Here is a 55275-nt window from a genome sequence, read left to right on the forward strand (position 1 = left end):
CGATCGCCCAGGCCGGTGGAGCGAATCGCCATGCCGATCACCATGCCGGCGAAAATCAGCCACCAGGCGGAAGAGGAAAACCCGGAAAAGATCTGCGCCGGTGTGGCCACCTCCAGAAGCAGCGCTGCCAGGAAGAAGATCAGCGCGCTCAGGTATTCCGGCAATACCCCGGTGGCCCAGAGCACCAGGGTCACCAGCACAATGCCCAGCGTTCGGGTCTGTTCGGTGTCCAGGGCGGCCGGGGGATGGACCTGGACCAGAATCGCCAGGAACACGGCGACGATCACCAGGCCTTGGCTGAGATGACGCTTATCAAGCACGTCGTGACTCCTGTCGTGAAAGTGGCCCCATCATGGGTGTAAGCTCATTATGTGAAAAGACGACAGACTGACAATGGATATCGCAAACACGACACAGCATGAACCCCAGGGCAAGGGCTTCGTCGAAGACCCCCATAGGCCGGTGCTCTGCCACGCGGCGGTCTACGGCAGCGATCGCACCGTGCGTGTTCACCGCCATCCGCGGGCCCAACTGGCGTGGGCGGAATCCGGCGTCCTGCGGATCCACACCGACAGCGGCGCCTGGGTGGTGCCGCCGACCCACGCCGTCTGGATTGCGCCGCAATTGAATCATCAGGTCACCACCCACACACCGGCGTCGGTCCGCTACCTCTACGTGGATGCCAGCGCCTGCAGGGATTTGCCGGAGCATTGCCAGGTCATGGAAATGACCGCGCTGCTGCGGGCGCTGATCCGGCGCATCATGGGGATGGATCTGTCACAACCGGTGGCCGGCGCCGAGGGGCGTCTGCTGCAAGTGGCACTGGACGAAATTGGTCGGCTGACGCCCTCGCCGCTGTACCTGCCGGCCGGTCAGGATCGACGATTACAGGCCCTGATGCAGGTGCTGACGGAAAATCCGGCGGAAACCGGTCGACTGGATGAACTGGCCCGACCCTGTGGTGCCAGTCCCCGCACCATGGAGCGGCTGTTTCGCGCCGAGACCGGCATGAGCTTCCAGCAGTGGCGCACCCGTCTGCGATTGCTGGAGGCGATCAACCGACTGGGCGAAGGGGAAAGCAGCGCCGCCGTGGCCTATTCGTTGGGTTATCGCAGCAGCAGCGCTTTCGTGGCGACGTTCCGACGCCATTTTGGCAAGCCGCCGCAGAGTTTTATCCGGGAAAGTGACACACACGAGAGGTAGTGGGAACATGCTGGATCCGACAACGCTGTTGGTGGCCCTGGTGTTCAGTTCGATCGGACTGGGCTATTTCATCTATGGGCGGCGTCAGCAGGACAAGCGGTATTTCTATACGGGGCTGGGGCTGATGCTCTACCCATACGTGGTCAGTGCGGTGTGGCCGATGGTGGGAGTAGGCGTGGTCTTACTGATCTTGCCCCGTTTTCTGCCGTGATGCTTCGGTAGCGAGTGGCAGGATAAAGAGGAGGGCCGTCAGGCCCTTCCCGGGTCCGGTGCGCAGAACGGCTTAGTAGCCGCTGACGTCGCCATAGTCGCCGGTGCTCTGCGGAACGCAGACGGTTGGCTTGTTGTAGCCGCTGACATCGCCAAAATCACCGGTGCTTTGCGGAATGCAGGACACGATCGGTTCGGCGGGGCCATCGGAAGCGCGGTCGGCCAGGCTGGCGTTCGCGGACAGGGCAGTGGCGGTCAGTGCAACGGCGAGCAGTGTTTTGAGAGCTGAAGTACGCATCGTGATAACTCCTTCATCAACGTGATAATGAAAAGGCTGGTCAGGGGAGAAGGGTCTCCTCGCCAGATGCAATCATTATCAATCTTCCCGCCGACATAGAATAATTCTATAGAGATATTTCCAACATCACGTTTGGTGATGTACGTATTTTTTCATACAAATCAGCGCTGTATTGGATGATATCTTGAATATATCAATGCCTTTTATGTATTGATTGTCGAGTAGTAATTAATTTTTAGAATGACCTGTTTTCCCTGTCAAGAGCGTCGACAACACCGCGACAGACCTGTCGCAGACCGTGCAGAAGCCCTCACGAGACCATTGCTTGTGCTTGGCTGCTCGCTGCTGCCCTCACCCGGGAAGTGACAGGGGGCAAGGCAGACCACGTCATGGTCCGGGGCGGGCGGGTGTTCAGCAAGACGCGGAACCGATCAGCCGTTGCCGGCCAGTAGCGCGGGTTTGCGGTGGCCGGTTTTGGATGGGCCCATGCACGTGGCCCAGCGTTCCTTGGTGACCCGCTCCACCAGTTCCCGCATCCACACCACGCCGGGATCCCGGTCGTGCCGGGTGTGCCAGATCAGGTACAGGCTGGTGGGATCCACCTCCACCGGCAGGTCGGTCATCCAGATGCCGTCGTGGAAGCCGGCGTCGTTGGTGGCGATTTCCGGGATGGCGGCAATCATGTTCGACGTGCGCAACAGCTTGGGGACCGCCGGGAAGTGGTTGACGGTCACCGCGACCCGACGCTTGAGCCCCTTGCGCATCAGCGCCATATCCACGAATCCGGCGGCTTCACCGGACATGGACACCAACAGGTGGCGCGCCGCCATGAAGTCCTCCACCGAGATGGGGTGGCCGGCCAGAGGGTGATCTTCGCGCATCGCCAGGGTGTAGCCGCTGTCGAACAGCCAGATACTGCGCAGGCTGTGGTCGTGTTCGGTGAGCAGGCCGATGGCCAGATCCACGTGGGCCTCGCGCAGGTGCCCGAATGCGGTTTCTGCGGTGTAGGGCACGGCATGCAGGTCGATGCCCGGCGCCCGCTTTTCCAGTTCACAGACCAACGGCTGCCAGATCAGCTCGAGAATGGCGTCGGTGATGGCGATGCGGAACTCGCGCTTGGACTCGGCGGGCTCGAAATGGGTGGCCTCGACCGCATTGGACAGCTCGTACATTGGCCCGCGCACCTGGTTCCACAGGCTTAACGCGTAGGAGGTGGGCTCGATATTGCGGCCCTTCTTGATGAACAGCGGGTCGTTCCAGACCTGACGCATCCGCGACAGGGTGTTGGACACCGCCGGCTGGGTCATGGACAGGCGTTCGGCTGCCCGCGTGATCGAGCCTTCGGTCATGATCGCATCGAAGACATAGAGCAGGGTCAGTTCCTGGTTTTTCATGGCATGACTCCGGGCAGGTGGGCACGTCCCGTCCTGTCGAACGGCCGGTCGGGACCATCGGATGACGCGAGGCTGACCAATATGCCAAGCACCGGCTTCCATCATCAGCCGTGATATCCACTATACCGACGGCCAATTAGTCCGTCAGGGGCAGATCGGCCAACATGGCACCTTCAAGTCAGTCCACAGAACGGAGACAACCCCATGAGCGATGTGATCCGTGAGGTATCCGACAACGAGTTTACCGAGGCGGTGATCCAGGCCAAACGGCCCGTCCTGGTTGATTTCTGGGCGCCCTGGTGTGGTCCGTGCCACACGCTGTCGCCGCTTCTGGAGGAATTGGCGGATGAATTTGCCGACACACTGGATGTGGTCAAGGTGAATGTGGACCAGAACCCGGAGATTACCGCTGCCATGGGCATTCGTGGCGTGCCGGCGTTGATCGTGTTCAATGGCGGCAAGGCGACTGCCCAGCAGAACGGCGTCACCGGACTGGGCCAGCTCAGGGCCTTTTTAGCCGAGGCGATCTGAACCGAGCCGCTGGCCGCCAAGCAAGGCGGCAGCGGTTGTCGAACCCCCTTGGAGCAGCTTCGGTTGCTCCTTTTTTTGCCATCACAGGCCCCGCACATCATCGTCCGTGATCAATCCCCCGCGGTTCGATGCCCAGGTCCGCGAAGCCGGCAGCCCCCTGCCCCACCACATTGTCCCTTTCCATGAGGATCAGCTGGTCCCGGGTCAGCGGCGGGGATTCGAGTATGGACAGCAGCGCGGCACCCACAAACCACAGGCCGAAAGGCACCGGCAACAGCGGACGCCGCCGCTTCTGACTCCGCATCACCGCTTCCAGAAGACCACGATAACTGAGCGTGTCCGCACCGCCCAGCTCATACACCCGGCCGCGGGTGGCGGGATCAGCCAGAGCGTTCCGGGCGGCCCGGGCCACATCGTCTACATGAACCGGTTGCAGTTGCGTGTCGCCATGACCGAACAGGGGGATCACCGGCAGGCGTGTGAGGCCGGCGAGCGTCGCCAGAAGCCCCTGGCCGTCACCGAACAGGGCGCCCGGACGCAGGATGGTCGCATCCGGGCAAGCGTCGCGCACCGATTCCTCACCCCTGCCCCGGGCGCTCACGTAGCGTGAGCGGGACGCGGGATCGGGATTGAGTCCCGACAGGTGGATCAGCCGCGGGATGCCTCGGTCCCGGCAGCGGCGGGCCAGCAGGGCGGCGCCGGCCACATGCACCGATTCGAAGGTCAGTGTCGGTGGCTTCTCCACATAGAGGCTGACGGCATTGACCACGGCATCGGCGCCGTTCAGCGCGGCGTCAACGGTGGCCGGTTCCAGCAGGTTGGCGGTCTGGTATTCCACCCGGGGGGACGACACCGGCAACGTGCCCGGGTGCCGGGCCACGATGCGTACGCGGTAGCCGGCCAGCAGCGCTTCCCGCACGATGCGGGCGCCCAGAAAGCCGGTACCGCCGAAGACAACCATCCGTGATTCGCTCATGGCGACAGGTTAGTACCTGGTGGCGCGAAGAATCCAGCCCGACGCCGGTCGGATCAAAGTCGGCTACTATCAGCAGGTCATCAGTCGTGAGGACAGCATGTATGGATCAGGTGATGATCATTACCGGAGCGAGCCGTGGCATCGGTGCGGCTACGGCGCAACTGGCGGCACGTCAGGGTTACGCGGTGGCGGTGAACTACCGGCATGACCAGTCCGCGGCCGAGGCCGTGGTTCGGGCGATCGAAGCGGACGGAGGTCGTGCGCTGGCCGTGGCGGCGGACATCTCCGTGGAAGCGGAGGTACTGCAACTGTTCGAGACCGTGGACCGGGCGTTTGGCCGGCTCACAGTCCTGGTCAACAACGCCGGCATTCTGGAGAGACAAATGCCGGTGGAACAAATGGACAGCGACCGCCTGGCCCGCGTTTTCGCGGTCAACGTGCAGGGTGCTTTCCTCTGCGCCCGGGAGGCTGTGCGGCGTATGTCAACTGCCCACAAAGGCCCTGGCGGCGCCATTGTTAATGTCTCCTCCATGGCAGCGCGACTGGGAGCGCCCAATGAGTACGTGGATTATGCCGCGGCCAAAGCGGCCGTGGATGCCCTCACCACCGGCCTGTCAAAGGAAGTGGCGGCCCAGGGGATTCGCGTCAACGCCGTCCGCCCCGGGGTGATACGCACCGACATCCATGCCAGTGGCGGCGAGCCGGACCGTGTCGAGCGGGTCAAGGCGGCGGTGCCAATGCAGCGGGGTGGCGAACCTGAGGAAGTGGCCGAAGCGATTCTCTGGCTGGCGTCGGACAAGGCGTCCTACGTCACCGGCAGCTTTATCGATGTCGCCGGCGGGCGCTAGTGTCCCGTTCAGTAGATCAGCGAATTAACCAAACGGGACACTAGCCCGTGTGACTGAGGACATCCGCACCGGTGTCGTGAACGTCGCTGACGATGCAGTTGCGGCCCTGCCGCTTGGCCTCGTACAGCCAGTGGTCGGCCCGTTTGATGGCCGCCTCGACGGATTCGCCGGGCCGCACGCTCACCAGGCCGAAACTCATGGTGACGTTGATCCGGTCGTCCCCGACCCTGGAGTGATGCCGGGCGAGCCGGTCCCGGAAGCGTTCCAGTGCCGCCTGCGCCGTTTCCCGGGTGGTGTCCGGGAAGGCGATCATGAATTCCTCGCCGCCCCAGCGGCACAGGCAGTCGGAACGGCGGAATCCGCCCAGCAGCGCAATGGCAATGTCTTCCAGCACCTGATCCCCGGCTTCGTGCCCGTAGCGATCGTTCACCGGCTTGAAGTGGTCGATATCGCCCATGGCGATGCAGAAATTGCGGGTCATACGGTCACTGGCGGCCAACGTCTGGTGCAGGAAATCGTTGCCGAAACGGCGATTGTAGAGACCGGTCAGCTCGTCCCGGTTGGCGATCTCGGTCAGGCGCCGTTCCTGGGATTCGTTGATGTGCCGGACGATCACCACCGCCAAAATCAATGGCAGTGCCGAGGCCATGACGTTGAAAAACAGCATCAACGGCTGGTATTCCGCATAATCGAAGGCGTAGGGCACACCGGCATAGCGCAGTTGCAGGTAGGCGAACAGGGCAACCAGGGTATAGCCGATCACCGCGGCCTGCTTGGGCAGCATGCGGGGGTTGATGGTGGCCACGCAGGCCACCGGCCACAGGTAATAGTGGAAGCCGGCGGCGGTGCCCAGGGTGGCGGTGGCCAGAAAGGCATGGCCGGCGATTTCCAGGCACATGAGGTAGATGGCGGTGGCGTGCATGCCATTGCGGTTGCTCCACAGCGCAACGGCCCAGACCAGCACGCTGAAGACGTTGAACTTTGCCAGGGTGTCGGCGCCGATCGCGGCGAACAGGGCAATGAAGCCGGTGTGGACCAGAGTCCCGGCGATGGCCGCGATGTTCAGGACCACGTACTTGCGGTAATTTTCGATGCGGACCCGGGCCGGCTTTCGACGCAGGCGGTAGGCTTCAATGGCGGTCATCGACAACGCTGGCTCTTGCTGTATGGGGCCTTGCACAAGGCGCTCTTGTTTAACGGGAGTATAGCGCGATTGGGGGCAACCTTGCCGCTTCATTACCACCCGGGTAGACGGCTATCCGACACGGGGATTGTGGCGCTAGACTGGGGCATGGAGGAATAGTTCCCGGGGCCAGGCCGAGGCCCCAACCGACAGCGCGGTTCTCGCAGGGAGGTGACCATGTTGAAGGTGACACTGGATCGTGACGACGGCATAGCCACATTGGAGCCGGACCGGGCACTCACCCGGGAGGATTTCCAGCGTGCCGCCCAAGTGATCGATCCCTACATCGAAGAGCACGGCGACCTTAATGGACTCCTGATCCAGGTGGCGTCGTTTCCCGGCTGGGCGTCGTTTGCGTCCCTGCTGCATCACCTGCGCTTTGTCCGGGACCACCATCGCCATATCCGGCGTGTGGCGCTGGTGACGGATTCCGGGGTCGTCAATGCGGCCGAGACCCTTGGCAGCCATCTGGTGGCCGCGCAGGTGAAGACGTTCCCCGCAGCCGCCGTGGGCGAGGCCCGGCAATGGCTGCAGAACACGGACGAGGCGGTCTGAAGGGAGACCGGGGAGAGCGCAATGGAACAGCTGGCGAAAGATCTCTGGGTGGTGGATGGCGAAACCGTGTCGTTCCACGGGTTTCCCTACACCACGCGCATGACGGTGGTCCGGCTGTCGGACGGCACGCTCTGGGTGCACAGCCCCGTCACCCTGACGCCGGCCATGCGCTTCCGGGTCGACAGCCTGGGGCCGGTTGCGCACCTGATCGCCCCCAACCATCTGCATCACCTGTTTCTGGCGGACTGGATCGAGGCCTATCCTGAGGCGACCGTGTACGGCACCCGCCAGGTGATGGAGAAGCGACCGGACCTTCACTTCGACGAGATGCTTGACGGCCAGCATCGGGAGTCCTGGCGACAGCAAATCGATGAAGTCCTCTTCACCGGCTCGCGTCTGATGGAGGAGGCGGTGTTCTTTCATCGGCCGTCCGAGACGCTGATCGTCGCGGACCTGATCGAGAATTTCCCGGCCGGGCATTTCAACTGGTGGCAAAAACCCATTGCCCGGCTGGCCGGGATCATTGCGCCGCACGGCAAGACGCCGCTGGATTGGAGGCTGAGCTTCCACAAATCGCAGGCCCAGGCTGGCCTGGCGAAGATCAAGGCGTGGACGCCGCGGCGGATCATTATGGCCCACGGTGAAGTGGTCCGGGAAAAGGACAACCAGTTCCTCAACGATTCTTTTGACTGGCTCCAGTGACTGTACCCGCGGTCGGTTGTAAGCCGTTTTCGGTCACCCGGCCACTGATCAGGGTTGCGGGTATGGGCTCGAAATAGACGTTGCGGACGCGGATGTGGTGGTTGTCGATGCGATCCACCTCGGCCGGGTCCATTTCCTCCAGTGTGACCGAGGCCCGGGTCAGCGGGCTGTCGCGGAAGCCGTCCGCCAGTACCCAGAAGGGTTTGCCCCGGTCCCGCGCCGCCAGCGCCTGCAGGTAGGTGCCCGTCTTGTTGAGAAAGTGATTGTCCGCCAGCCAGCAGTCGCAGCCGGTGAGGTTAAGGTCGACGTGGGGCATGAACAGGCCCATCTCGGCGTCGGTGATGAGCGTCACCGGCACTGCCAGACCGGCCAGTTCATTGGCCACCTGAATCCCCTCGTTGCCGGGGCCGCTGAGCGTGCAGACCACGCTGAACGGGCGTTGCCGGTCCACCAACGCCTGGAAGAGCTGCATGACCGTGCTGCTGCGGCTGTGGGTCATGATCACGGCACCGGGTGGGATCAGATTGACGGCGCGGCGGGCCGTATCGCGGCCGGCGTGGGTCAGGTCGCGGTAGATCACCTGGGCCGCGTCGCGGGCCTGGCGCCGCAGATCGTCGCCGGTCAGCGTCAGGTCGATGGCCGCGAGCCAGCGGCGGATGGCATTGCCCAGCGGCACCATGCTGGGACGGGCCTCGGCGAGGGTGTCGGCCAGCTCGTTCAGCAGATCGACGGTGGGGTTGTCTTCATGGGCGAGGAAGTCGTCCAGCCCGTGCAGTGCCTCAAGCGTCAGTTGAGAGGCACCCGATGACTGATCCTGTTCCAGTTGGACAATGAAGGCCGGGCGTTTCATGGTGGCTTCGTCCTGTCGCTTTTCGCAGACCATTATAACCACCTTGAGTGCCGATGGATGAAACACGGGGAATCATGACGGACCACAAGGCACCGATCACCGTCTACTACGACGGCGCCTGCCCACGCTGCCGGGCGGACCGGCGGCGCTATGAACGGTGGGCCGGGCCGGCCGCCGAGTCGGTGGTCTGGTACGACATTACCGGGCGGGAGGCGGAGCTGGCGTCCCTGGGCATCGATCCCGAGACGGCCCTGCGGGAACTGCACGTTCGGGATGCGGAGGGCCGGATCCACCGGGAGCTTGAGGCCTACCGCCTGCTGATGGCCCGGGTGCCGCGCCTCAAACCCTTGGCCTGGCTGATCGGTCTGCCGCTGGTGAAGCCACTGTTGTCCTGGCTGTATCGGCGCTGGGTGCTGCGTCGGTTGCATCGACAGGGTCGGCTCTGACCGTTGCCTCTACCCATGGGCATTGTTGATAATGCGCCCATTGCAAGCAGAGAGAGTGAATCATGGCGAAATCCCTGCAGGAACAGCTTCTCCAGGCCGGCCTGGCGGACGAGAAAAAAGCCCGCCAGGTGCGGCAGGAAAAACGCAAGGCCCGCAAACAGAAACAGCCGGCGGATGCCGAGGCGGCCGCTCGTAAAGCGGAGGCCGAAAAAGCCCGCGCTGAAAAGGTCGAGCGGGACCGCGAGATCAATCGCCAGCGCCAGGAACAGCAGGCGCAACAGGCCCGTCAGGCGCAGATCCGGCAGATGGTCGATCAGCACGGCGTCGCCCGGGACAAGGGCGAGACGCCCTACCAGTTCGTGGTGGGCACGAAAATCCACAAGATCTACGTCAGCGCCGAGCAGGCGGACAAGCTGGCCCGCGGCCGGTTGGCCATTGCAGTGCTGGGCGAGGGCTTCCACCTGATCCCGGCGGATACCGCCAGCAAGATCCTGGAACGGGACGCCGAGATGCCCGTGATCCTGCACGATCCCAAGTCCGATCAGCCGGACGAGGACGATCCCTACAAGGACTACCAGATTCCCGACGATCTGATGTGGTAACCCGCACTCCTTGATCCTCCTCCGATGCGCGGCCCGAGATCTTCAGGCCGCGCACCGGCCTCACCTTTGCCCCTGGCCTGCCGTCGCCGATTCCCGAAGACCCCGTTGCCGCTCGTTGAATGGCGGATATCGCCCACAGCCATAGGGGGATGCCCTTACGATATGTAGCTGGCTAAGCAATTGCGGTCCGTTGTAGAATGGGCCGATATTAGCTTGCTAATGAATTAGTCGGACAGCGGCCCGCTCCACCGGCGACTCAAGGAGTTCTCCCCATGAAGCATACCGAATCCGGCGGCAACGCTGCCGCCAGCCCGCTGACATCATCAATCCACGACGGCCTCAAGCCGTCGCTGGGTGGCGCACTGGGTCGGCTACACCGCCTGTGGCGCCGGGCCATCACCAACGCCGTCGCGCCCATGGAGCTGACGGAGAGCCGCTGGTCGGTGATGGTGCACCTGTTCAAGCTGGGCGAAGGCATCAGCCAGCAATGCCTGGCCCGCGCCCTGGAAATCGAGATGCCGTCGCTGACCCGCACCCTCAACCAGCTGGAGGATCAGGCGCTGATCGAACGCCGCCCCGATCCCCATGATCGTCGGGCCCACACCCTCTGGTTCACCGGCCTCGGTCGCGAGCGGGTGACGCAGATGGAGGCCCAGATCAAAACGGTGCGGGCCCACATCTGCGACGGCCTGACGCCGGAGCAGCTGGATCAGTTTGCCGAGGTGATCACCGTCATGGAAAACAATGTCCGCGGACACCTTGCGGATGCCAAACAGAAGGAGTCGTCCCCGTCATGACGCCGGATCAGAAGTTTGCCCGGTGGGTCCATGTGTCCCTGGTGGCGTTTGTTGTCCTGTTTATCTATTTCCTGGTGGCGGATCTGTGGTTGCCGCTGACGCCCCAGTCGCGGGTCATGCACACCGTGGTGCAGGTGGCGCCCCGGGTCAGTGGCCAGGTGGCTGAAGTCCATGTGCACAACAACCAGCACGTGAAGGCCGGCGAGGTGATGTTCACCCTCGACCAGCGGCCGTACCAGCTGGCGCTGGACCAGGCGCAGCTGGCGCTGGAAAACGCCAGCGTGCAGAACGACCAGTACGACGCCTCGATCGCTTCGGCGGAAGCCAACCTGGCCGCAGCCCGGGCCCAGGCGACGGAACTGTCCCGCGAGGCCACCCGCATGCAGCACCTGATCAAGCAGGGTGGTGTGTCCCGCCAGCAGGCGGACCAGACGTTGTCCCAGCATGATGCGGCCCGGGCCAAGGTCAAGGCCGCGGAGGCACAGGTGCAACAGATGGAGGTCCAACGAGGACTGAGTGGCGAGTCCAACCTGCGCCTGCGTCAGGCCCGCAACGCCCTGTCCCAGGCCAAGCTGAACCTGAGCTACAGCGAAATCCGCGCGGAGGAGGACGGGGTGATTTCCAACCTCCAGGTGGAGCCGGGCACCTACGCCAAGGCGGGCACATCTCTGGCCGCGCTGGTCGGTGACGGGGCGGACGTGATCGCCGATTTCCGCGAGAAGTCCCTTTCCCACGTCAAGCCGGGCGATCGTGCTGCGGTGGTGTTCGATGCCCTGCCCGGCGAGGTGTTCGACGCCCGCGTGGATGCGGTGGATGCGGGCACCCGCCAGGGCCAGCTTGCCGCCGATGGGACCCTGGCCGAGCCCCAGTCCACCGACCGCTGGGTGCGCGATGCCCAGCGCCAGCGCCTGCACCTGAGCCTGACCGAAAACCCCGGGCTGCTGCAGACGCTGCCTTCCGGCGCCCGGGCCACGGTGCAGCTGTTTCCGGTGGGCGGCCCGGCGGCCTGGCTGGGGTCTCTCCAGATCCACGCCGTCAGCCTGATGCACTACATCTACTGAGGTTCGCCCATGCCCCGTATCAAGCCCCTGCTGATGGTGCAGAAGCGGGAGATGAACGCCAATGACCTGCGCCAGTGCCTGCGCATTGCCTTTGGCGGCATCCTGGGCTTCCTGTACTGCAAGCTGACCCACAGCAGCTACGGCGCCTTCTACGTGGTGTATCCGATGCTGCTGCTGGGGATGGTGCCGGTGATCAATGCCCACATCCTGCGCCAGTTTGCCGCCAGCGCCGGTCTGGTGACCGTAGTGGTGCTGGTGCTGCACGGCCTGTTCGGTGACAAGCCGGTGCCGATGACGCTGCTGGTGGCCGGCCTCTTTGCCTTGCTGTTCCGGGAGATGGCGCGCGGGCCGAACCTGCTGTTCGGCGCCCAGTCCATCGTGGCCCTGTCCATGCAGTTCAACTTCGCCAGCTACCCCGGTTCGGATGTGGTGAACCTGGTGCTGTCCAACGGGGCGGCCACACTATTGACCGTCTTTATTGCCTGCCTGATGCACACGGTCTTTCCGGATGCAGAGCCTCGCCAGCCCCGGCAAATGCCGAAAAAGCCCGCGAGCAACCAGCGCCACGAAGTCATCCTGGCCACCACCGTCGCGACCCTGTCGTTCGTCGCCTTCCAGGTGATGGATCTGCGTGGCTCCCTGTCGGCCCAGGTGGCGACCATCCTGATCCTGTTCCCGCTGAATTGGAAAGGCGCTGGGCCGGCCGCCTGGAACCGTGCCATCGGCACGCTGGTGGGCTGTAACGTCGGGTTGTTGTTGCAACTTCTGCTGTTCAACCACTTCAACATTCTCCCGCTGACCGCCTTCGGCCTCTGGCTGAGCCTGTTCATCTTTGCCCGGCTGCACACGCTGGAAGGCGGGGTGTCGGCGTCCGGTTTCAGTGGGCTGACCACCATGGCGATCCTGTTCGGCCAGTACCTGTCGCCGCAGCAGGATCTGATCTACAGCGACCTCTACCGCTTCAGTTCGCTGGCGGTGGGTGTCTCGGCCGCCCTGTCCGCCGTCTATCTGATGCACCATCTGCTGGACCGGTTCGAGAGCACCCGGTTGCAGCCGCTCGGGTAACAACCGCGCTTGACCTGACGGTCTGGCAGGGCATGATGAGCCATCGTCTGAAGAGAGTGAGGTTCACGCGTGGCGCGACAATCAGGCTGGAAACGCGCGGCCCGGTGGCTGCTGTACACGGTGTGCGGGCTGATGCTGTTCATGCTGGTGGTGATTGGCGTGCTGCGTTTCGTCAATCCACCCACCACCGCGTTCATGATCGCCGACCACATCGCCCATCCCGAGCGTCGCCAGGTGCAGAACTGGGTGCCGATCCAGAAGATGTCGCCGTGGATGCCGCTGGCGGTGATGGCCAGCGAGGACCAGCGTTTCCTGCAGCACTGGGGGCTGGACCTGAACGCCATCGCCACCGCCGTGGAAGACTATCAGCAGGGTGACAGCCTGCGCGGGGCCAGCACCATCTCCCAGCAGACCGCCAAGAACCTGTTCCTGTGGAACGGTCGCCAGTTGATCCGCAAGGGGCTCGAAGCGGGCCTGACGCTGGCCATGGAAGCGCTCTGGAACAAGCAGCGCATTATGGAGGTGTACCTCAACGTGGCTGAATTCGGCGACGGCGTGTACGGTGTGGAAGCGGCCAGCCTGCGTTTCTATGGCATTCATGCCAGTCAGCTCAGTGCCAGCCAGGCGGCGCGGTTGGCGGCGGTGCTGCCCAATCCCAAGGCGCTGAGCGCCGCGCGCCCATCGGCCTATGTCTGGCAGCGTGTGGATTGGATCATGCGCCAGATGCGCCAGTTGGGCGGACCGGCCCTGGTCAAGCCGCTGGTGGCGGCCGACTGAATCGGAGCCAACGCAACACAGGAGAGCGGATGCTCGAGATTTCCCGCAATGTCACACTGCCGGAGTCCGAAATCGAACTGAGCGCGATCCGGGCGCAAGGCGCCGGCGGTCAGAACGTGAACAAGACGTCGTCAGCGATCCATCTTCGCTTCGACGTGCGGGCCTCGTCGTTACCCGAGTTCTACAAGGAGCAGCTCCTGGCGCTGGCGGATCAACGCATCAGCAAGGACGGCGTGATCATCATCAAGGCCCAGCAATACCGTACCCAGGAATTGAACCGGGAGGATGCGCTGGCCCGTCTGCAGGCGTTGATCCGCAGCGTCGCCCGTCCGCGCAAGGCACGCCGGGCGACCCGCCCCACCCGCAGTTCCCAGCGCAAGCGCATGGATCGCAAAACCCAGCGTGGGCGTACCAAACAACTCAGAGGTCAGGTAAAAATCTGATTAACCGGTTTGTCACGACTATCCTATATCCATACTCGGAAGGAGGAATCAGGATGATGCAGGGTAAACAAGCGTTTGGCGGGATCTTGCGGGGTATGGCCATGGCCGCACTGGCCGCGGTCACCGCCGGTGTCTTGTCGGGGTGTGCGCCCATGATGGAACGTTTCCAGGCGTCGAAAATGCGCCAGATCGAAGGCTCGGTCACCTACCGGGAGCGTATGATGGTGCCGCCTGAGGCTCAGGTCACGGTGGCGCTGGAAGACGTGTCGCTGGCCGATGCGCCTGCCGAGTCAGTGGCTGACACACAGTTCAAGGCCAAGGGCGCGCCGCCCTGGGACTTCACCCTGTCCTACGATCCGGGACAGGTGATTGAAGGTCGTCGTTATAATCTGCGCGCCAAAGTCACGCTGGATGACCGGCTGCTGTTCATGAGCACCCAGGCTTACCCCGTTGAACTGCTGGGCGACACCGGCCCAGTCGATATTATGGTGAGCCGCGCCAGCGGGAGTGTTGCCGATATGGCCCGGGCCAACAGCGAGCCCAACAGCCTGGTGGGCACCTTCTGGGAGCTGACCCGGATCCGTGGCGATGCCCTCAACAAGGAAAGCGACCAGCGCAAGCTGAACATGGTGTTGTCCGAGGAAGGTCAGCGGATTTCCGGCTTCTCCGGCTGCAACCAGTTCACCGGCACCTACACCCTCAATGGCGACCAGCTCCAGGTCGGTCCGCTGGCCTCCACCATGATGGCCTGTTTCAAGGGCATGGAGCAGGAAGACGCGTTCCAGAAGGCCCTGCAGGCCGCGACCCATTACCAGATCCAGGGGCCAATCCTGCAACTGCTGGATAGCGACAACGAGGTCGTTCTGCAGTTCGTATCCGGTGACCAGCTCTGATTGACCGGCGATGAGCGAGCGCATTCTCAACATCACCAACGGGGACTGTGCCGTCGCGGCCCTGACCCGGGCCGGGCAGCCGGGGGACTGGCTGCCCTGGCGGGACATCCTGCACGACGGTCCGGTCCCGGCCGGACTGGATCTCACCGGACTGTCGGTGTTGCGGGCCCGTTTCATCAGCGAGCGGGGCTGGGCGCCGCTGGAGCCCGTGCAGGCGGATTTCGAAGCCCGGGATGCCCTGTTGGCACAAAGCGGCGAGTACGACCGCATTCGCCTCTGGTTCGAACACGATCTCTACGATCAGTTGCAGCTGCTGCAAATCCTGGACTGGCTGGCGGACCATCCGCCGTCCACGCCGGTTACCCTGCTGTCGCTGGATGATTATCTGGGCACGGCCTCGCCCGAGCTGGTCGAGCGTTACGTGGCGGCCGAACAGCCGGTCAGTGACTCCCAGAGGCAACTGGCGCAAACCGCGTGGGCGGCGTTTCGCGCGGACACGCCGGAGCCATGGGCCGGATTGCTCGAGCAGGATACGCAGGCCCTGCCGTTCCTCGACGGGGCTGTCCGCCGGCTGCTGGAAGAATACCCGCAACCCCACACCGGCTTATCGCGCACGGCCTACCATGCCCTGAGCCTGATTGGTCAGGGTGAAGAATCGTTCAGCGCTCTGTTCAGCGAAGTCCAGAACACCGAAGAACGCCGTTTCATGGGAGATCTGGGGTTCCGCTGGCTGCTGCACAGCCTGTGTGCCGGCGTCGAACCGCTGCTGGAAACGGACAGCGCCCTGCCCGCCTGGCAGATCGATCCAACGCAGCGCTTCAACTTGACCGCCAAAGGTCGCGCCGTGTTGGCGGGCCAGGTCTCGGCGGGGGACCTGATGGTGCGCGATCGTTGGATCGGTGGCGTCCACCTGCGGCCGGATCGCTTCTGGGAATGGGACGCCGCTTTAGGGCGCTTGCAGGCAAGCTCGCTGCAACCGGTCTCGGTATGATGGGCGTCCCAAAATCTTCGGAATGAAGGACGACCCTGTGATGAACGAACGCCCCAATATTGTCCTGATCGGTATGCCCGGTTCGGGCAAGAGCACGGTCGGTGTCCTGCTGGCCAAGCGTACCGCCATGGACTTTATCGACACCGACCTGCTGATCCAGTCGGCCGAGGGCCAGACCCTGCAGGAGATCGTCGACGGCGCCGGCTACCAGGCCCTGCGGCACATCGAAGAGCGGGTGTTGTGTGAACTGAATGCTCACGGCGCGGTGATCTCCACCGGGGGCAGTGCGGTCTACAGCGACGCCGCCATGTCGCACCTGAAGACAAATGGCCGCGTGGTGTTCCTCGATGTATCGTTGGCCACAGTCCAGCATCGTATCGGGGATTACAGCCTGCGCGGCATCTCCAAACGGCCCGACCAGACCATCGACGAGCTGTTCGCCGAGCGCAACGCCCTGTATCGGCGTTATGCCGACCTCATCGTCGACTGCGATGCCCTGAACCAGGAGCAGGCCTGCCAGGCGGTGCTGGACCAGCTTAGGTAATCCGCACCGAATGGTGCTCGCTGACAGGACTCTGGCCATGACCGAACGGATGCGTCGTTCTTCCCTGTTGCTGGCTGTCGTTCTCATGATGGGACTGGCCGGCTGTCAGACACAGCAGACCGGGGAGGCTGAACGGATCGGCCATATGGTGCAGGCGGTGGATGCGGCCATCGATCACCCGGCGGATCCCGAGTCCCTGGACACCATCGTCCGCTACGGCACCGACAGCCGCTACTACATCATGATCCGCGGCTGGCTGTCGCAGGAGCTGGACGGCGTCGAAAGCCAGTACGAGGCCAGCCGGAATCCCACCCTGCGCCAACGGCTCCAGGTCCGGGCGGATTTCCTGCGTCAGGCCATCCGCCGCATCGACCTGGAGTAGAGGCTTGACGGCCTAGTCCGGAATACGCACTTCATTGTCCTCAAACACGATCCGGTCTGCTTCGTCCGGACTATCCGCGATCGGCGGCACGTTGGCCTCGGTGATCGCCGGCGCGCCAGCGCCGCGAGGTGTGGTCCGGACCACCTGGCTGGGTGGCAGGGCCGCGCCATCGGTCAGGTGCGCGTACATTCGGTCCAGTCCTTCCAGGTAGTAACGGTGCAGCGGGATGTAGCGCTCGTCAAAGCCGGCGAAGGCATTGAACGCGTCCAGGTGATGGCCGTTGAGCACTTCGTAGTAATGCAGTTGGCTTTTCTTGCCCTCAACGGTCCGGTTCAACCCGAAATACGGCCGAGACGTGTGGTTGATGGGCAGGATGGCGTCGGAGCGGCCGGTCACGATCACCGTCGGGATGCCGTGCAGGTCGCCGCTCGCCCGAATGGCGTCGATGCCGTCGGCAATCCGCTGCGCCTGGCTGGCCTGTTCGTCCAACAGGACAGCCCCGGTGACCGCATCGCTGCCCTGGGCCAGGCTGCGCAGGCACAGCAGGGCGTCCAGGCCATAGTCCTGCAGGCCGCTGGAGGGCGAGGTGCTCAGCTTGAGGTTGGTCGGTCCGCCGCTGGCGGCGTCGTAGACCTGATTGATACCGGCCGACGGCGGAATGCCGTTGCTGGTGGCAAACAGCGTGGCCTCGGCGGCCTCTGTCAATGGCTCGACAGCACCGGTGCTGGCGTTGGTCGCGGCATAGCTCAGCCCACACAGGCGGTCGGTTACGCCGAAACGGCCGTAGGCGTTGGCGTAGGTCATGCTGATGCTCTGGGCCACCGCGGCACCAAAGTGACTGGGGGCCACGAGGTTCTGTTCCGGCTGGATGCCGAAGGTCTCATTCAGGATCCGCTGGGCGTCCGTCGCCCGGGCGTCGGTGTCCGCACCCGTCACCAGCCCCTTGGCGGCCAGCGCGCTGCAGATGTTGTCATCCACCGTGAAGTCATTGAGGATCCCGTTGAACGGCGCGGTGTCCTTCACCCCCGGTGCCAGGTTGGCGCAGCCCTGGTAGACCGCCAGGGCGGTGGTGTAATCCAGCAGACTGCGGCTGTGGTCGGTGATGGGTGCGGCGCTGCCCTGGCGGATGCTGAAGCTCGTCTCCACCGTCGGGTTCACGTTGGGTTCGGACACGGCGACGCCGTCGATCAGGCCTCGGCTATCCTCTTCCGCCGCCCGCACCGAGGCGCCACCCCCGTTGGACACCGACGAGGCAATCACCAGCGTGTTGCCCGGTTTCAGTGTCACCCGGATCTTGCCGTTGGGCAGTGCCTCCCCGTAGGTCTCATTCAGCACGTAGAACCCGAATTCGATCGACTTGAGCACATACTGGCCCCAGTCCGCCTCGGGGTTGGTCTGCGAATGGGTGTGCTTGACGGCAAAGCGATCCGGCCAATTGGTGTTGAAGGTTTCGATGTCGGACGCGGACAGATCCGGCCGGAACTGGAGCGACGCCGTCGCATCGGTGGTCGTCTGGCCCTGCAGGGTCTGGCCGGCCCCAGTCATCAGGTTAAAGGCGCCGGTGCCCGTACCCTTGTCGGTATAGATCACCGCGCAGCCTTTTTTCAGGCCCCATTCACCGGCGGTGCCGATGGCGCCATAAATCCCGCGGGAACCGGAAGACGGGGCCGTGATCATGCAGGCGTTGTCGGGATCGAAGCTGTCCGGCACCTGCAGCATCACGGTGGCCGGCACGTCGCTGTCGTCGAGGGTCATCAGGGCCAGGTATTCGTCTCCCGGGATCATGCCCTCGCTGCTGCCGGCTCCCACCTGCGGGCCGAACAGCGTGCCGTAGCCCCCGCCATCGCTGGTATCCACCAGCGCCCGGTAGTTGTTGTAGATCGCGAGCGTGCGCAATTCGGTCGCCGTGGGATTCAGTGGATCGGCCGGCGCCGGCGCGGTGCTGCTGGCCAGACCGCTGGCGCCGAGACCACCGGTCAGCACGTCGTTACTCCGGCCGTCATAGCGTTGGTGAACGATGGCGCTGGTCAGGAAGTCCGGTTTCTGGTTGATGCCGGTGATCGGCCGATCATCGGTCTTGCAGGCGGCGAGGCTGACAGCAGCCACAGCCACCACAACAGGAAGGCGAATCGTCATTGAGTGCTCCTTGCGCTTTTGTTTTTGTATCGGAGAGGCACGAAGTGCCCGACCGGAAAGCCATTGCGCATCCTGTGCCAGCTCGCAAAGTGCGTGTCTAAACAATGGGTTGTAAAAATGACAGTCGATCAGGCGGACAGGTGTGTCCGTTAACGTGGACAGTGTCAGGGCATGGGAACCCTAAAGGTCTGAATTAATAGGCGGAACGAGAGGCGACCACCTGTCTGCCAGAGCGGACAGTGTCCGGCAGGCCATACAGGACCTGCCGGACATTCCTTCAGGCAGGGGATCGACTGGAAAGTGCGAAGAGGATACTGACCGTCGCCGACGCTACCAGCGCGCCGAGGAACGGCGCCAGGGTCGGCACGCCACCGGGGAAGCTGGCGGCGTGCAGGCCTTCAATCACGCTGCCCGTGGCGATCCAGTCCGGCAGCACGGCACCGATCAGGCCGGCCGTGGCACCGGCGACGGCAGCCGCGGTGGTCATCCGTGACCAGAGGCCCAGCAGCACCGGAATCACCGTGGTGGCGCACAGCAGGTCGGCAATCAGGAACAGCCGCAGCACCGAGTAGCCCTGCAGGGCGATGAGAATCACCGGCACCATCAACAGCACCGTCAGCCAGCGGGCACCGGTCAGGGACAGGCCGCGCTTTTCGGTGACCGCCAGCGACGCCAGGCCATTCTGCAACGTGTCGACCGACGACGCGACCAGCGTGAGAGCCAGGACCAGCGCGACAGTCGCCAGCCAGGCCGGCGCGCTGTGCAGCAGGGCGAAGAACGGAATCGGCGGTGAGCCGAGGTCGGCACCACTCAGCGCGGCGGCAATGCCAAGCCCGCCGACCAGGGCCACCACCAGCACGGTGGTTACACCGCCCAGAATCGCGCCGCGACCCAGGGCGGCGCCGTCTTTCGCAGCCCAGAGCCGTTGCCAATAGCCCTGATGGAACAGGTTGGCGGCGGTCACCGCGATCACCAGGGTCAGGGCCACGGCCAGGGCGTCCACCACGGGCACCTGGGGCAGACTGGCCGCAGCCGAAGGGTCCGGCAACGCCGGGATCGCCACCGCCCCGACCAGCAGGATCAGCGCGATCAGCAACAGCCCCTGCCAGCGATCGGTCACCAGACTCGCCCGCAAGCCGCCCCAGGCGGTGTAGACCAGCGTGGTGATCGCCACGCCGAGAATGGCGAGGTTGCCGTTGAGGTCCGTGAGCAGGCCGGTGATGGCGCCCACCGCCGTGAGCTCTGCGGTCAGGAAACACAGCATGTAGAGCACGGAAATCAGGGCCACCCAGCGGCGCACGCCCGTGCCGAAGCAGGCCTGGGCGAATTCGCCGATGCTGCGGCCTTCGGGCAGGTGGCGCCGGATGGCCGGGCCGCAGGCCGCGAACACCAGGAACGGCAGCGCCGCGCCGACGGCGTAGCCGGCCAGGGCGATGGGCCCTACCAAGGCGCCCACTTCGGGCGGTGCAAACAGGATCCAGCCGCCCATGCCGGACGCCAGGAAGGACAGCCCCAGGGCCTGGGCGCCCTGGGAATTGCGGGCGGTGACGTAGTCGTCCAGGCCACCGTCCGCGAAACGGGCGCGCAGGCCCAACCAGGTAAAGACAAGCAATGCGGCGGCAACGGCCGCTACGGTCATGATCACGTCGCACTTCCTCCGCCGGTATGAACCGGATCAGGTTCCAGGGTTTGGACGGCTTCCCGTCGTATTCTCAGCCCGCCGGCGTGCGGTGGACTCCCCTGGCGACAAAATGTGTGGAATGGGTCTTCGGCGACCATACTGACATAGTTCAAAGTCGCAATCGATTGGCGAAACATCGGCTTCACTTCGACCCACGTAGCATTAGCAACATACCGATGGATTCTGATTTACAGGGAGACTGCTCATGCACCTCATTCGAAACAGCCTTGTATCCCTTGGCTTGCTGGCACTGATGACACCGATGGCGCGCGCTGCCGATACCGTCCGCGTCACCCCACTGGGCGGGCAGGATGGGGAGTTCTGCGTCCTCGACCGGGCCCTGGTGTTCGAAGACCCCAACGGCACCCGCATTCTGTATGACGCCGGCCGCACGGTCGCCGGGCCCGATGACCCGCGCCTGGGCAAGATCGACGTGGTACTGGTCAGCCACGTTCACGGCGACCATCTGGGCGACCGGCACATTCCGGAACCCAACGCCGGCAGCTGTGCCTCACCGGCGGCCTCCGAAGACGACGCCCCGCTGTCCAACAGCGTCAAGATTGCGGTCAAGAAGAACGCCCGGATCGTGACAGGTAGTGAAATGGCCAGCTTCTTTGCTGGCCGCCTGGAGGCCGCCGGGGGCGACCCGAAGGCTTCGGTGCTGGTCCGCTTCGGCGCCCATGTGGAGGAAGGCGGCGTCGGTATCACCACGGTGCCGGCGGTGCACAGCAACGGCCTGTCGCCGGCCTTTATCGACGGACAGATGGGCAAGATCCTGTCGGCGGCGGGGCTGACAGCCTATGTCGGCCCGCCCACCGGTTACGTACTGACGTTCACGAACGGCCTGGTGGTCTACCTGTCCGGCGATACCGGCATCACCGCGGATCAGGAAGCCGTGGTGCACGACTACTACGGGGCAAAACTGGCGGTCATGAACATCGGTGATACCTACACCACCGGTCCTGCGGAAGCGGCACACGTGATCAACAAGATGGTCCGGCCCGCCAGTGTGATTCCATCCCACGCCAATGAGCCGGCGACGGAAAAGGGCAAGGTCCGACCAGGGACGCGGACCGACGCATTTATCCAGGCGTCCGACGTGCCCGTGCATGTGCCGCTGAGCGGCCGCACCATGACGTTTGACGCCGGCGGCGAATGTGTCGAGGGCTGTGGTTGATCGCCGCAGGGGTGTCTCGCTTCCGGTCGCCGTCCCCTTTAAGCTGGGCCGGTGACAGGCAGGAGTGAAAACGGATGCCCGAATCCCTGGACTTACCGGATGTGTCCCTGGCGCTCATGGTGGCGCTCAACACGCTCGTTACGGCTATCGCGGTGCTGGTACATTTCCGGGGGCTGTCTTTGCTCAACCGCTACATACCGCGGCTGGGCATTCCCCATCATTTCCGCATCGTGGTCGGAGTGGGCGGTGCCATGCTGGCGCACATGGTGGAAGTCTGGCTGTTTGGCGTTGTGTATTACTGGATGAACGCGTCGCCGTATTGGGGGCACCTGGCAGGCAATTTCTCCGGCACGCTACTGGACTGCGTCTACTTCTCGCTCACCACCTACACCACCGTGGGCTTTGGTGACATCGAGCCGTTTGGACCGATTCGTTTCCTGTGCGGGATCGAGGCACTGACCGGGCTGGTGCTGATCACCTGGAGCGCCTCGTTCCTGTTCCTGGAAATGCAGCGCTCCTGGAAGCCTGGCCGCTGATCCGGCTCAGGCGTCCTCCACCGACACCTGCGCCGCAGCGCCTTCCAGTTCCCGGATGAGTTCCCGCAGGCGCCGGCTCATGTCGGCGCTTTCCACCAGCTGATCGACCATCGCCTGGGTGGTTTCGCGGATGCTCTGGACGTTCTGCTGCACCTCGTCGGTGGCCGAGGTCTGCTGGGCGGACACGTCGGCGATGTCCTGGTTGGTGTCGTCGATGCGCAACACCATGGCGCTGATTTCCTGCAGCGCAGCGGCACCGGCGTCGGCTTCCTCCACACAGCGGCTGGCATCCACCGAGCTGGTGTTCATCTGCTGGACCGCCTCGCCCATAGTGCCCAGCAGCCGGTCGATGGTGCCCTGGATCTGTTCGGTGGAATCCTGCACCCGCTGGGCCAGCTTCCGCACCTCGTCGGCGACCACCGCAAAGCCCCGGCCCTGATCGCCCGCCCGGGCGGCCTCGATCGCCGCATTCAACGCCAACAGGTTGGTCTGCTCGGCGATCCCCTGGATCTCGGTCACGGCGCTGCCGATTTCCCGGCTGTTCTCGGCCAGCGCTTCCACGCTGCCTGCTGATTTCTGGATGACGTCGGCCAGTTGCTGGATGGAGCGGGAGGACTGGGCCACCCGTTCGCTGCCCTCGACCGCGGCACGGCGCGCCTCATGGGACAGCTCCTTGGCCGCATCCGCCTGCCCGGCGATGCCGCGGAAGCTTTCCAGCATGGCCTGTATGGCCTGGGCAGAGCGGTCGGTGCCGGTCTGTTGGCGTTTGAGTTCGTCCCGGCTACGCTCGGCGGCTTCCGTCAGAGCGGCGACTTCACTTTCGAGTCGCTGGATGGCGGCCTTCATACTGCTCACCACGCGACCGGTACGGGCCTGCATGGCGTTGAACGCCTCGCCCATGGCGCCGATCTCGTCGGTGGAATCCACCGGGGCCCGCAGGCTCAGATTACCGCTGGCCTGGACCTCCACCATGGTGTCCTTGAGTCGGTGCACATGGCGCTCAATAAAGCTGATCAACAACTGGGAGCAGGCCATTTCGAAGATCATCAGCACCACCACGACGCCGGCGAAGGCGGCTGCGTGTTCGCTGACGATGACGCTGAGGGGCTGCCCGGTCGCATCGGCCATGCGCGACATGGCAAACAGCACCAGCAACAGCATCACCGCCAATACGACGATGTTGAGCAACCAGAATTTGTATTTGAGACGGGCGTTCTTAAGCAGGCTCATCATAGGCGTCCGGGGTTCTCCAGTGACAGCACCGACACAGGTCCGTCCTGTCGGTCTTATGGTGTTATCGACAGGTGAGCCTGAATCTTCAGTGGGAAAGACGCAGAAGGTCAATAAAACAACGATCAAAGACCCTAGCAGAATCGGGTGGGATCGCCTTGTTCTGAATCAAGGAAAAGGGAAAAGCCGGCAACCGGGAGGTGGTTGCCGGCGTCGGGATCAGGCTTGTTGGGCGTTGGCCAATTGTTCCGGCTGACCGACCGCTTGGCCAGCCAGGGAGAAGACCAGGGCGTCGTCGTCCACCTTGCCATAGCGCAGGTTGATCAGGTCCAGCAGGTAGTTCTGGTAGAGCTTCCAGGGTTTGCGGTCGCCCTGTTTGGGCAGGTGCTCCAGGGCCCGCAGGACGTAACCGGAGTCCAGATCCAGGAAGGGCTCTTCCTCGACGTCGCCACTGACCACCGGCGTCACCTTGTCATAACCCTGCTGGTCCATGTACTGCAGCAGCCGGCAGACGTACTCGCTGGTCAGGTCCGCCTTGAGGGTCCAGGAGGCGTTGGTGTACCCCACCACCATGGCCAGGTTGGGCACGTTGCTGAGCATCATGCCTTTGTAACCCATGGTCTCGTTGGGCTGGATCAGCTGGCCGTCCACATGCAGCTCGGCGCCCCCGAGGGTCACCAGGTTGAGGCCGGTGGCGGAAATCACGATGTCCGCGTCCAGTTCCTGGCCGGACTTCAGGCGAATGCCGTTTTCGGTGAAGGTGTCGATGTGGTCGGTAACGATGTCCGCGGCGCCCTTGCGCAGGGCCCGGAACAGGTCGCCGTTGGGCACCAGGCACAGGCGCTGGTCCCAGGGGTTGTAGCTGGGGTTGAAGTGGGTGTCGATGTCGAAGTCTTTACCCAGCTGGGATTTCAGGTGCTGGCGCAACACGCGACGCATCAGCTTCGGGTAGCGCCGGCAGGCCTGGTAGAACAGCGTCTGCATGGACACGTTCTTCCAGCGGGTGATCTGGTAGGCCGCCTTGGCCGGGAGGATACGGTTCAGCCAGCGGGCGATCAGGTCCACATCCGGTAGCGACAGGATGTAGGTGGGTGAGCGCTGCAGCATGGTGACCTGCCTGGCCTTTTCCGCCATCGACGGCACCAGGGTCACGGCTGTGGCGCCACTGCCGATCACCACTACCCGCTTGCCGGTGTAATCCAGGTCTTCCGGCCAGTGCTGGGGATGGATCACCTGACCCTTGAACTGCTTGATGCCCGGGAAGTCCGGCATGTAGCCCTGGTCGTAGCGGTAATAGCCGGAGCAGTTGAGCAGGAAGTTGCAGGTCAGTTTGACCGGGCGTCCGGTCTTCTGGTCTTTCGCCGTCACCGTCCAGGTGGCGTCCTCGCTGGACCAGTCGTAGTGGGTCACCCAGTGGTTGTAACGGATCTGTTGATCGATGCCGTTTTCCGTGGCGGTGTTCTTGAGGTAGTCCAGGATTGACGGTCCGTCGGCGATGGCTTTGCCCTGGCGCCAGGGCCGGAAGCTGAAGCCGAGGGTGTACATGTCCGAGTCGGAGCGGATGCCCGGGTAGCGGAACAGGTCCCAGGTGCCGCCCATATTGTCGCGACCTTCCAGAATGGCGTAGCGCTTGTCGGGGCAGTGTGTCTGCAGGTGATAGGCGGCGCCGATGCCGGAAATGCCGGCGCCGACAATCAGGACGTCGAAGTGCGTGTTGGCCATCGTGTTGGACCTCGTTACGGCGGATTCTTGTTGAATAAAGCATGTGCTTTAGTTATTTCAACCCGAGTCACCGGGGTCGTGCAAGTTTTAAACAGCGGCGGCCAAGCATTTGGCCCCAGTTCACCGATGGCGCGGGTGCTTGATATTGCCGCCATCTACCCCCAAGACGGGGATATATCGACCGACGAGGTGCGGCCATGACCGACATCCTGAATATCCCCTGTCCCCACTGCCTCAAGACCAACCGGGTGCCGGAGGCGCGGCGGAAAGACGGCCCTAAGTGCGGCGCCTGTGGCAAGCCCGTGCTCGATGGCACCGTGGCCGAATTGAGCGACGCCAGTCTGGCCAACGTCACGGCGCGTTCCAGCCTGCCGGTGCTGGTGGATTTCTGGGCCAGCTGGTGTGGACCCTGTAAGGTGATGGCCCCGGCGTTTGCCGAGGCGGCCCGGAACTGGAAGGGTCAGGCCCTGTTTGCCAAGCTGAACACCGAGCAGGCGCCGCAGGCCTCGGCCCGCTTCGGGATCCGCAGCATCCCGACCATGATCCTGTTCCGGAGTGGTAAAGAGGTGGCGCGCCAGAGCGGCGCCCTATCGGCGGCCCAGATCCATTCCTGGCTGACCCATCAGCTGCGCTAGACCATGGCCAAACGTGGCCCGAAAGGAGAAGGATGACCGAGTCATGAATGTTCGGGGTGACCTGAACGACCTGGAAGACCTGATTGACCGCATCGACAGCGTCGCCCAGAAGCGGGAGCGTGTGGCGGTGGACGATATCCTGGAGGCGGTGGGTTACCGCTCCTTCGGACCGGTGGTACTGGTGGCAGGGCTGATCACCCTGGCGCCCCTGATCGGGGATATTCCCGGCGTGCCCACCCTGCTGGCGCTGTTGGTGGTCCTCACCGCCGGGCAACTGCTGTTCCGTCGGCAGCACATCTGGTTGCCGGGATGGATCGTCAAGCGTCGTCTGCCGACCGACAAGTTGCGCAAGGGCCTGGCCTGGTCCCGCAAGCCAGCGCGTGGGATTGATCGTTGGACCCGGCCGCGGCTGACGCTGTTCGTCGAAGGTCCGGGTCTGTTTATCCTCTCCCTCGCCTGCGTGGCGGTGGCCCTGGCCATGCCGGCGATGGAAGTCGTGCCCTTCAGCGCCAATGGCGGTGGCGCGGCCCTGGTGGCGTTCGGCCTGGCGATGATCGCCCGGGACGGCGCCGTGGCCCTGTTTGCCCTGCTGGTCACCGTGGGCACCCTGGGCTTCGTCGGCTCCAGTTTCTTTTAGGTGTTAACGGCTGCTCACCTGCTCCGGTACCGGCGTCCGCGCCGGTTGTGCCATCGTATTCCGGCGGTAGCTACGGAACCAGCGCAGGGCCGGCTTCTCCACGCCATGATGGATCGCAAGCGCCAGGGCCAGTGCGGTGGTGATGGCCAGCGCCACGCCGACCGGACCGGGCAACCCGGCGTCGTAAGCCAGGTCCATGATGCCGTAGCCAATGTTCTGGTGAACCAGGTACAGCGCGTAGGACAGGCTGCCCAGCGTCAGCAGGACCCGGTTGGCCAGGACGTTGAGGTAGCCGGTGATCGCCAGGATAAAGACCCCGTAGCAGCCCAGAACAAAGCCGTTGAACGGGGCCTTATAGGCGAACAGGCAGTGGGCCATCGCCAGCACCAGCAGTACCCGTTCGCTGACCGGCGGCTTGCCGTGATGGTGCCAGCGGTAGAGCAACATGCCACTGATGAACAGCGGCGCGTATTTGACGAACAGCAGGTCCTTGACGAGGAAATCCAGGCCGTCCGGGATCTGCTTCCAGAACAGCACGCCGGCATAGCTGACGGCCACCCAGATCCAGAACACACTCCGCAGACGCGCCTTTCCCAGTCCGAAAAACAGCACCGCCATCCACACGTAGAACGTGGCCTCCACCACCAGGCTCCAATAGGCGCCGTCCACCGGGTGCATGCCCAGGTACTCGTGCAGCAGGGTGAAATTCCACAGGGTTTCGATGGGTGTGACGCCGCGGTCGATCGGGCCGAGAAAGTAAACGGAAAGGCTGGTCAGGAGAATCCCCACCCAGAGCGCGGGCAACAGACGGAACGCCCGGGCCAGCCCGAACCAGCCGGCGGTGGGGGTGCGCTCCAGGGTCATGAAGATGACGAAACCACTCAGGATATAGAACAGGTGGACGCAGTAGCGCCCGTACCAGAGTGGGCTCCACGGCTCGAAATCGTGGCCGTAGAGCTCGTCGTAGTAGGGGATGTAGTGAAACAGCATGACCCCGCACGCGGCGAGGCCACGCAGGGCATCCAGTGCCTGAAGACGCTGGGAGGACTCCGCCATAACGCATTCCCTGTGGCAAAAACGCCATTGTATGCCGGCGCGCCCGTCCGGCGGAGTGTTATTGACTACGATTCGATGGCCGCCGCCTTACCATTCGGCAAGGCGACTGTGACTCAGCCGGATTCGCCGGCCAGCGAGCCTCTCGCCCGGCCAACCCGCCGCTGGCGCAGGCCAATCAGCAACAGCGGCACCACGATCATTGCCGACCCCGCTGCAAACCACAGGTCCGGGGTCTCGCCGAAGCCGATCCAGCCGAACAGCACCGCCCAGATCAGACCGGTGTATTCGGCGCTGGTGACCTGGCTGGCTTCCACTTGGCGATAGGCCAGCAGGATGGTCATGTTGTAGCCCAGGATGAACAGGGCCGAACCGACCGCGCTGAACAGCAGGTCCGGATCCCAGTCGGCGCCCTCGTAGAGCATCAGCGTGCCGCTGGCCGGCAGTACCAGCAGGTAGTTCAGGAACAGCTTGTGGACCATCGACTGGCCGCTGGGCAGCTTGGGCACCAGCAGCGCATTGACGGCCAGCGTGGCGGCGACCGCCAGGGCACTCAGCGCCATCCAGTTGACCGCCACCGGCCGCAGGATCACCACGATGCCGAGGAAGCCGCTGACCACCGCGAACAGGCTTCGTCCGTCCAGACGGCCCCGGAAGAACAGGACGGAAAACAACATCACCAGTACCGGCGCGGCGTAGAAAATGGCGTTGGCCGTCGCCAGCGGCAGTGCGCCCAGCGCCAGCACCATGCAGACGATGCCCACCAGGTGGATGTGCGCCCGCACGGTATGGATGCCCAGTCCCTCGAAGAAATGGCCGCGATCGATCTGGCGCCACAGCGGCAGCAGCAACAGCAGCGTGATCACACAACGCAGGAATACGAACTGGAACACCGGCGTGCCCGGATCCAGCAGCTTGATAAACACATCGGAAACCAGCGCCATCGCGTTGCCCAGGATGAGCAACAGGATCGCGCTGTTGACGGTCCGTCCGGACATGGCTGCCTCCTGCGTCGAGTGAATGGAAGCCACAGTGTACGGTCGCCAAACACCGCTGTTTAATGATATTTAGAGATCAGGTATGAGTAATTTCGATAATGGAGTAAGCGCGCCATGATGAAACTGCCCCCCTTGCGAGCCCTGCCCATGTTCGAGGCGGTGGCGCGGCTGAACAGCTTCTCGAAAGCCGCGGACGAGCTGGCGGTGAGCCAGAGCGCCGTCAGCCACCAGATCAAGGCGCTGGAGACCTACCTGGGGGAACCGCTGTTCCAGCGCAGCGGCCGTTATCTGACGCTGACCGACGAAGGTCGCACGTTCCAGGAAAGCGTGACCTCGGCCCTGCTGCAGATCGAACGGGCCAGCGAGACGCTGCTGGGCGCGCCAACGTCGCGTCTGCGGCTTGCCGTATTCAGTTCCTTCTGCGTGCGCTGGCTGATTCCCCGCTTGCCCAGCCTGCAGCGGGCCCACTCCCAGATCGACCTGGCGCTGGAGATGACCAGCACGTCGCCGCAACTTTCAGACCGGGTGGCGGACTGCTTCATCACCATCAACACCAGTGCCCGCGCCTTCAGCTACGACCTGTTGTATCGGGAGCGCCTGTTCCCGATCTGCAGTCGCCCCTACTGGCGCCAGATTCGCGAGACGCTGGGCTTGCCGGAGGATCCCGCCGACAGCCGGCCGCTGACACCGGCGGACATCGCCCGCTTTCCGCTGCTCTCCACCTACAGCATCTACGACCGGGAAGCCGGCGACTGGGACACCTGGTTCCAGGTCGCCGGGGAAAGCCGGCCGGCGCGGACCCGGATCCAGCATTTCAGCCACATGCTGATGGCGCTGGAAGGCGCCCGGTTCCACCAGGGCATCGCCCTGACCAACGACTACATGCTGAGCGAGGAGGCGGACACGGAGGATTTCGTGCGCCTGCCCTGCCACAGCCTGATCACCGGCGACAGTTTCTACTTCGCCCACAAGACCAGCCGGCGCAACGAGCCCGCCCTGCGTGCGGTGCGCCGCTGGCTGATTGAACAGGCGATTGCCAGTGGCCTGCGACCCGCTGTGGCGCCACCATTGACGGGGCACACGGGGCCGGCGCTGCATCCGTAACTTTCAATTTGGGGGTGCGGCGTGTAGCTTCGTAAAAAAATGTTAAATAATACCTTCGGTAAAGAAGGTTTCACCAAGTCAAAGGAGAAGTTACTTGGCTGCGACTCGGCTAATTGGACTGGTAGCGCTGGTGGTGGGTGTCCTGTTGCTCTATTTCGGCTGGCAATCGACGCAAAGCGTGGGTGAACAGCTGTCACAGAGCCTGACGGGACGGTTCAGTGAGAATACGATGTGGTTCCTGATTGCAGGTGCCGCGGCGACGGTGGGCGGCGCGTTCATGCTGTTCTTCCGGAAATAGTCTCGATCCCGTCCAGCACGGCATTCATCGCTAGAAATGAGAGCGCCCGACGATCGTCCTGATCGCCGGGCGTTTTACGTTCAGGTGGCGTTGGCCAGGGCGGTTTTCCCGGTCTTGGCGAAGGCATAGCTGATGCCGATCACCAGCGAGCCGACCGTGATGGCAAACAGATAGGGCAGCACCGCGCTCACCGCGTGCGGGATCAGCAGCACAAACAAGCCGCCGTGCGGTGCCATCAGCGAGACCTGGAACAGCATCGACAGCGCGCCGGTGATGGCCCCACCCACCATGCAGATGGGGATCACCCGCAGCGGATCCTTGGCCATGAACGGAATGGCCCCTTCCGAGATGAAGCACAGCCCCAGTACAAACGAGGCCTTGCCCGCCTGACGCTCGTCGTCGGCGAACTTGCTCCGGGCCAGCAGGCTGGCGATGCCCATGCCGATGGCCGGCACCATGCCCGCGGCCATGATCGCTGCCATTGGGGCAGAGCCGCCGGCGCCCTCAGACAGTAACCCGACCCCGAAGGTGTAGGCGGCCTTGTTCACCGGCCCACCCAGGTCGAAGCACATCATGGCGCCCAGCAGCGCACCGAGCAGGACCGCATTGCCCGTGTTCATGTTGGTCAGGAAGTCGGTCATCGTCGCCATGATGGCCGCGATCGGTTCGCCGACGATGTAGATCATGGTCAGCCCGGTGAACAGACTCGCCAGCAAGGGAATGATCAGGATCGGCTTGAGCGAGGCGATGCTTTCGGGCAGCGGTAGCTTTTGACTCACCAGCCGTGCGGCATAACCGGCGAGGAAACCGGCGGCGATGCCCCCGAGGAAACCGGCGCCCAGAGTGCCCGCCAGATAACCGCCAATCATGCCCGGTGCAATCCCCGGGCGATCGGCGATGGAATAAGCGATGTAGCCGGCCAGCAGCGGGATCATCAGCTTGAAGGCCGTGCCGCCGCCGATCTGCATCAGCGCCGCGGCCAGCGTGCCTTTCTGCTCGGCCGCGTGGATGCCGAACACGAACGACAGGGCGATCATCAGACCCCCGGCGACCACCATCGGCAACATGAACGACACGCCCGTCAGCAGGTGCTTGTAGGGGCCCTTGCGTTCGCCGCTCTTGCTGCCGGCGGGTTTGCTGGTGCTGGCACCGGTTTCGGTCTCCGCCTGGTCCAGTGCATCGCGCAGGGTGTCGGCGGGCTTCTTCAGGGCTGCGCCGGTGGAGGTGCGCCAGACCCGTTTGCCGGCAAAGCGTTCCGGATCGATCTCGATGTCGCAGGCGAGGACAACCACGTCCGCCTCGGCGATCTCGGCCTCCGTCAGCGCATCCTGGGCGCCGACTGAGCCCTGGGTCTCGACCCGGATGCGGTGGCCGGCGGCCCTTGCGGCTTCGCTTAACGCTTCAGCGGCCATAAAGGTATGGGCCACGCCGGTGGGACAGGCGGTGACCGCGACGATGGAGAGCCCCTGCGTACCGGTTGCGGGCGCGGCGGGCGCCGAGTCATCCGGGACATAGGGCGTGGCCGCCTGTTGCGCTTCGTCCAGGAACTGATCGGGATCGGTCAGTGGCGCCGTGACCGGCGCGTGATACAGCGCCTTGCCGGCAAACCGGTTCAGGTCGACCGGTGCGCTGGCGGCGACAATCACCAGATCGGCCGCGGCGATGGCGTTGTCATCAACCGGTGTGACCGGGCTGGCCTGGCTGTGGACTTCGGCCGTGACCTGCCAATGGCGGGCTTCGGCAGCGCGGGACACGGCCCGGGCGGCCAGGAACGAGGTGGCCAGTCCTTGCGGACAGGCGGTAACGAGAATCAGGTTCATGATGATGCCTCCCCGGACAGGGTTGTATCCGGCCAGGGTGTGACCCTGGTGTGTTGTTGGAGTTGTAGGAAGTCGTCGGCGTCGGGATTGCCCACGCCCACATGGCGGACGCATTCGGCGGACAGGGCCGTCGCCAGCTGCAGGGTGTCAAAGTCACTGAGGCCGCTGAGTTCGCCATGGAGCAGGCCGGCCAGCAGTGTGTCGCCGGCACAGACGGTGCTGACCACCGGCACCTGCGGGGCCCGGGCCAGCAGGTCCCGGCGCGGGTTGAGCCAGAGCACGCCCTCCGGGCCGCGGGAAATCACCACGTGGGCGATGCCCGACTGCTGCAACTGGCGGCCGGCGTCGGCCTGGGCGGTCAGGTCGGGCAGGGGGCGGCCGGCCCATTCCGCCAGTTCTTCGTTGTTGGGTTTGACGCCGCTGGGGCGGGCCCGGATGCCGGCCGTCAGCGCGGCGCCGCTGGTATCCAGCCAGACCGGTCGATCGGCCTCGGCACAGCGCCGGATCAGCCCGGCCAGCTTTTCCGGTGCGAAACCCAGGGGCAAGCTGCCGGCGATGACGACCGCATCACAGTCGCCGAGCAACGGGCTCAGGCGGAACTGCAGCCGGTTCAGGGCGTCTGCCGGAGTATCGAAGCCGGTGCCATTGAGGTCGGTGACCCGTCCGCCGGTTTCGGCCAGTTTGACGTTGGTGCGGCTGGTGCCGGGCACTCGCAGGAAGTGATCTTCCAGGCCTTCGTCGGCAAACAGCTGCTCGAACGGCGCCGCGTTATCCAGGCCCATCAGGCCGGACACCATGACCTCGTGGCCCAGCCGGCGCAGCACCCGAGCCACGTTGATGCCCTTGCCTGCGGCGTCCAGCTGGGTCCGCTCGGTGCGGTTGACCTCGCCGAGGCGGATCGGTGGCGTTTCCACCGACAGGTCCAGGGCCGGGTTCAGGGTGATGGTCAGTACACGGGCCATTACGCGCCCTCCAGCTTGTCCCGCACATCACTCGCCGTGGCCTGTTGCAGGGCCAGCTGCGCGAGTGATTTCGCGTCGGACAGGGCCAGGTTACGGATGCAGGCCTTGACCAGCGGCACCCGGCGGCTGGTGACGGAAAATTCGTCCACGCCCAGCCCCAGCAGCACCGGAATCGCCTGGGGATCGGAGCCCAGCTCGCCGCAGATGCCCACCCAGCGGCCGTGTTCGTGGGCCGCCTCGACGGTCATCTGGATCAGGCGCAGCACGGCCGGATGCAGGCCGTCGGACTCGGCCGACAGCTGTGGATGGCCGCGGTCGATGGCCAGGGTGTATTGGGTCAGGTCGTTGGTGCCGATGGAGAAGAAGTCCACCTCCGGCGCCAGGGTCGGGGCCAGCAACGCACTGGATGGAATCTCGATCATCACGCCCACCTGCACGTCCGGGGCGTCGATCTCCTCGCGCAGCTTGTCCACCAGGGCCTTGGCGGCTCGGAACTCGGCCAGGTCCTTGACCATGGGGAACATGATCCGCAGCGGGCGGGAGCCGGCTTCGGTGAGCAGCGCCCGCAGCTGGGTTTCCAGTATTTCCGGCCGGGTCAGGGACAGGCGGATGCCACGCAGGCCCAGGAACGGGTTGTCCTCTTCCGGCAGCGGCCAGTAGTCCAGCGGCTTGTCGCCGCCCACGTCCAGGGTTCGCGCCACCAACGGCAGGCCGTCGAGCGCGTCGAACGCCTTGGCGTATTCGGTGCGCTGGGTCGCCAGGTCCGGGGCTTCGGAATGGGCCATGAAAATGAACTCGGTGCGCAGCAGACCTACGCCGTCGGCGCCGCGCTCCACCGCTTCCGGCGTGTGGGCGGTGTTGCCGAGGTTGGCGCAGACTTCCACCTGATGACCGTCCACCGTGCGGGCCGGCTCGTGGCGGGCTTCGTGGGCCTTGGCCTGCAGCTGCTCAAGTTGCTCCAGGCGCTGGTTCAGGCGGCGCCGACGCTCGCTGCCGGGTGCCGGGACGATGCAGCCCCGCTCTCCATCCACAACGACATCCGTGCCGCTTTCCAGGGTCAGCAAACGCTCACCCACACCCACCACGGCCGGCAGGCCGAGGGCGCGGGCGAGGATGGCGCTATGGGCGGTGGCCCCGCCCTTGGCCGTCACCAGGCCCCGAACACGCTGGGTGTCCAGCCGGGCCACATCGGACGGGCCCAGGTCGTCGGCCACCAGGATGTAGGGTTCGTCCGGTGGTGTCGGCATGGACACGCCGCAGAGGTTGGCCAGTACACGCCGACCGACGTCGCGCAGGTCCGCAGCGCGTTCGGCCAGCAGACGGTCGGCGAGCGCTTCCTGGGCTTTGGCGGCGGTGTCGATCGCCTGCCACCAACCGGCCTCGGCCGAGGCGCCTTCGCGGATGATGTCGAACGCGGCCTGGTGCAGGTCGTCGTCACGCAGCATCTCGGCGTGGACCGCGAGGATGGGACCGGCCTCGCCGCCTTCGGCGTGTCGGATCAGGGCTTCCAGTTGCCCGAAGGCGTCGTCGATGGCCTGGTTCAGGCGCTCGCACTGGTGGTCGGGATCGTTGGCGGTGGCCGCGTAGGTCAGTTCCGGCAGGCGCATGACGAACGCCGGGGCCACGGCCAGTCCCGGGGACGCCGCAACCGCCTTGAGTGGCGTATCCGGTTCTAAAGGTTCCACGGGTTGGGACGGCTGATCGCTGTCGGTTGTCTTGCGTTCATCGTGGGCGCGCAGCGGGGTCACTGCCTCGCCCAGGCCGGACTCGATGGCCTCGGCCAGGGCTTTCACCGCCGCTTCGGCTCCGTCACCGGCGGCGCTGATCACCAGTGTCTGACCGCGACGCGCGCCAAGGCCGATGACTCGGGTCAGGCTGGTGGCCGACACCGCCTGGGCGTCGCCTTCGAGCAGGCGCAGCTGCAGGGGCAGCGACTGCTGGCGGGCCACCTGCACCAGCTGCTTGGCCGGGCGGGCGTGCAGGCCGTGGGCGTTGAGCAGGCGCACCTGGCGGGTGACGGCGTTGGCCTGTTCGCCGGCCAGGCGCGCCAGTAGTTCATCGGCGGACAGGCTGGCGATGGATTCCGGCTGGGTCAGCAGGTGATCGATCTGCTCCAATAGCGGCTGGGTGTCCTCGCCCTGGCCGGCCAGACACAACACGCCGTCCAGCGCGTCATTGGCTTTGGCCGGTGTGGCCACCGCCAGGGCCGGTCGGGTGACGCCATCGGTGGCGTGGACCAGCCACAGACCTCGGCCCAGCGCTTGTGGCACCTGGGCCACCAGGCTGGCAATAAACGGCGGCTCGACGCAGCCCAGGCTCTGCAGGCGGGCGGCGGCGGTCAGCGCCAGTTCGCGGGTGTCGCTGGCCGGAACCTTCAGTAGCAGGGTATCGCGATCGCACTTGGGCGTGGCGGGTGTGCGAGACAGGCAGGCCAGCAGGGTGTCCCGGTCGGTCGCCTCAGCCAGCTGCTGGGCCAGCCCCGGCTTGTCCAGCACCCGGGTGAGGTGGCGCAGGATATCCAGGTGTTCGTCGGACTGGGCGGCGATGGTGACCAGCACATGGACCCGGGCGTCGTCGTGCCAGGTCACGCCGTCGGGAAACTGCAGCACCCGGATGCCGGTGGAGCGGACGTGCTCGCGGCTCTCGGGCGTGCCGTGGGGGATGGCAATGCCGTTGCCCAGGACGGTGGACGACTGGGCCTCGCGGTCCAGCAGGCCTTGCAGGTATTCAGGAGTGGTCCGGCCTGCAGTTTCCAGCTCCTCGCCGGCCAGGGCGAGGGCCTCGCGCCAGTCGGCGGCGCGGCAGCCCAGACGGATGTCGTCGGCAGTTAACGTAAGCATGGGGAAATCCCCTTTCTTGACCTTGTTGTTGTCTCACGGCAGCCGGTCAGGCGCCGTGGTTAAAATCGTATTTAAGCATTTGCTGAATCGTGTCAGCAATGACTAGAATGGATCATGGAACAACATTGGTCAGATTTCAAGCAATGCAGATCGCGACGGTCGGGTCACGTTGATCCCGGCGATCCCGTAGAATGTCGGCTTTATCGACAGTCACCCGGTAACAGGTACAGCAGGAGACGGCAATGACCTTGGCAGAACTGGCCCGACTGGCGGGCGTTTCGCGCACCACGGCGAGCTACGTACTCAATGGCCGGGCCGCTGCCAACCGCATCAAGCCCGAGACCGTAGAGCGGGTATCGGCCCTGGCCCGGGAGCATGGCTTTCGCATCGACGCCCAGGCCGCGGCGCTGCGTGGCGGCCAGTCACGCACCCTGGGTTTCATCCTGCCGGACCTGGAGAATGCCAGTTACGCCCGCCTGGCCAAGTTGCTGGAAGTGGGTTCCCGCGCCGAAGGCTATCAGCTGCTGATCGCCGGCTCCGACGATGACGCCGACACCGAGCGCTCGCTGGCGCTGTCGTTCCGGGCACGGCGTTGCGACGCCCTGATCGTGGCGAGCTGCCTGCCGCCGGACAGCACCTTCTACCGGGATCTGCAGGTCGAGGGGCTGCCGGTAATTGCCGTGGATCGGGCCCAGGATCCCTCACAATTGACCTGCATCGTCAGCGATAACCAGGCCGGCGCGGCCGCTCTCACCCGTTCGGTGCTGGGGCCGGGGGTGCATTCGGTGGTCTGGCTGGATGCCCTGCCCGAGCTGGCCATGACCCGCCAGCGGCGCCAGGGCTTCGAAGAGGCCGTCGCGGACTGGAACGGCGAGGCCACCGTGATGAGCGGCGACCGGTTCGACCGGGCCTCCGGCGCGGCCCTGGCCCGGGAGCTGCTGGCGGAGCGGGGCCAGCCGGACGCGCTGGTGACGGCGTCCTATTCCCTGCTCCAGGGGGTGCTGGACGTGTTGCTGGAGCGGCCGGACGGCCTGCCTGCGGACCTGCACCTGGCCACCTTCGGCGACGACCGCCTGCTGGATTTCCTGCCGATCCGGGTCAATGCCCTGCCGCAGCAGCACGAGGCTATCGCGGCGGCCACCCTGAAAGCGGCGCTATCCGCGATCAATGGTGTGACCTCACCCGGTTGTCAGGTCATCGAACGACGTCTGCACCGGCGCGCGGTCTGACGCCAGCACCTCGACCCCATCCCCCAGCCGGATCTCGCCACCCTCGATCACCCGCGTGGTGATCCCGCCATGCCCGCGCATGGCGTTGTAACCCCCGGGCCCGAGTTCGGCCTCCATCTTGGAGCAGGGATCGCACAGCCCGGTCATTTCCAGGACCGCCTCTCCTACCCGGAAGCGTTTGCCCTTGAGCGCCAGAAGATTGAGGCCGCGGACCACCAGATTGCGGCGCAGCCGGTCGGGGGTGATGGCGTCCAGGTGTACGAGCGAGGCAATCACCGGCAGGTGCTCCGCCTGGATCAGTGTCACCTGGCGCTTGCTCTCCGGACGGCCCCGGAAACGGTCGCCGACCAGCCCCTGGCCCCGCTCGATGGTGGCGGATTCCGGCGCCAGCATGGGTTCATCCCGGCCCGGCCGCAGGCCGATCCATTCAAGCGTGCCCTGTTGCGGGAGGGTGTTCATCAGATCCTGCAGGCGTTGTGCGGCCATGGTCGCTCCTTGATCGTCAGGTGAGGGGGTGATGGTACGTAGCGGGAAACTTTCGTGCCATAACGCGTTGCCGGGTTATGGGTAGATTTGCGCACTATCCGGGCCCCCGATTTGTTCCTACATTCGCGCCCATACCGGCCCGGACAATTGTCCGGGCCATTTTTATTGGCGTCGTCCCAGATGAGGAACCCATAGACGTCCATGAACGAACAAGCCCCGATCCAGGTTTCCGACTACTACGACGATGCGACCTTCCAGCGCATCAAGACCTTTGCCGACACGAAAGAAACCCCGTTCCTGGTGGTCGATACGGCCACGATCAACCGTCAGTACAACGAACTGGTGGAAAATTTCCCGTACGCCAAAGTCTATTACGCGGTGAAAGCCAACCCGGCGCCGGAAATTCTGACCATGCTGCGGGATCGGGGTTCGAATTTCGACATCGCCTCCATCTATGAGCTGGACAAGGTGATGGCACTGGACGTCTCGCCGGATCGCATCAGCTACGGCAACACCATCAAGAAGGCGAAGGACGTGCGCGCGTTCTACGAGCGGGGCGTGCGCCTGTTCGCCACGGATTCCGAAGCGGACCTGCGCAACATCGCCAAGGCCGCGCCGGGCTCGAAGGTATACGTCCGCATCCTGACCGAAGGCACCCAGACCGCCGACTGGCCGCTGTCCCGCAAGTTCGGCTGCCACACCGACATGGCCATGGACCTGCTGATCCTGGCCCGCGACCTGGGTCTGGTGCCTTACGGCGTGTCGTTCCACGTGGGTTCCCAGCAGCGTGAAATCGGTGCCTGGGACGCGGCGCTGGGCAACGTGAAGGTGATCTTCGATCGCCTGCGCGAGGAAGACGGCATTGAGCTGAAGATGATCAACATGGGCGGTGGTTTCCCGGCCAACTACATGACCCGGACCAACGAACTGGGCACCTACGCCGAGGAAATCCAGCGCTTTATCCGTGAGGATTTCGGCGACGACTTCCCGGAAGTGATCATCGAGCCGGGCCGTTCGCTGATTGCCAATGCCGGCGTGCTGGTGAGTGAGGTGGTGCTGATTTCCCGTAAATCCCGCACCGGTCTGCACCGCTGGGTGTTCACCGACGTGGGCAAGTTCTCGGGTCTGATCGAGACGCTGGACGAGTCCATCAAGTTCCCGATCCATACCGAGAAAACCGGGGAATGCGAGGACGTGGTGATCGCCGGCCCGACCTGCGACAGCGCCGACATCATGTACGAACACTACAAGTACGGCCTGCCGCTGAACCTGGCCATGGGCGACCGGCTGTACTGGCTGACCACGGGGGCTTACACCACCACATACAGCGCGGTGTACTTCAACGGTTTTCCTCCGCTTCAGGACTACTACATCTGAAGTAGATGAACAGGGATGGTGTTAATCGCGAGTTCCCAGGGGAGCGCGTATCGTAGGTTGGGCTGACGAAGGAAGCCCAACAATAAGCGGGCTCCAGACGTTCCCGTTATCACGGGCACGCTTGGAGCATGGGTATTCAAAAACCGGCTTGGCGGCCATGGGATTGGATGAGATTGGCCGCCAACCGGGTTTGTTGGGCTTCCTTCGTCAGCCCAACCTACGCCATTGCGCTGGTTGTCAGTCCTGAATGCACCGCAACTCCGACAAGCGTGTCTCGGTATCCGAATCCGCGCGCAAGGTGAGCGTCCGGACACCGGTGGCCATAACCTCCTCCCAGATATTATCCGCGATCACCGGCGGCTCTCCCTCAATCCGAACCACCACCTTAACCTCATGTCGCTGGATCAGTGCCGCCAGTTCCCCGGGATATTGCACCGTCGCCCCCAGGAGCCGGGTCCGGTTGTTCCAGGGCTCATCGTCAATAAACGCGACGAGGTGGAAGCGGCCGCTGGCCTGAACGGCCTGTCCCAGACTGAAACCGGGATAGCCCACACCCACAATGATCAGGTTCGCCGGCGGCTTTTGGCCACCAAACCAGCGTTTCAGACGACTGCGCCACGGTGTCACAGGGGCTCCTTGCAAAGAAAGTTCGCTTCGTATGGACCGCATTATCCGCATTCGGCCGGGACTCGGACAGGGTACTGGTTGTTCCCCGCCGGTCACTATACACTCAGCCCGTAACGGCAAGGATGATCGGATAGACGTATGACACGTGGGCTGTTGTTGGCCTTGTGCCTGTTGCCCCTGTGGGGACACGCGGACATCTATCGCTACACCGACGAAAACGGCGTAGTGCATTTCAGTGATCGCAAGGAACCGGATCGCCAGCAGGAACGGGTGGAAGTGCGTGGCAGCGCGTCCCGATTCCAGCGTTTCCAGATCGACATCGTCACCGACGGTGTCACCCTGACCGATGACGAAAGGGCGGAAATTTCGGCGAACGTAAACAATGTTTACGCGTTCTTCGACGATATTCTCTATTTCGATATTCACCGCACCGTACCGGTGAACATCCGGGTGCTGCCGGACAAGGCGACCTATAACCAGTTCGTGGCCGCCAACACGAAAGGGCCGGTTCCCCCGTCGCGCGGCATATTCCTCAACGATGGCAACCAGATTGCGGTCTATTTGCGGGAGAACCGCGAAGATACCCTCCGCACCATCAGCCACGAAACCGCGCACGCCATCGTCGCGACCCTGACGCCTTACGTGCCCGCCTGGCTTAACGAAGGCCTGGCGGAACAGATGGAAATGCTCCGTCGCAGCGACGGTCATCTGGTGATCGATGCCCATCCGGAGAATACCCGGATCGTGGACTACATGCGGGCCAACAGGATGCTGCCGGACGTGGCCGATTTTCTGGCGATGCAGAGCCGGGACTGGCGTAATCATTACGCTGATAAAGGCTACTCACTGCAGGCCCAGACCGGTGAGTTCGTCTACTTCCTGCTGTCCACGCCCACCGGCCGCAGCTTCCTCGTGCGACTGATCCACCAGTATCAGCGGGGCGACCGCACGCTGGCTGCGGGTCTGGTGGACGACAACTACATCGGCGGCATGCGCGTGCTGCAGGACAACTGGGCGCTCTGGCTGCAGGGCGCCCGCACGGATTCAATCACCTTCTAATACGCTTATTGAGGAATCCCCTATGGTGGAATGGTTCAGCTGGATCGGCGATCCCCAGGCCTGGATTGCCCTGGCCACCCTGGCCCTGCTGGAAATCGTGCTGGGCATCGACAACATCATCTTCATCTCGATCCTGGTGGGCCGGCTGCCGGAACACCAGCGCAACCGGGCCCGCATTATGGGCCTGGGGCTGGCGATGGTTACCCGCATCCTGTTGCTGCTGTCGCTGGCCTGGGTGATGACGCTGACCCAACCCCTGTTCACGATCCTGGAAGAAGAGATCTCCGGCCGGGACCTGATCCTGATCGTCGGTGGCCTGTTCCTGTTGGCCAAGAGTGCCCATGAGATCCATAACAGTCTGGAGGGTGAGGAAGAGAGCGGGGCCTCTGCGGCCACGGCTGGCCTCGCGGCGACCCTGGCGCAGATCGCCGTGCTCGACATCGTGTTCAGCCTGGACTCGGTGATTACCGCCGTGGGCATGGCCGATCACGTGACGGTGATGGTGATTGCGGTGGTTCTTGCGGTGGGGGTGATGATGTTTGCTGCCAAGCCGATCGGCGAATTCGTCGACGAACATCCGACCATCAAGATGCTGGCGTTGAGCTTCCTTATCCTGGTGGGCGTGGCCCTGCTGGGGGAAGGCTTCGACATGCACATTCCCAAGGGCTACATCTACTTCTCCATGGCCTTCTCCTTCGGCGTGGAACTGCTCAACCTGCGCATGCGCAAGAAACGGGCGGAGAAGGTACGGTTGCACCACAAGCTGGTGGAGGATGGCGAAGAGTCGTAGGCGGGAATTGAAGCCGGCCGGAGCGTGACACTCCGGCCGGTAACCGAGCTTACCAGCGGTAGCTGACGCTGCCGATCACCCGGCGTTCGGCGCCGTAGTAGCACCAGTAATCGCAGCTGGCGACGTACTCGCGGTTGAACACGTTGTCGGCGTTGACCTGCACACGCCAGTGCCGGGTAACGTCGTACTGAGCCATCATGTCGAACACGGTGTAGGACGGCACCTCATAGCCGTTGGCCTTGTCTTCGGTGCTGCCCACATAACGCACACCACCGCCCACTTTCATGCCCGGCACCCATTGGGCCAGTGTGTAGTCCAGCCAGGCCGAGGCCATCTGCCGCGGGATCAGCGGCGCCTGAACCTTGTCATCGCTGCTGGCGGTATTCTCGGTGGTGGTGTCGCTGAACGTGAACGCGGCCGTCGCCTGCAGGTTCGGCGTCAGGTAGGCGACGCCTTCCAGCTCGAAGCCGTTGGTGTTGCGCTCACCCGCCTGGGACTGAATGCCGCCGGTGGTCACCAGCGAGTTCTTTTCGTTGATGCGGTAGACGGACGCGGTCACGTACCCGTCCAACCCGTCTGGCGCGTACTTCACACCCCCTTCGATCTGTTTGCCTTCCAGCGGATCGTAGAGATCGCCATTGCTGTCGGTGCCCACGATCGGCTGGAACGACTCGCTGTAGCTGACGTAGGGCGACAGGCCGTTGTCCGCCAGGTACATCATGCCGCCGGACAGGGAGACCTCGTCGACATCCGCGGTTTCCCGGGTGCCGCTGGTGCGGTTCACGTTATCGGTATCCGCCTGGTCGTAGCGGGCGCCGGCCAGGAAGATCCAGTGATCGTCCAGACGCAGCTGGTCCTGAAGGTAGTAACCCGTTTGCTGCTTGCTGATCTTGCGATTGACGATCGCCGAGGTGTCGACCGGGTTGTAGCTGCCGTACTGCGGATTGAACAGGTCGATCTCGCCGAACGCGTAGTCGTCGTATTCGTCGCCGGTGTTTTCCAGGTCCTGGTAGTCCACGCCCAGCAGCAGGGTGTTCTCGGTCCGGTCGGTGAACCATTTGCCGACCATCCGGTTGTCCACCGTCCAGGATTTGATATCGCCGTCGCGATAGGTCAGGCCACGTTGACCGGTCCGCGGGCCGGTCTGGAACAGGATGTAGCTGGAGCGCAGGGTCAAGTCCAGCTGGCTATAGCGCAGGTCCTGTTCGAAGGTCCAGGTGTCGTTGAGGCGATGGGACAGTTGGTAGCCGATGGCGGATTGCTCGCGCTCATTGGTGTCGAAATCCGGCTCGCTGTAGTTGGTGGACGGATCGACCTTGCCAAACGGCGTATCGTTGACGGTGCCATAGCCCAGCTTGAAGCCGTTGTAGGGCACTGCATTGTCCTTCTGGAAACTGGCCAGAATCGTCAGTTGGGTGTCGTCGGAAATGTCCCACTCGACGCTGGGCGCGATGTAATAGCGCTCGTCCTCGGTGCCATCGATATCGCCGTCTTCATTGCGGTACAGGCCGACCAGGCGATAGCGAACATCATCGCGGCCGGCCACCGGCCCGCTGGTGTCGAAGGCATACTGCTGGTGATTGTTGGTGCCGCTCTGCACCACGATTTCGCCCTGGGTGGTGTCCGTCGGTCGCTTGCTGATGGCGTTGATCACCCCGCCCGGAGGTGCCTCGCCGTAGAGGATCGAGGCTGGTCCCTTGAGCAGCTCCACCCGTTCCAGTCCGTAAGTTTCCGGCAGCCACTGGTAGAACCCCTCGCGGTAGATGCGCAGACCGTCCTGATAGGTGGACTGGTCGTAGCCCCGCACCTTGAACCAGTCCGTATCGTTGTCGTCACCATACTGGCCGGACAGCACGCCGGCGCGATAGCGGAAGGTCTCGTCCAGCGACTGGACATTGCGCTCCTTCAGCTCTTCCTGCTCCACCACCGACGCGGGGCGGGGCGTCTCCACCAGCGGCGCTTCCACCTTCAGCGCGGTATCGGAAACCACCAGCGTATTGAGTGACGAGCTGTCGCTGTCATCGGATTGGGCGGTAGCCATGGGCGCCACGCTTAACAGTGCGGCCGGCACGGCCAGAGGAACAACGCAGGACCGCCAGCGGGCGGACGGGGAATGCAAACTCATGAACACCTCAATCATACGGACGTGCTGGAGGCAATTTATTGCCTGATGAATAAGGCGAATAATATTAATGCGCTTTAACAAATGCAAATAATTATCAATAACAGGGATGGGCGTGTTAAGCCGTGAGCCTTGAGAAGAGCGAGGACGTGTCTTTCAGGTGGGAACGTCGGGTGTGCCGCCCGCCCGTCCGGTTGGACGGGCGGGCGATGTCAGGGCGACTTACTCGTCGTCCGGCAGGTTATAGGAGCCGTCCGCGTCGTGGGTTTCGCGGCCGCTCACCGGCGGGTTGAAGGTACAGATCAGGCGCATGTCCTCGGTACCGCCACGCAGGATGTGCTTGTCGTGCTTATCCAGCGCGTACAGGATGCCGTCGCGGATCTGGTGCACTTCACCGGTCGCCAGGTCTTCGATGCTGCCGTTGCCGGAGACACAGTACACGGCTTCCAGGTGGTTCTTGTACCAGAAGGTAAACTCGCTGTTGGCCGGGATGATGGTCTCGTGCATGGAGAAGCCCATGCCATCCTTCTTGAGCAGCAGGCGACGACTGTTCCAGGGCTTTTCGCCCGGGCCGAAGACGTCAGCGTCACTTCCGATGATTTCTTGCAGGTCAACAATTTTCATTGGAGGCTATCCTCGTTTTGTGGCGAGTACTCCTTCAGGGTGACTGTAGGCGACTCGCGGCCTCTGCCTGCATCACCCCTGGGGAGTTTGGGGATAAGCTCATTAGTATAAACATGGCCTATTCAGGCAGTTCAAATGTATTCCTGATTTATCGTAGCGCGCAGGGACGCCTCTTGCCATTCGCTGAACGCCGTCATGGCCGCCAGGATCACCGGTCGATAGCGGCTGGCGGCACGGCCGTCGCCACTGCCTTTGGCCAGTCGCTGCAACATTGCCTGCAGGCCTTTCTGGTCGTCCCGGGACAGGTGGGCCAGCCAGCGCGCGCCGGTCTGGTCGAGCTGCACCGGGCCACGGCCGGCATGGTTGCGGTGGCTGATCTGGTGCCAGTGATTCAGGGCCCGGCCCAGGATGACGTAACCGAACTGCAGGTCCGCCACCGGTCCGTAGCGCAGCTCACGCCCGCCTGAATGCAGCGGCCCCAGTGACCAGCGTGCCAGACGGTCCGCGTAGAAATAGCTGCCGGCGGCGCCGAGGACCCCACCGACCAGCGCCCCGGCGCCCAGCGACGTCCCGAAGGTCAGGGCGTCGATGCCCACGCCGCCGAGCGCTCCGGCGCCGAAACCCATGGTCGCCAGGTACGTCCGGCTGACGCCCCAAAGGGCCCGGCTGTGTTCGCTGAACAGATCCTCGTCCTGCCAGTAGAGGTCGTCTTCCTGCCGCTGCAGCCGGTGATGGCGATACAGTCCCTCAATGGACTTGCGCAGCTGGCGTTCCCGTTGGCGCTGGGCGTCCAGCCACTTCTGCTGCAGACGCTGACGCACCGCACGCCGGTCATCGTGTTCGCCTACGCGCCCGCTGACCCGCATCTGCAGCATGTCGCCCAGGGCCGCGGCCATCAGGTCGGCCGCATCGTCACGGCGTTGCTGGCGCTGGGCCTGCAGGTGCCCGGTAGCCAGGGCCAGACGGTCTTCCCAGCGGTGTTCGAGCTGACCAAACCCCCGCAGCAAACCCAGGTGCTGGTCAAATGGGGCGTTGACCGCGTTAAAGCGGCGTACGATGCGGAAGTACTGGCCCAGGGCCTTTTCCCAGTCGTCGCTGTGATCGTCCGGGCCGATGGCGTTGATCAGCGCCAGGCTGGGTCGTCCGGTCCACTGCAGGATGGTCATCTCGGCTTCGTTGGCCGGGCTGTAGGGCACCGAACCATCCACCACGTAGATGATGCCGGCGTTCTCCTCCAGGATCGGACGCAGCAGTTCGCATTCGTCATGGAACTGGGGATCGTCCCGGTGCTGGAGGTAGAAGGCCCGCACGGTGTCCGGTCGATCGGAGGCGGAGGCACTGTGGGCCTCCAGCCAGGCCATGACCTTGCGCGGTCGCTGGAAGCCCGGCGTGTCGATCAGTGTGTAGAGCACCTCGCCGTCCACCGTCAGCGGGTAGGCGTGACTTTCACGGGTGGTGCCGGGTTCCATGGCGATGGCGATGCTGTCGTTCTGGGACAGGGTGGCCACCACGCTGGACTTGCCGCGATTGGGATGGCCGACGACGGCAAAGACCGGAGCATCAGCCATGGCGTCGGACCCCTTCCGTCTGATCCGGCAGGCGGCAGACCCAGAGGTTGGCGTCCTGCTGGCGTTCGGCGAAGCGCTGCCACTGGGCCAGCTGCACGGTGCTGGCGGGTTCCAGCGGTGCTTCTCCGCCCACTGGCAACAGCGCGATCAGGCGCTCCCGGGGCCAGGCCCGGCGGGCATCGTGGAGGAAGTCCGCCAGCTCGCCGGTGGGCGGTTCCCAGGCACGGGTCAGCAGGATAACCGGATCGCGACCGGCGGCGAGCTGGCGGATCACGTCATGGTCCTCGGCGAGAGACAGAGTGCCGCCGGCGCTGACAATCGGGGCGTCCGGCTGCGCGAGCAATCCCCGGATCGCCGGTTCGTTGTGGGTCGCGGTGCCGGCCCAGCGGATCAGCGCGTGGCCGGGAGGCAGGGTGTGCAGGGCGTTGCCCGGCTGCGATACCGCTTCCCGGTGGCTGTCGTCCGCCTCCGCCACCGATTCCACGATGGGCGTGTCAAAACGGTGCCACAGGGCGCTTCGTCCGGGATGCCGGCGCAACTGTCGCCGGGCCTGCCAGCGTAAGTGGATGCGGGCGAACAGGGCCAGCAACAGACGTGGCAGCACGGCGTAGGTCAGCCACAGCATACTGACAAACGGCCACCAGTCGCCGTAACGGGCCGGTTCGTTGATCGCGGTTTCGCCCAGCCGGTAGAACTGGGTCTGCTCTACCAGGGCCAGTGACGGATACGCCGCCGGCCAGAGGTGCTGCCAGGGCGCGGCCAGCGACTGGACCAGGCCGGCATAGGTCTCGGCCGAGGCGCGCAGCGTGGTGCTCCAGCCAAACGCCAGATCCTGCACCACCACCAGACCCATCAGGGTCAGCCAGGCGAACAGGGTAAACACCAGGGCCGTCTGCTGAGCGGTGCAGGCGGCCAGTTGGGGTTGCAGTCCATCCAGCGCCGTGGGGCGGTCGTCGGCGTCCCGGCGCGGGCTCAGCAAGCGTCCCCAGGGGCGCCAGCCCACCAGGGCCTGAATCGTGGTGGCCAGTGCCAGCAACCCCTGCAGGGCAATGAAGCCGATAATGACCGTGACGTTGATCTGCTGGGACCCGTCGTAGAACAGCAGGCCCAACATCGTGAGGATGCCCAGCACGGCCCCGACCGGCAGCAACAGGCGTGAAACGCGGCGCCAGGTGCGCAGACGGCGATCGTCGTCCGGTCCGGGCGAGCGATGGGGCTGGATGTGCTGCAGCCAGCCCGCGACGGAAGGCCGGCGGTTCGCCTGCTGGCAGTCCAGGGCATAGCGCCGGTCGCGCCGGTGCAGGAAGGCGGCCGACTGGGCCTGGTCACGCCGGACCTGATCGTCGAAGGCGAGTAGCAGCGTGACGGGGTGTTGGCGCATCCGGTGCGGGTCCTCAGGTCTGGCGGTGTGGGTGTTGTTTTGAGTGTAACCGCTTGATAACGCGGGCGGCTAGCGGCGATCCGACGAGGCGTCTGACGGCCAGAGTCGCCGCCAGCCGTCGTGTCCCAGCGCGCGCAGGCGCTCGATGTTGGCGCGGTAGATGGCGTCGGGATCGTCCATGGCCTCGGCGGCTTCGGCCACGCTGTCTTCCCTCAGTATATGCAGGATCGGACGCGGTGAGCGGTTGGTGTAGTTGTCGATGGCGTCGTCAGGCGTATCGGCGAAGCGATAATCCGGGTGGAAGCTGGCAATCTGGAAGATGCCGTTCAGTTCCAGGTGTTCCAGCAGGTTGTCAGCCAGGCCCAGGAAATCGTTGAAGGCATCGAAGTCGGCCAGGCCCTCGGTGAGGATCAGCAGGGTGGTTTCCCGTTCTTCGGCGGGCAGCGCCTGAAGCTGGTGAATCTCGGCCAGCAGGGCCTCGGCGATGCCCTCGTCATCCGTCGCTTCGGTAACGGCGAAATGCACCTGCGAGCGCACGTAAGGCGCCCGGGCAAACGGGCACAGGTTGAGGCCGATCACAGCGGTTTCGACCCAGCGGCGGGTGTCGGCGATGGCGGGCTTTTGGGTATCGGTCATGGGCGTCTCCGGACAATCCGCCATGATAGCGTGTCCGGCATGGATCTGCGCCGTCGCGTCGTCCGCTTTTCGGCTGAAGCCGTTACAATGACAGGACAGTCACCCCGAATTCGAGTACGCCCGATGCCCCACTTCCTGATGAACCTGCGCCATGTCCCGGACGACGAGGCGGACGAGATCCGCGCCCTGTTTGAGGAGCACGGCGTGGATTATTACGAGACGCCCCCCAGCCGCTGGGGCATCAGCATGGGCGGCTTCTGGGTCAGGGAAGCCGACGAGGCCGAGCGTGCCCGCGACCTGTTGGCCACGTATCAGCAGTCCCGCCAGGATACCCAGCGAGCCGACTATGCGCGCCGGCTCGCGGCCGGTGAGGTCCCGTCCTTTGCCCAGCGATTGTGGCGCCGGCCAGTGACCATCCTCGCCACCTTACTGGCTGTCGCCCTGATCCTGGGGCTGAGTGTGGCGCCGTTTCTCTCCTGGTGATCGGGCAACGCCCTGATCTATCGATAAATTGGACACAAGTTGACCCGCCTGACGTAACAACGTGTAACAAAGGCTAATGAATTGTACATTTGTACCAAATTAGTCTGGGACTTTCCGGGATCCGGCAGGATGAGCCGGGACCTGAAAAATAAAGACAACAAACAGGTACAGTCCAATGAACAAGCACGTCAGTGGCCTGGCAACGGCCAGTATTCTCATGCTTTTGCTGTCCGGCTGTGGCGGTGGTGGTTCCGGGGACTCGGGCTCCGAGTCGGCCGTCCTGGGTGACGTGGAGGTCGCCGACACATCGGACAACGAATCCCCCACAACGCCATCCCAACCGGCCACCGACGAGCAGCGGGCCCTGCCGGAAGCCAAGGTGGGTCTGGAGGCCGCCTCCTGCGAAACCGGTGAACACCTGCAGGGCGACCGCAGCTATTGGGTGGACATGCCGTCCCGGGTGGACGGCGCTGCCATCGTGTTCCAGGTGTTCGAACCGCGCCTGTTTGACTGTCGCAACCACCATCCGCTGATCCTGCAGAGTCATGGTTTCAGCGGCAGCCGCGAGACCGAAGCGGGCAGCGATCCGCTGGCCCCGGTTCAGCCGCTGGTGGATGCCGGCTATACCGTGATCAGCATCGATGAACGGGGCCATGGGGAAAGCGGTGGCACCGTGCGTGTCATGGATCCGGATTACGCCGGCCAGGACCTGGTGCAGATCGTCGATTGGGCCGAAGCCAACCTGGATTACCTGGCCTACCGGGACGACAACCTGCTGCTGGGTGCTGTCGGCGGCAGTTACGGCGGCGGTTTCCAGTACATGCTCTACAACGTGGATCCGGATCGGCGGATGGACGCCATGGTGCCGCAGATCACCTGGCACGACCTGACCGACAGCCTCGATCCGGGCGGTGTGGTGAAAACCTACTGGGCGGCGGTGCTGGCCTCCCTGGGCGATGCGGGCACCGGCTTCAGCATGGACCCGTTTATCCGGTCCACGCTGCTGGAAGGCGTGGCCACCAACCGCATTCCCGACACCGCGCTGGATTTCTTCTACTACCACAGCCCGGCCTATTTCAGCGACAACGAACGGGACCTGGCGCTGTACGACAGCGGCGACACCGACGACTACCTGCTCGACCCGCTGACCGGCCAGCTGCCCATCACCGGCGACGGCCATTACGTGGTCAAGACGCCGCCGCGCGCTCCCTACCCGGTGGATGTGCTGATGTTCCAGGGCGTGCGTGACAATCTGTTCCCGCTCAATGAGGCTTACGAGAACTACAAGACCATGGCGGCCGCCGGCGGTGACGTGCGCCTGCTGACCTATCCCTTCGGCCATCATTACCTGGCGCCCAGCGTCGGGCTGGTGCAGGAAACGCTGGAGAACGGTAATTTCTACGCCCAGGCGCTGCCCGAATTCCCGTCGGAAGGCACCGGCCCACTGTCCAGCTGCGGCGACATCGACGTCACCCAGGCGACCCTGGCCTGGTTCAACGAGAAGCTGCGCGGCCAGGGTAACGCCGACAACGTGATCACCAGCGGTCATCAGGTGTGTTTCTCGCTGGCGCCCGGGGATTCGGTCAACGCGCCGTCCATGACCGTAGGCGGGACCGAGTTCCCGATTGACAACCCGGTGTCCGACTTGCTGCCGGTCACCGTCCTGGCCGGTGCGAATCCGGTTCCGACCCTCATTCCGCTGACCAGCGTGGACGACAATGCCGTGATTGCCGGTATCCCGACGGCGCAGCTGTCCCTGAGCCTGGGCTCGGAGACGCTGGATAACGCCTGCCTCGACCAGGGCGACCCGATTCTCGGCCTGGGCACCTGCGATGCCATCGTGTTCGTCGGTATCGGCCGGATCCGTAATGGCGTGCCGGAATTGATCGACGGACAGGTGCAGCCGGTGCGCGGTCTGGGCGAGCACGACATCGAGCTGACCGGCATTGCCGAGCGCCTGCAGCCCGGCGACAAGCTGGCGCTGATGGTCTACGGCCAGTATGCCAGCACGTACCTCGGTGCGTTTTCCCGCGATCTGACCAGTTACTCCCTTGTGGTCGAAGGGAGTGTTCGCCTACCCCTGCTCGCGGCGGACGGTCAGAGCGCGCTTACTCCCTGAAAGGCGTCTTCGGGGATCTCATAGGGCGCAGGGACGCGCCCCGTTTTTGCGGTTTAATCGTCGCCAGCTCCGTGGGTAGAATGACGTTTCCGCTGCCAACGGATACCCCGGATGCTGCTGCTTGTACTGTTTGCCGCTCTTTCCATCGGTTTCTCGTTCCTGTGTTCGGTCCTGGAGGCCGCCCTGCTGTCGGTGACGCCCAGCTACATTGCCTCCCTCAAACAGGACCGGCCTGAACTGTTCAGACGCCTGCGTCATCTCAAGGACAACGTGGACGACCCCCTGGCGGCGATACTCACCCTCAATACCGTGGCCCATACCGTCGGGGCGACCGGCGTGGGTGCCCAGGTGGCGGGCCTGTTCGGCAGCACCTGGGTGGGGCTGGCATCGGGCATCATGACCCTGGCCATCCTGATTTTTTCCGAGATCATCCCCAAGACCATCGGGGCCAAGTTCTGGCGCAGTCTCGCGCCCTGGCTGCCCAGTGTCCTGCGGGTGATCATGGTTGCGCTGGCACCGTTCGTGTGGCTGTCGAACCTCATCACCCGGCGGATCGGCGAAGACGCTGCGGATGTGGACCTGCGCGCCGAAATCAGCGCCCTGACCGAAATCGGTCGGGACCAGCGGGCGCTGGACGAGGACGAGCGCCGGGTCATCCAGAACATCCTGCGCCTGCATGAAATCACCGTGGGCTCGATCATGACCCCGCGCACCGTCTGCCAGACGGTGCGCCCGGATGCCACGGTGGCGGAATTCCGTGAACGCTTCCAGGACCTGCCGTTCACCCGCTACCCGCTGATCGATGCCGACGGCAAGAGCCTGGGCTATGTCCATAAGCCGGATGTGCTGGACGTGGACGGCGACGTGCGCCTGGACACCGTGGCCCGGGAGATGGAGATCGTCCGCGCCGGCACCGACATCGAGCGCCTGTTCGGTTTGATGCTGCGCGAACGCCAGCACATGGCGGTGGTTTACGACGAGATGGATACCTGGGTCGGGGTGGTCACCATGGAAGACATCCTGGAAACCATCCTGGGGCTGGAGATCATGGATGAGACCGACAACGTCGCCAATCTGCGCCGTTACGCCAAGGAGCGCTGGAGCCGGCGGCTGCGCAAACTGTCGGCCCGACAGCTGTAGCGCACCGGACTGTCCTGCAAAAAGCTGTGAAAACAGGGTGTTTGACGGGCTTGCGGCTCGACGCCCGGCGCTGGAGCGGCTAAGTTGCTTAGGGAGTCTCCGATTAAAATGCCCGGGGTATCTTTGAGCGATCCGAAGGCGTCTCAGGTGGTTATCAGAGGCTCCATGGTGGGAGTGTCACGGAGCCAAAGACGGCTTCACCTGGACGATGCCCCACGGGACGTTGATAGAGAGGGATTCCGTATCAGATGAGTGCGTCCAGGGAAGTCGGCTCGCCGTTCCGCCGGGCCTTGTTGATCTGCGTGGCCTACGCCATCCTCAGCGCCCTGTGGGTGGCCGCCAGTGACCGCATGCTGGGCATGATGGTGCATAACCCGGACACCCTGACCAGTATCCAGACCTGGAAAGGCTGTGGGTTCGTCCTGGTGACATCCCTCTTCCTGTTCACCCTCATTTACCACCAGTTTCGCCGCTATGCGCGGATGCTCGCCGTCAACCACGAACAGGCGGAAGCCATCCACGATCTGAGCCAGTTCCGCGAAAGCATCATCGACAACGCCAGCATCTGGATCAACGTGCTCGACCCCGCCGGCCGGGTGCTGATCTGGAACAAGGCGGCGGAGCGGATCAGTGGCTACACCCGCGATGAGGTGCTGCACTCCGATTCCATGTGGGGTCTGCTGTATCCGGATGACGAGTACCGGGCTCACGTGCTGGAGCTGGCGGAATCCATTATCCGCGACGGGCTCGACCTGAGCGGTTTTGAAAGCCGGATCCAGACCAAGCAGGGCCTGCTGCGGGCCATGTCCTGGAATTCCCGGCGTTTCTTTACGCCGGACGGCGAAGTGGCCGGTGCCATCACCATTGGCCAGGATCTCACCGAACAGCGCCAGATGGAGAATCTGGCCCACGACAGCGAACGCCAGCTCAAGACCCTGATGGACAACCTGCCGGGCATGACCTATCGCTGCCTGTTCGACGAATCCTGGACCATGAAATTCGTGTCCGATGGCTGCCGTTCACTGACGGGCTACTCGCCGGACGAGCTGATCAACAACCGGACGGTCGCGTTTGCCGACCTCATCGATCCGGCGGACAACGAAACCAGCACCCGGGCAGTGGAACAGGCCATCGGCAACGCCGAACCCTATGCACTTGAATACGGCCTCACCCGGCGCGACGGAAGCCGTATCTGGGTCTGGGAGAAAGGCCGCAGTGTGGAAGTGGACGGCCAGTTGATGCTGGAAGGCATCATCCTCGACATCAGCGACCGCAAGGCGCTGGAAGAGGAGCTGGCGCGGCTGGCCACCCACGACGCCCTGACCGGCCTGTTCAATCGCCGTGAGGTGGAACGGCGACTGCGCGAGGAACTGGTCCGGGCCGAGCGCTACAGGCGGCCGGTGGCGGTGCTCTGGATCGACCTGGATCACTTCAAGGACGTCAATGACGCTCACGGCCATGCCGGCGGCGACGAGGTGCTGCGCCGGGTCAGCGAGCAGTTGCTGGATTCCGTGCGTGCGGTGGACATCGTCGGGCGATACGGCGGCGAGGAATTCGTGGTCATCCTGCCGGAGCATCACCTGCCGGAAGCCCGCGAGACGGCCGAGCGCCTGCGCCGGATGGTGGCCAGCCAGCCCATCCGGATCAACGATCACGTCGACGTGCCGCTGTCGATCAGTGTAGGTGTGGCGATTTACCCGGAACACGGCCAGGGGGTCAAAGCCATCTGCGAAGCGGCGGACCAGGCGATGTACGCGGCCAAGCGGGCCGGGCGCAATCAGGTCTGTGTGGCCCACTCCGCCGGTGACAGCTGATAGAACCCGCTCAGGCATTCGTACAGCCGGGGCTCGCTGTGTCGCAGCGCCTCCGGATCGCAGAAGAACGCTTCCGTGGCCACGGCAAAGAATTCCGCCGGATTGGTGGCGCCATAGGGATCCAGTACCGTATCGCCATGGCGGGCCTCGCGCTTGAGGCGTTCCCAGGCGTCACTGAACACGGCCTGCCAGTTGCGGGCCTGCTCCCCGGAATGCAGCGGCGGCGCTCCATCGGAGCTGCCGTCCAGTTGATCGAGCTGGTGGGCGAATTCGTGCAGCGCCACATTGCTGGCGGCCCACTCATCGGCCGCCTCGGCCTGCAGCGTCGCCCACACCAGGATCACCCGACCTTCTCCCCAGGACTCGCCCAGCCGCGTGTCCGTTCCCTCGACCACCACCGGCCCTTCGCGGTGGTGGGTGGGCGCCCGGTAGGCGTCGGGGTAGATCAGTACGGCCTGCAGGCTGTCGTAGTAGTCCATGGATAGTCCGGACACCAGCAGCGCGCCGTGGGCGGCCACCAGTACGCGCATGTCGTCGGTGAGTTCCAGGCCGTTGCAGCCGTAGAATTCCAGCTCGTCCATCAGGATCAGGGTGCCGGTGTGGACCCGCTCCCGGACCGGCCCGGGCAGTCGCCGGTAGAGTGCCATGTCCCGTTCCAGCCAGCGCGCCCACTCGGCGGGAAAGGCGCTCGCGGCCAGCCGCTGCCTCCGGGCCCGGCGATAGAAGAACAGGCGCCAGGCGGCCAGGGCGATCACAACGGCGACACACAGCGCGTAGAGCAGGGGCGTCATGGGAACTCCATTCTGTGGGTTGGCCCGCATTGCATGCCGGTTGGCATCGCAGCGGGCGTCCGGGGCAATGTATCATCATTCCTGATGGTGATGGACGGCCGTCCAGCACCGGTGCCTGACAACGACAAGAACGCGGATACCGCTGTCGCCCTCCACGAGGATATCTGCCCATGAACAAACTCACCCGTCGTGCTTTCAACACCAGTGCCATTCCCCGGGACCTGGCTGCTGTCACCCACATCGATCACGCGGCCGAAGTGGCGCCGGCGTCACTGGGTCTGAGCGCCGATGCGGTTGGAGGTATCTGGAACTCGGTGGAGCGGTTGTACCGGACCGGCGTTCACCCCGGCATGCAGCTGTGCCTGCGCTACCGGGGCGACGTCGTGCTGCATCGGGCGATCGGCCACGCCCACGGTAACGGCCCCCGGGATCGCCGGAATGCGCCGCGGGTGGCCATGACCACCGACACCCCGGTCTGCTATTTCTCCGCCTCCAAGGCGGTGACGGCGCTGCTGATGCATATCCTCGCCGAACAGGGTCGGATCAACCTGCTCGATCCGGTCAGCCATTACTGTCCGGAATTCGCCCGCAACGGCAAGGGCACCATCACCATTCACCAGGTCCTGTCCCATCGCGGCGGCATTCCGGCCATTCCCCGGGATACGCCGCTGGAGACCCTGTGGGACCGGGACGCCATCTGGAAAATCCTGTGCGATGCGGTGCCGGTGGAAGTGGACGGCTCCAAGCTCGCCTATCACGCCATCACCGGTGGCTTCGTCTTGCAGCGGGTGTTGGAAACGGTGACCGGGGAATCCATCGAGACCTTCCTCGATCGCCACATCCGTCAGCCGCTGGGCATGCAATGGTTTACCTACGGCATTCGCCGGGAAAAGCTGTCGGAGCTGGCGTCGAACTACGCCACCGGTCCGAACCCGGTGTTTCCGGTGTCCTGGGTGCTGCGTCGGGCGCTGGGCGGTGACATGGCGACCATCGAAACCGTGGTCAATGATCCCCAGTTCCAGGCCACCGTGGTGCCGGCGGCGAATCTGTGCGGCACCGCCGAGGAGATGAGCCGCTTCTTCCAGATGATGCTCAACGGTGGCGAATGGAACGGTCAGCGGATCTGCCAGCCGGAGACGATCCGGCGCGCAGTGCAGCAGTTCGGCTCCCCCCAGATCGACCGGACCCTGATGATTCCCATGCGCTTCAGCGCCGGTTTCATGCTGGGGGGCAACCCGGTCGGGTTGTGGGGGCCGGACAGTCGTGAAGCCTTCGGTCACGTGGGGCTGATCAATAAATTCTGCTGGGCCGATCCGTCCCGGGACATCTCGGTCAGCCTGGTCAACACCGGCCTGCCGATCGTCGCCCATCACCTGCCGGCCCTGGCCCGCTTCCTGTGGACGGTGGGTCGCCAGTTCCCGCGCCACCCCGGAGAAGCCCGTCGGGTGG

General features: G+C 64.3%; 55 protein-coding genes (2 of these 55 running past the window's edge). 32 read left to right on the forward strand and 23 right to left on the reverse strand.

What is annotated here, in order from left to right; genetic code table 11:
* On the reverse strand, positions 1-320 hold the 5' portion of the coding sequence (locus J3364_RS19455; protein WP_349559823.1) for an SLC13 family permease. Its footprint begins 1084 nt before the window's first position; the window shows 320 of its 1404 coding nt (coding positions 1-320); its start codon is at positions 318-320; its stop codon lies off the left edge, out of view.
* Positions 321-393: 73 nt separating this feature from the next.
* Here J3364_RS19455 and J3364_RS19460 point away from each other — a divergent pair, with 73 nt between their 5' ends.
* Together J3364_RS19460 and J3364_RS19465 are read left to right on the forward strand one after the other, a co-directional pair.
* Complete coding sequence (locus J3364_RS19460; protein ID WP_349559824.1) at positions 394-1203, forward strand: AraC family transcriptional regulator; 810 nt, start codon at positions 394-396, stop codon at positions 1201-1203.
* A gap of 7 nt (positions 1204-1210) precedes the next feature.
* Positions 1211-1414 (forward strand): hypothetical protein, encoded by a 204-nt coding sequence (locus J3364_RS19465; RefSeq protein ID WP_349559825.1) that lies wholly within the window; start codon positions 1211-1213, stop codon positions 1412-1414.
* 72 nt (positions 1415-1486) lie between these two features.
* On the opposite strand, the gene J3364_RS19470 is transcribed toward J3364_RS19465, so the two are convergent.
* Positions 1487-1711 carry a hypothetical protein gene (locus J3364_RS19470; RefSeq protein ID WP_349559826.1) on the reverse strand — a complete coding sequence of 75 codons (225 nt, stop codon included), beginning with the start codon at positions 1709-1711 and terminating at the stop codon, positions 1487-1489.
* A 431-nt stretch (positions 1712-2142) separates the two neighbouring features.
* Positions 2143-3105 carry a LysR family transcriptional regulator gene (locus J3364_RS19475; RefSeq protein ID WP_349559827.1) on the reverse strand — a complete coding sequence of 321 codons (963 nt, stop codon included), beginning with the start codon at positions 3103-3105 and terminating at the stop codon, positions 2143-2145.
* 204 nt (positions 3106-3309) lie between these two features.
* Between J3364_RS19475 and trxA the strand changes: the two genes are divergently transcribed.
* Entirely contained in the window at positions 3310-3636 is a 327-nt protein-coding gene (gene trxA / locus J3364_RS19480) for a thioredoxin (RefSeq protein ID WP_349559828.1), read from the forward strand.
* Positions 3637-3733: 97 nt separating this feature from the next.
* Here trxA and J3364_RS19485 read toward each other — a convergent pair whose 3' ends face one another.
* On the reverse strand, positions 3734-4612 hold the full coding sequence (locus tag J3364_RS19485) for a complex I NDUFA9 subunit family protein (protein WP_349559829.1): 879 nt from the start codon (positions 4610-4612) through the stop codon (positions 3734-3736).
* Between the two features lie 101 nt (positions 4613-4713).
* Here J3364_RS19485 and J3364_RS19490 point away from each other — a divergent pair, with 101 nt between their 5' ends.
* The gene (locus J3364_RS19490) at positions 4714-5460 is read left to right on the forward strand and encodes an SDR family oxidoreductase (RefSeq protein WP_349559830.1); all 747 of its coding nucleotides are present in this window, start codon (positions 4714-4716) and stop codon (positions 5458-5460) included.
* 40 nt (positions 5461-5500) lie between these two features.
* On the opposite strand, the gene J3364_RS19495 is transcribed toward J3364_RS19490, so the two are convergent.
* Positions 5501-6604: a diguanylate cyclase gene (locus J3364_RS19495; RefSeq protein ID WP_349559831.1), complete on the reverse strand. Its 1104-nt coding sequence runs from the start codon at positions 6602-6604 to the stop codon at positions 5501-5503.
* A 216-nt stretch (positions 6605-6820) separates the two neighbouring features.
* Between J3364_RS19495 and J3364_RS19500 the strand changes: the two genes are divergently transcribed.
* Positions 6821-7198 (forward strand): SpoIIAA family protein, encoded by a 378-nt coding sequence (locus tag J3364_RS19500; RefSeq protein ID WP_349559832.1) that lies wholly within the window; start codon positions 6821-6823, stop codon positions 7196-7198.
* A gap of 21 nt (positions 7199-7219) precedes the next feature.
* Positions 7220-7900 (forward strand): DUF4336 domain-containing protein, encoded by a 681-nt coding sequence (locus J3364_RS19505; protein ID WP_349559833.1) that lies wholly within the window; start codon positions 7220-7222, stop codon positions 7898-7900.
* Here J3364_RS19505 and J3364_RS19510 read toward each other — a convergent pair.
* Positions 7872-8750 (reverse strand): eIF2B alpha/beta/delta subunit family protein, encoded by an 879-nt coding sequence (locus J3364_RS19510; protein ID WP_349559834.1) that lies wholly within the window; start codon positions 8748-8750, stop codon positions 7872-7874. The two genes, J3364_RS19505 and J3364_RS19510, sit on opposite strands and share 29 nt — an antisense overlap.
* Positions 8751-8824: 74 nt before the next feature.
* On the opposite strand from J3364_RS19510, the gene J3364_RS19515 reads away from it, so the two are divergent.
* The 11 genes from J3364_RS19515 to J3364_RS19565 all read left to right on the forward strand — a co-directional run bounded on the left by J3364_RS19515 (position 8825) and on the right by J3364_RS19565 (position 16751).
* On the forward strand, positions 8825-9196 hold the full coding sequence (locus tag J3364_RS19515; RefSeq protein WP_349559835.1) for a thiol-disulfide oxidoreductase DCC family protein: 372 nt from the start codon (positions 8825-8827) through the stop codon (positions 9194-9196).
* A gap of 62 nt (positions 9197-9258) precedes the next feature.
* Positions 9259-9798 carry a DUF2058 domain-containing protein gene (locus tag J3364_RS19520; protein WP_349559836.1) on the forward strand — a complete coding sequence of 180 codons (540 nt, stop codon included), beginning with the start codon at positions 9259-9261 and terminating at the stop codon, positions 9796-9798.
* 272 nt (positions 9799-10070) lie between these two features.
* Complete coding sequence (locus tag J3364_RS19525; protein WP_349559837.1) at positions 10071-10595, forward strand: MarR family transcriptional regulator; 525 nt, start codon at positions 10071-10073, stop codon at positions 10593-10595.
* On the forward strand, positions 10592-11656 hold the full coding sequence (locus J3364_RS19530) for an HlyD family secretion protein (protein ID WP_349559838.1): 1065 nt from the start codon (positions 10592-10594) through the stop codon (positions 11654-11656). Before J3364_RS19525 ends, J3364_RS19530 begins: the two co-directional genes overlap by 4 nt.
* A gap of 9 nt (positions 11657-11665) precedes the next feature.
* On the forward strand, positions 11666-12721 hold the full coding sequence (locus tag J3364_RS19535; protein ID WP_349559839.1) for a DUF2955 domain-containing protein: 1056 nt from the start codon (positions 11666-11668) through the stop codon (positions 12719-12721).
* A 69-nt stretch (positions 12722-12790) separates the two neighbouring features.
* Complete coding sequence (mtgA, locus tag J3364_RS19540; RefSeq protein WP_349559840.1) at positions 12791-13498, forward strand: monofunctional biosynthetic peptidoglycan transglycosylase; 708 nt, start codon at positions 12791-12793, stop codon at positions 13496-13498.
* Positions 13499-13527: 29 nt separating this feature from the next.
* A complete protein-coding gene (arfB, locus tag J3364_RS19545; RefSeq protein ID WP_349559841.1) occupies positions 13528-13941 on the forward strand; it encodes an alternative ribosome rescue aminoacyl-tRNA hydrolase ArfB in 414 nt (137 codons plus the stop codon).
* 53 nt (positions 13942-13994) lie between these two features.
* Complete coding sequence (locus J3364_RS19550; protein WP_349559842.1) at positions 13995-14834, forward strand: META domain-containing protein; 840 nt, start codon at positions 13995-13997, stop codon at positions 14832-14834.
* Between the two features lie 10 nt (positions 14835-14844).
* Positions 14845-15825, forward strand: a complete 981-nt coding sequence (locus J3364_RS19555; RefSeq protein WP_349559843.1) for a hypothetical protein — start codon at positions 14845-14847, stop codon at positions 15823-15825.
* 40 nt (positions 15826-15865) lie between these two features.
* The gene (locus tag J3364_RS19560; protein ID WP_123633667.1) at positions 15866-16369 is read left to right on the forward strand and encodes a shikimate kinase; all 504 of its coding nucleotides are present in this window, start codon (positions 15866-15868) and stop codon (positions 16367-16369) included.
* 37 nt (positions 16370-16406) lie between these two features.
* Positions 16407-16751, forward strand: a complete 345-nt coding sequence (locus J3364_RS19565) for a hypothetical protein (RefSeq protein WP_349559845.1) — start codon at positions 16407-16409, stop codon at positions 16749-16751.
* Between the two features lie 12 nt (positions 16752-16763).
* Here J3364_RS19565 and J3364_RS19570 read toward each other — a convergent pair whose 3' ends face one another.
* Positions 16764-18887, reverse strand: coding sequence for a 3-hydroxybutyrate oligomer hydrolase family protein (locus J3364_RS19570; protein WP_349559846.1), 2124 nt, complete (start codon positions 18885-18887; stop codon positions 16764-16766).
* A gap of 277 nt (positions 18888-19164) precedes the next feature.
* A complete protein-coding gene (locus J3364_RS19575) occupies positions 19165-20526 on the reverse strand; it encodes an SLC5/6 family protein (protein WP_349559880.1) in 1362 nt (453 codons plus the stop codon).
* A gap of 247 nt (positions 20527-20773) precedes the next feature.
* On the opposite strand from J3364_RS19575, the gene J3364_RS19580 reads away from it, so the two are divergent.
* On the forward strand, positions 20774-21745 hold the full coding sequence (locus tag J3364_RS19580) for an MBL fold metallo-hydrolase (protein WP_349559847.1): 972 nt from the start codon (positions 20774-20776) through the stop codon (positions 21743-21745).
* 74 nt (positions 21746-21819) lie between these two features.
* Positions 21820-22281, forward strand: a complete 462-nt coding sequence (locus J3364_RS19585; protein WP_203142000.1) for a potassium channel family protein — start codon at positions 21820-21822, stop codon at positions 22279-22281.
* Positions 22282-22287: 6 nt separating this feature from the next.
* On the opposite strand, the gene J3364_RS19590 is transcribed toward J3364_RS19585, so the two are convergent.
* Together J3364_RS19590 and J3364_RS19595 are read right to left on the reverse strand one after the other, a co-directional pair.
* On the reverse strand, positions 22288-23511 hold the full coding sequence (locus J3364_RS19590) for a methyl-accepting chemotaxis protein (RefSeq protein ID WP_349559848.1): 1224 nt from the start codon (positions 23509-23511) through the stop codon (positions 22288-22290).
* Positions 23512-23730: 219 nt separating this feature from the next.
* Positions 23731-25233, reverse strand: a complete 1503-nt coding sequence (locus tag J3364_RS19595) for a flavin-containing monooxygenase (protein WP_349559849.1) — start codon at positions 25231-25233, stop codon at positions 23731-23733.
* Between the two features lie 197 nt (positions 25234-25430).
* Between J3364_RS19595 and trxC the strand changes: the two genes are divergently transcribed.
* Together trxC and J3364_RS19605 are read left to right on the forward strand one after the other, a co-directional pair.
* On the forward strand, positions 25431-25868 hold the full coding sequence (gene trxC / locus J3364_RS19600) for a thioredoxin TrxC (protein WP_349559850.1): 438 nt from the start codon (positions 25431-25433) through the stop codon (positions 25866-25868).
* A gap of 43 nt (positions 25869-25911) precedes the next feature.
* Entirely contained in the window at positions 25912-26505 is a 594-nt protein-coding gene (locus J3364_RS19605; protein WP_349559851.1) for an exopolysaccharide biosynthesis protein, read from the forward strand.
* Between the two features lie 3 nt (positions 26506-26508).
* On the opposite strand, the gene J3364_RS19610 is transcribed toward J3364_RS19605, so the two are convergent.
* Together J3364_RS19610 and J3364_RS19615 are read right to left on the reverse strand one after the other, a co-directional pair.
* Positions 26509-27561: an acyltransferase family protein gene (locus J3364_RS19610; protein WP_349559852.1), complete on the reverse strand. Its 1053-nt coding sequence runs from the start codon at positions 27559-27561 to the stop codon at positions 26509-26511.
* A 113-nt stretch (positions 27562-27674) separates the two neighbouring features.
* On the reverse strand, positions 27675-28556 hold the full coding sequence (locus J3364_RS19615; protein ID WP_349559853.1) for a DMT family transporter: 882 nt from the start codon (positions 28554-28556) through the stop codon (positions 27675-27677).
* Between the two features lie 117 nt (positions 28557-28673).
* Here J3364_RS19615 and J3364_RS19620 point away from each other — a divergent pair, with 117 nt between their 5' ends.
* Complete coding sequence (locus J3364_RS19620; RefSeq protein WP_349559881.1) at positions 28674-29660, forward strand: LysR family transcriptional regulator; 987 nt, start codon at positions 28674-28676, stop codon at positions 29658-29660.
* Positions 29661-29754: 94 nt separating this feature from the next.
* Positions 29755-29958 (forward strand): DUF3185 family protein, encoded by a 204-nt coding sequence (locus J3364_RS19625; RefSeq protein WP_123633656.1) that lies wholly within the window; start codon positions 29755-29757, stop codon positions 29956-29958.
* Positions 29959-30038: 80 nt separating this feature from the next.
* Here J3364_RS19625 and J3364_RS19630 read toward each other — a convergent pair whose 3' ends face one another.
* From J3364_RS19630 to ptsP, 3 genes are read right to left on the reverse strand one after another with little or no spacing between them, the layout of a single operon-like run.
* Positions 30039-31778 carry a PTS fructose-like transporter subunit IIB gene (locus J3364_RS19630; protein ID WP_349559854.1) on the reverse strand — a complete coding sequence of 580 codons (1740 nt, stop codon included), beginning with the start codon at positions 31776-31778 and terminating at the stop codon, positions 30039-30041.
* On the reverse strand, positions 31775-32740 hold the full coding sequence (gene pfkB / locus J3364_RS19635) for a 1-phosphofructokinase (RefSeq protein WP_349559855.1): 966 nt from the start codon (positions 32738-32740) through the stop codon (positions 31775-31777). The genes J3364_RS19630 and pfkB overlap by 4 nt, the downstream gene beginning before the upstream one ends.
* The gene (gene ptsP, locus J3364_RS19640; RefSeq protein WP_349559856.1) at positions 32740-35580 is read right to left on the reverse strand and encodes a phosphoenolpyruvate--protein phosphotransferase; all 2841 of its coding nucleotides are present in this window, start codon (positions 35578-35580) and stop codon (positions 32740-32742) included. The genes pfkB and ptsP overlap by 1 nt, the downstream gene beginning before the upstream one ends.
* 242 nt (positions 35581-35822) lie before the next feature.
* Between ptsP and cra the strand changes: the two genes are divergently transcribed.
* Entirely contained in the window at positions 35823-36809 is a 987-nt protein-coding gene (gene cra / locus J3364_RS19645) for a catabolite repressor/activator (RefSeq protein WP_349559857.1), read from the forward strand.
* Here cra and J3364_RS19650 read toward each other — a convergent pair.
* The gene (locus J3364_RS19650; RefSeq protein ID WP_349559858.1) at positions 36759-37295 is read right to left on the reverse strand and encodes an MOSC domain-containing protein; all 537 of its coding nucleotides are present in this window, start codon (positions 37293-37295) and stop codon (positions 36759-36761) included. The two genes, cra and J3364_RS19650, sit on opposite strands and share 51 nt — an antisense overlap.
* 201 nt (positions 37296-37496) lie before the next feature.
* On the opposite strand from J3364_RS19650, the gene J3364_RS19655 reads away from it, so the two are divergent.
* The gene (locus J3364_RS19655) at positions 37497-38672 is read left to right on the forward strand and encodes a type III PLP-dependent enzyme (protein WP_349559859.1); all 1176 of its coding nucleotides are present in this window, start codon (positions 37497-37499) and stop codon (positions 38670-38672) included.
* A 237-nt stretch (positions 38673-38909) separates the two neighbouring features.
* Here J3364_RS19655 and J3364_RS19660 read toward each other — a convergent pair whose 3' ends face one another.
* The gene (locus tag J3364_RS19660; protein ID WP_349559860.1) at positions 38910-39299 is read right to left on the reverse strand and encodes a nucleoside-diphosphate sugar epimerase/dehydratase; all 390 of its coding nucleotides are present in this window, start codon (positions 39297-39299) and stop codon (positions 38910-38912) included.
* 138 nt (positions 39300-39437) lie between these two features.
* Here J3364_RS19660 and J3364_RS19665 point away from each other — a divergent pair, with 138 nt between their 5' ends.
* Together J3364_RS19665 and J3364_RS19670 are read left to right on the forward strand one after the other, a co-directional pair.
* Positions 39438-40358 (forward strand): DUF4124 domain-containing protein, encoded by a 921-nt coding sequence (locus J3364_RS19665; RefSeq protein ID WP_349559861.1) that lies wholly within the window; start codon positions 39438-39440, stop codon positions 40356-40358.
* 22 nt (positions 40359-40380) lie between these two features.
* Positions 40381-41148 (forward strand): TerC family protein, encoded by a 768-nt coding sequence (locus J3364_RS19670; RefSeq protein WP_349559862.1) that lies wholly within the window; start codon positions 40381-40383, stop codon positions 41146-41148.
* Between the two features lie 49 nt (positions 41149-41197).
* Here the strand turns inward: J3364_RS19670 and J3364_RS19675 are convergent, their stop codons facing one another.
* The 5 genes from J3364_RS19675 to J3364_RS19695 form a co-directional block, all read right to left on the reverse strand.
* On the reverse strand, positions 41198-43189 hold the full coding sequence (locus J3364_RS19675; protein WP_502882534.1) for a TonB-dependent siderophore receptor: 1992 nt from the start codon (positions 43187-43189) through the stop codon (positions 41198-41200).
* Positions 43190-43492: 303 nt separating this feature from the next.
* Positions 43493-43894 carry an ectoine synthase gene (locus J3364_RS19680; protein ID WP_123633647.1) on the reverse strand — a complete coding sequence of 134 codons (402 nt, stop codon included), beginning with the start codon at positions 43892-43894 and terminating at the stop codon, positions 43493-43495.
* A 131-nt stretch (positions 43895-44025) separates the two neighbouring features.
* Positions 44026-45462 carry a GTPase/DUF3482 domain-containing protein gene (locus J3364_RS19685; RefSeq protein ID WP_349559864.1) on the reverse strand — a complete coding sequence of 479 codons (1437 nt, stop codon included), beginning with the start codon at positions 45460-45462 and terminating at the stop codon, positions 44026-44028.
* Entirely contained in the window at positions 45455-46843 is a 1389-nt protein-coding gene (locus tag J3364_RS19690) for a DUF2868 domain-containing protein (RefSeq protein ID WP_349559865.1), read from the reverse strand. Before J3364_RS19690 ends, J3364_RS19685 begins: the two co-directional genes overlap by 8 nt.
* Positions 46844-46912: 69 nt before the next feature.
* Positions 46913-47479: a DUF1415 domain-containing protein gene (locus tag J3364_RS19695; RefSeq protein ID WP_349559866.1), complete on the reverse strand. Its 567-nt coding sequence runs from the start codon at positions 47477-47479 to the stop codon at positions 46913-46915.
* A 123-nt stretch (positions 47480-47602) separates the two neighbouring features.
* On the opposite strand from J3364_RS19695, the gene J3364_RS19700 reads away from it, so the two are divergent.
* From J3364_RS19700 to J3364_RS19715, 4 genes are all read left to right on the forward strand, one after another.
* On the forward strand, positions 47603-47962 hold the full coding sequence (locus tag J3364_RS19700) for a DUF6164 family protein (RefSeq protein ID WP_349559867.1): 360 nt from the start codon (positions 47603-47605) through the stop codon (positions 47960-47962).
* Between the two features lie 175 nt (positions 47963-48137).
* Positions 48138-50081, forward strand: a complete 1944-nt coding sequence (locus J3364_RS19705; protein WP_349559868.1) for a CocE/NonD family hydrolase — start codon at positions 48138-48140, stop codon at positions 50079-50081.
* 111 nt (positions 50082-50192) lie between these two features.
* Positions 50193-51221, forward strand: coding sequence for a CNNM domain-containing protein (locus tag J3364_RS19710; RefSeq protein ID WP_203141981.1), 1029 nt, complete (start codon positions 50193-50195; stop codon positions 51219-51221).
* A gap of 248 nt (positions 51222-51469) precedes the next feature.
* Positions 51470-53035 (forward strand): sensor domain-containing diguanylate cyclase, encoded by a 1566-nt coding sequence (locus J3364_RS19715; protein WP_349559869.1) that lies wholly within the window; start codon positions 51470-51472, stop codon positions 53033-53035.
* Here J3364_RS19715 and J3364_RS19720 read toward each other — a convergent pair.
* Positions 52999-53826, reverse strand: a complete 828-nt coding sequence (locus J3364_RS19720; protein ID WP_349559870.1) for a M90 family metallopeptidase — start codon at positions 53824-53826, stop codon at positions 52999-53001. The genes J3364_RS19715 and J3364_RS19720 overlap by 37 nt on opposite strands.
* Positions 53827-53996: 170 nt before the next feature.
* On the opposite strand from J3364_RS19720, the gene J3364_RS19725 reads away from it, so the two are divergent.
* Positions 53997-55275 carry the 5' portion of a serine hydrolase domain-containing protein gene (locus tag J3364_RS19725; protein WP_349559871.1) on the forward strand. Its footprint extends 8 nt past the window's final position, so only the first 1279 of its 1287 coding nucleotides appear in the window; it begins with the start codon at positions 53997-53999; its stop codon lies off the right edge, out of view.

The organism is Marinobacter sp. NFXS9 (assembly GCF_040148665.1).
Lineage (GTDB): Bacteria > Pseudomonadota > Gammaproteobacteria > Pseudomonadales > Oleiphilaceae > Marinobacter_A > Marinobacter_A mangrovi.

Bases quoted from the DNA above. Each gene is read 5' to 3' on its own strand.
- J3364_RS19720 (WP_349559870.1), bottom strand. From the start codon at position 53,826: ATGACGCCCCTGCTCTACGCGCTGTGTGTCGCCGTTGTGATCGCCCTG.
- J3364_RS19570 (WP_349559846.1), bottom strand. From the start codon at position 18,887: ATGACGATTCGCCTTCCTGTTGTGGTGGCTGTGGCTGCTGTCAGCCTC.
- pfkB (WP_349559855.1), bottom strand. From the start codon at position 32,740: ATGGCCCGTGTACTGACCATCACCCTGAACCCGGCCCTGGACCTGTCG.
- arfB (WP_349559841.1), top strand. From the start codon at position 13,528: ATGCTCGAGATTTCCCGCAATGTCACACTGCCGGAGTCCGAAATCGAA.
- J3364_RS19535 (WP_349559839.1), top strand. From the start codon at position 11,666: ATGCCCCGTATCAAGCCCCTGCTGATGGTGCAGAAGCGGGAGATGAAC.
- J3364_RS19620 (WP_349559881.1), top strand. From the start codon at position 28,674: ATGAAACTGCCCCCCTTGCGAGCCCTGCCCATGTTCGAGGCGGTGGCG.
- J3364_RS19515 (WP_349559835.1), top strand. From the start codon at position 8,825: ATGACGGACCACAAGGCACCGATCACCGTCTACTACGACGGCGCCTGC.
- J3364_RS19485 (WP_349559829.1), bottom strand. From the start codon at position 4,612: ATGAGCGAATCACGGATGGTTGTCTTCGGCGGTACCGGCTTTCTGGGC.
- J3364_RS19580 (WP_349559847.1), top strand. From the start codon at position 20,774: ATGCACCTCATTCGAAACAGCCTTGTATCCCTTGGCTTGCTGGCACTG.
- J3364_RS19555 (WP_349559843.1), top strand. From the start codon at position 14,845: ATGAGCGAGCGCATTCTCAACATCACCAACGGGGACTGTGCCGTCGCG.
- J3364_RS19595 (WP_349559849.1), bottom strand. From the start codon at position 25,233: ATGGCCAACACGCACTTCGACGTCCTGATTGTCGGCGCCGGCATTTCC.
- J3364_RS19665 (WP_349559861.1), top strand. From the start codon at position 39,438: ATGACACGTGGGCTGTTGTTGGCCTTGTGCCTGTTGCCCCTGTGGGGA.
- J3364_RS19560 (WP_123633667.1), top strand. From the start codon at position 15,866: ATGAACGAACGCCCCAATATTGTCCTGATCGGTATGCCCGGTTCGGGC.
- J3364_RS19705 (WP_349559868.1), top strand. From the start codon at position 48,138: ATGAACAAGCACGTCAGTGGCCTGGCAACGGCCAGTATTCTCATGCTT.
- J3364_RS19475 (WP_349559827.1), bottom strand. From the start codon at position 3,105: ATGAAAAACCAGGAACTGACCCTGCTCTATGTCTTCGATGCGATCATG.
- J3364_RS19590 (WP_349559848.1), bottom strand. From the start codon at position 23,511: ATGAGCCTGCTTAAGAACGCCCGTCTCAAATACAAATTCTGGTTGCTC.
- J3364_RS19700 (WP_349559867.1), top strand. From the start codon at position 47,603: ATGCCCCACTTCCTGATGAACCTGCGCCATGTCCCGGACGACGAGGCG.
- J3364_RS19605 (WP_349559851.1), top strand. From the start codon at position 25,912: ATGAATGTTCGGGGTGACCTGAACGACCTGGAAGACCTGATTGACCGC.
- J3364_RS19550 (WP_349559842.1), top strand. From the start codon at position 13,995: ATGATGCAGGGTAAACAAGCGTTTGGCGGGATCTTGCGGGGTATGGCC.
- J3364_RS19460 (WP_349559824.1), top strand. From the start codon at position 394: ATGGATATCGCAAACACGACACAGCATGAACCCCAGGGCAAGGGCTTC.
- J3364_RS19675 (WP_502882534.1), bottom strand. From the start codon at position 43,189: ATGGCTACCGCCCAATCCGATGACAGCGACAGCTCGTCACTCAATACG.
- J3364_RS19495 (WP_349559831.1), bottom strand. From the start codon at position 6,604: ATGACCGCCATTGAAGCCTACCGCCTGCGTCGAAAGCCGGCCCGGGTC.
- J3364_RS19505 (WP_349559833.1), top strand. From the start codon at position 7,220: ATGGAACAGCTGGCGAAAGATCTCTGGGTGGTGGATGGCGAAACCGTG.
- J3364_RS19695 (WP_349559866.1), bottom strand. From the start codon at position 47,479: ATGACCGATACCCAAAAGCCCGCCATCGCCGACACCCGCCGCTGGGTC.
- cra (WP_349559857.1), top strand. From the start codon at position 35,823: ATGACCTTGGCAGAACTGGCCCGACTGGCGGGCGTTTCGCGCACCACG.
- J3364_RS19655 (WP_349559859.1), top strand. From the start codon at position 37,497: ATGAACGAACAAGCCCCGATCCAGGTTTCCGACTACTACGACGATGCG.
- trxC (WP_349559850.1), top strand. From the start codon at position 25,431: ATGACCGACATCCTGAATATCCCCTGTCCCCACTGCCTCAAGACCAAC.
- trxA (WP_349559828.1), top strand. From the start codon at position 3,310: ATGAGCGATGTGATCCGTGAGGTATCCGACAACGAGTTTACCGAGGCG.
- J3364_RS19525 (WP_349559837.1), top strand. From the start codon at position 10,071: ATGAAGCATACCGAATCCGGCGGCAACGCTGCCGCCAGCCCGCTGACA.
- J3364_RS19710 (WP_203141981.1), top strand. From the start codon at position 50,193: ATGCTGCTGCTTGTACTGTTTGCCGCTCTTTCCATCGGTTTCTCGTTC.
- J3364_RS19500 (WP_349559832.1), top strand. From the start codon at position 6,821: ATGTTGAAGGTGACACTGGATCGTGACGACGGCATAGCCACATTGGAG.
- J3364_RS19520 (WP_349559836.1), top strand. From the start codon at position 9,259: ATGGCGAAATCCCTGCAGGAACAGCTTCTCCAGGCCGGCCTGGCGGAC.
- J3364_RS19470 (WP_349559826.1), bottom strand. From the start codon at position 1,711: ATGCGTACTTCAGCTCTCAAAACACTGCTCGCCGTTGCACTGACCGCC.
- J3364_RS19510 (WP_349559834.1), bottom strand. From the start codon at position 8,750: ATGAAACGCCCGGCCTTCATTGTCCAACTGGAACAGGATCAGTCATCG.
- J3364_RS19685 (WP_349559864.1), bottom strand. From the start codon at position 45,462: ATGGCTGATGCTCCGGTCTTTGCCGTCGTCGGCCATCCCAATCGCGGC.
- J3364_RS19465 (WP_349559825.1), top strand. From the start codon at position 1,211: ATGCTGGATCCGACAACGCTGTTGGTGGCCCTGGTGTTCAGTTCGATC.
- J3364_RS19630 (WP_349559854.1), bottom strand. From the start codon at position 31,778: ATGAACCTGATTCTCGTTACCGCCTGTCCGCAAGGACTGGCCACCTCG.
- J3364_RS19650 (WP_349559858.1), bottom strand. From the start codon at position 37,295: ATGGCCGCACAACGCCTGCAGGATCTGATGAACACCCTCCCGCAACAG.
- J3364_RS19615 (WP_349559853.1), bottom strand. From the start codon at position 28,556: ATGTCCGGACGGACCGTCAACAGCGCGATCCTGTTGCTCATCCTGGGC.
- J3364_RS19670 (WP_349559862.1), top strand. From the start codon at position 40,381: ATGGTGGAATGGTTCAGCTGGATCGGCGATCCCCAGGCCTGGATTGCC.
- J3364_RS19585 (WP_203142000.1), top strand. From the start codon at position 21,820: ATGCCCGAATCCCTGGACTTACCGGATGTGTCCCTGGCGCTCATGGTG.
- J3364_RS19565 (WP_349559845.1), top strand. From the start codon at position 16,407: ATGACCGAACGGATGCGTCGTTCTTCCCTGTTGCTGGCTGTCGTTCTC.
- J3364_RS19610 (WP_349559852.1), bottom strand. From the start codon at position 27,561: ATGGCGGAGTCCTCCCAGCGTCTTCAGGCACTGGATGCCCTGCGTGGC.
- ptsP (WP_349559856.1), bottom strand. From the start codon at position 35,580: ATGCTTACGTTAACTGCCGACGACATCCGTCTGGGCTGCCGCGCCGCC.
- J3364_RS19690 (WP_349559865.1), bottom strand. From the start codon at position 46,843: ATGCGCCAACACCCCGTCACGCTGCTACTCGCCTTCGACGATCAGGTC.
- J3364_RS19715 (WP_349559869.1), top strand. From the start codon at position 51,470: ATGAGTGCGTCCAGGGAAGTCGGCTCGCCGTTCCGCCGGGCCTTGTTG.
- J3364_RS19530 (WP_349559838.1), top strand. From the start codon at position 10,592: ATGACGCCGGATCAGAAGTTTGCCCGGTGGGTCCATGTGTCCCTGGTG.
- J3364_RS19575 (WP_349559880.1), bottom strand. From the start codon at position 20,526: ATGACCGTAGCGGCCGTTGCCGCCGCATTGCTTGTCTTTACCTGGTTG.
- J3364_RS19490 (WP_349559830.1), top strand. From the start codon at position 4,714: ATGGATCAGGTGATGATCATTACCGGAGCGAGCCGTGGCATCGGTGCG.
- J3364_RS19680 (WP_123633647.1), bottom strand. From the start codon at position 43,894: ATGAAAATTGTTGACCTGCAAGAAATCATCGGAAGTGACGCTGACGTC.